At 54.7% G+C, this 57,671-nt stretch carries 50 protein-coding genes (2 of these 50 cut by a window edge); 23 read left to right on the top strand and 27 right to left on the bottom strand.

Annotated features, from left to right (window positions below; genetic code table 11):
- Positions 1-3,193: the 3' portion of a DNA repair ATPase gene (locus HALTITAN_RS00455; protein ID WP_009285908.1), read on the top strand. 1,727 nt of this gene lie to the left of the window's left edge; the window shows 3,193 of its 4,920 coding nt (coding positions 1,728-4,920); the start codon falls outside the window, past its left edge; it ends in the stop codon at positions 3,191-3,193.
- Between the two features lie 114 nt (positions 3,194-3,307).
- Here the strand turns inward: HALTITAN_RS00455 and HALTITAN_RS00450 are convergent, their stop codons facing one another.
- Both HALTITAN_RS00450 and HALTITAN_RS00445 read right to left on the bottom strand, forming a co-directional pair.
- Positions 3,308-3,871, bottom strand: coding sequence for a TFIIB-type zinc ribbon-containing protein (locus HALTITAN_RS00450; protein ID WP_009285907.1), 564 nt, complete (start codon positions 3,869-3,871; stop codon positions 3,308-3,310).
- Between the two features lie 149 nt (positions 3,872-4,020).
- Complete coding sequence (locus HALTITAN_RS00445; protein WP_236614911.1) at positions 4,021-5,001, bottom strand: LysR family transcriptional regulator; 981 nt, start codon at positions 4,999-5,001, stop codon at positions 4,021-4,023.
- 102 nt (positions 5,002-5,103) lie between these two features.
- Between HALTITAN_RS00445 and HALTITAN_RS00440 the strand changes: the two genes are divergently transcribed.
- Positions 5,104-5,769 (top strand): LysE family translocator, encoded by a 666-nt coding sequence (locus HALTITAN_RS00440; protein ID WP_009285905.1) that lies wholly within the window; start codon positions 5,104-5,106, stop codon positions 5,767-5,769.
- Positions 5,770-5,946: 177 nt separating this feature from the next.
- Here HALTITAN_RS00440 and HALTITAN_RS00435 read toward each other — a convergent pair whose 3' ends face one another.
- The 4 genes from HALTITAN_RS00435 to HALTITAN_RS00420 are packed head-to-tail and all read right to left on the bottom strand — an operon-like array spanning position 5,947 to position 11,136.
- Positions 5,947-8,067 carry a TonB-dependent siderophore receptor gene (locus tag HALTITAN_RS00435; protein WP_009285904.1) on the bottom strand — a complete coding sequence of 707 codons (2,121 nt, stop codon included), beginning with the start codon at positions 8,065-8,067 and terminating at the stop codon, positions 5,947-5,949.
- A gap of 47 nt (positions 8,068-8,114) precedes the next feature.
- Entirely contained in the window at positions 8,115-9,260 is a 1,146-nt protein-coding gene (locus tag HALTITAN_RS00430; RefSeq protein WP_009285903.1) for an ABC transporter substrate-binding protein, read from the bottom strand.
- Positions 9,261-9,283: 23 nt separating this feature from the next.
- Positions 9,284-10,081, bottom strand: a complete 798-nt coding sequence (locus HALTITAN_RS00425) for an ABC transporter ATP-binding protein (protein ID WP_039857312.1) — start codon at positions 10,079-10,081, stop codon at positions 9,284-9,286.
- Complete coding sequence (locus tag HALTITAN_RS00420; protein WP_009285902.1) at positions 10,078-11,136, bottom strand: FecCD family ABC transporter permease; 1,059 nt, start codon at positions 11,134-11,136, stop codon at positions 10,078-10,080. The genes HALTITAN_RS00425 and HALTITAN_RS00420 overlap by 4 nt, the downstream gene beginning before the upstream one ends.
- Before the next feature lie 255 nt (positions 11,137-11,391).
- Here HALTITAN_RS00420 and HALTITAN_RS00415 point away from each other — a divergent pair, with 255 nt between their 5' ends.
- From HALTITAN_RS00415 to HALTITAN_RS00400, 4 genes are all read left to right on the top strand, one after another.
- Positions 11,392-12,444: a class I fructose-bisphosphate aldolase gene (locus tag HALTITAN_RS00415; protein ID WP_027957046.1), complete on the top strand. Its 1,053-nt coding sequence runs from the start codon at positions 11,392-11,394 to the stop codon at positions 12,442-12,444.
- 125 nt (positions 12,445-12,569) lie between these two features.
- On the top strand, positions 12,570-12,845 hold the full coding sequence (locus HALTITAN_RS00410) for a PAAR domain-containing protein (protein ID WP_082116848.1): 276 nt from the start codon (positions 12,570-12,572) through the stop codon (positions 12,843-12,845).
- A 188-nt stretch (positions 12,846-13,033) separates the two neighbouring features.
- Complete coding sequence (locus HALTITAN_RS00405) at positions 13,034-13,495, top strand: Hsp20/alpha crystallin family protein (RefSeq protein WP_022521744.1); 462 nt, start codon at positions 13,034-13,036, stop codon at positions 13,493-13,495.
- Between the two features lie 37 nt (positions 13,496-13,532).
- The gene (locus HALTITAN_RS00400; protein WP_022521745.1) at positions 13,533-13,931 is read left to right on the top strand and encodes an Hsp20/alpha crystallin family protein; all 399 of its coding nucleotides are present in this window, start codon (positions 13,533-13,535) and stop codon (positions 13,929-13,931) included.
- A gap of 80 nt (positions 13,932-14,011) precedes the next feature.
- Here HALTITAN_RS00400 and HALTITAN_RS00395 read toward each other — a convergent pair whose 3' ends face one another.
- A complete protein-coding gene (locus HALTITAN_RS00395; RefSeq protein ID WP_022521746.1) occupies positions 14,012-14,884 on the bottom strand; it encodes a PhzF family phenazine biosynthesis protein in 873 nt (290 codons plus the stop codon).
- The gene (locus HALTITAN_RS00390; protein ID WP_022521747.1) at positions 14,871-15,083 is read right to left on the bottom strand and encodes a YjiS-like domain-containing protein; all 213 of its coding nucleotides are present in this window, start codon (positions 15,081-15,083) and stop codon (positions 14,871-14,873) included. Before HALTITAN_RS00390 ends, HALTITAN_RS00395 begins: the two co-directional genes overlap by 14 nt.
- Before the next feature lie 166 nt (positions 15,084-15,249).
- Here HALTITAN_RS00390 and HALTITAN_RS00385 point away from each other — a divergent pair, with 166 nt between their 5' ends.
- Both HALTITAN_RS00385 and HALTITAN_RS00380 read left to right on the top strand, forming a co-directional pair.
- Positions 15,250-16,692, top strand: coding sequence for an aminotransferase-like domain-containing protein (locus HALTITAN_RS00385; RefSeq protein ID WP_022521748.1), 1,443 nt, complete (start codon positions 15,250-15,252; stop codon positions 16,690-16,692).
- An 83-nt stretch (positions 16,693-16,775) separates the two neighbouring features.
- Positions 16,776-17,732 (top strand): zinc-dependent alcohol dehydrogenase family protein, encoded by a 957-nt coding sequence (locus HALTITAN_RS00380; RefSeq protein WP_027957042.1) that lies wholly within the window; start codon positions 16,776-16,778, stop codon positions 17,730-17,732.
- Between the two features lie 8 nt (positions 17,733-17,740).
- Here the strand turns inward: HALTITAN_RS00380 and HALTITAN_RS00375 are convergent, their stop codons facing one another.
- The 4 genes from HALTITAN_RS00375 to pdxR form a co-directional block, all read right to left on the bottom strand.
- A complete protein-coding gene (locus tag HALTITAN_RS00375) occupies positions 17,741-18,145 on the bottom strand; it encodes a VOC family protein (RefSeq protein ID WP_027957041.1) in 405 nt (134 codons plus the stop codon).
- A 22-nt stretch (positions 18,146-18,167) separates the two neighbouring features.
- A complete protein-coding gene (locus tag HALTITAN_RS00370; RefSeq protein WP_022521751.1) occupies positions 18,168-18,770 on the bottom strand; it encodes a DNA-3-methyladenine glycosylase I in 603 nt (200 codons plus the stop codon).
- A gap of 14 nt (positions 18,771-18,784) precedes the next feature.
- Positions 18,785-19,468, bottom strand: coding sequence for a phosphatidylcholine synthase (gene pcsA / locus HALTITAN_RS00365; RefSeq protein ID WP_342211988.1), 684 nt, complete (start codon positions 19,466-19,468; stop codon positions 18,785-18,787).
- A 198-nt stretch (positions 19,469-19,666) separates the two neighbouring features.
- Positions 19,667-21,142: a MocR-like pyridoxine biosynthesis transcription factor PdxR gene (gene pdxR, locus HALTITAN_RS00360; RefSeq protein WP_039857309.1), complete on the bottom strand. Its 1,476-nt coding sequence runs from the start codon at positions 21,140-21,142 to the stop codon at positions 19,667-19,669.
- 92 nt (positions 21,143-21,234) lie between these two features.
- Here pdxR and HALTITAN_RS00355 point away from each other — a divergent pair, with 92 nt between their 5' ends.
- Positions 21,235-21,684 carry a GNAT family N-acetyltransferase gene (locus HALTITAN_RS00355; protein ID WP_027957038.1) on the top strand — a complete coding sequence of 150 codons (450 nt, stop codon included), beginning with the start codon at positions 21,235-21,237 and terminating at the stop codon, positions 21,682-21,684.
- A 21-nt stretch (positions 21,685-21,705) separates the two neighbouring features.
- On the opposite strand, the gene HALTITAN_RS00350 is transcribed toward HALTITAN_RS00355, so the two are convergent.
- The 3 genes from HALTITAN_RS00350 to codB form a co-directional block, all read right to left on the bottom strand.
- Positions 21,706-22,182 (bottom strand): YbaK/EbsC family protein, encoded by a 477-nt coding sequence (locus HALTITAN_RS00350; RefSeq protein ID WP_027957037.1) that lies wholly within the window; start codon positions 22,180-22,182, stop codon positions 21,706-21,708.
- A gap of 77 nt (positions 22,183-22,259) precedes the next feature.
- The gene (codA, locus tag HALTITAN_RS00345; protein ID WP_009285896.1) at positions 22,260-23,513 is read right to left on the bottom strand and encodes a cytosine deaminase; all 1,254 of its coding nucleotides are present in this window, start codon (positions 23,511-23,513) and stop codon (positions 22,260-22,262) included.
- 22 nt (positions 23,514-23,535) lie between these two features.
- Complete coding sequence (gene codB, locus HALTITAN_RS00340) at positions 23,536-24,798, bottom strand: cytosine permease (RefSeq protein ID WP_039857306.1); 1,263 nt, start codon at positions 24,796-24,798, stop codon at positions 23,536-23,538.
- A 356-nt stretch (positions 24,799-25,154) separates the two neighbouring features.
- Here codB and HALTITAN_RS00335 point away from each other — a divergent pair, with 356 nt between their 5' ends.
- Genes HALTITAN_RS00335 through HALTITAN_RS25870 form a run of 4 tightly spaced genes read left to right on the top strand, consistent with a single transcriptional unit; the run spans position 25,155 to position 28,342 of the window.
- Positions 25,155-26,522, top strand: a complete 1,368-nt coding sequence (locus HALTITAN_RS00335; protein WP_231500585.1) for a diguanylate cyclase domain-containing protein — start codon at positions 25,155-25,157, stop codon at positions 26,520-26,522.
- A gap of 4 nt (positions 26,523-26,526) precedes the next feature.
- Entirely contained in the window at positions 26,527-27,420 is an 894-nt protein-coding gene (locus HALTITAN_RS00330) for an amino acid ABC transporter substrate-binding protein (RefSeq protein WP_051051752.1), read from the top strand.
- Between the two features lie 12 nt (positions 27,421-27,432).
- Complete coding sequence (locus HALTITAN_RS25875) at positions 27,433-27,936, top strand: transporter substrate-binding domain-containing protein (protein WP_236614910.1); 504 nt, start codon at positions 27,433-27,435, stop codon at positions 27,934-27,936.
- The gene (locus HALTITAN_RS25870; RefSeq protein ID WP_236614909.1) at positions 27,902-28,342 is read left to right on the top strand and encodes a type 2 periplasmic-binding domain-containing protein; all 441 of its coding nucleotides are present in this window, start codon (positions 27,902-27,904) and stop codon (positions 28,340-28,342) included. The genes HALTITAN_RS25875 and HALTITAN_RS25870 overlap by 35 nt, the downstream gene beginning before the upstream one ends.
- Positions 28,343-28,380: 38 nt before the next feature.
- On the opposite strand, the gene HALTITAN_RS00320 is transcribed toward HALTITAN_RS25870, so the two are convergent.
- Positions 28,381-29,004, bottom strand: a complete 624-nt coding sequence (locus tag HALTITAN_RS00320; protein ID WP_039857303.1) for a TetR family transcriptional regulator — start codon at positions 29,002-29,004, stop codon at positions 28,381-28,383.
- A gap of 180 nt (positions 29,005-29,184) precedes the next feature.
- Here HALTITAN_RS00320 and HALTITAN_RS00315 point away from each other — a divergent pair, with 180 nt between their 5' ends.
- From HALTITAN_RS00315 to HALTITAN_RS00300, 4 genes are all read left to right on the top strand, one after another.
- On the top strand, positions 29,185-30,279 hold the full coding sequence (locus HALTITAN_RS00315; protein WP_009285892.1) for an efflux RND transporter periplasmic adaptor subunit: 1,095 nt from the start codon (positions 29,185-29,187) through the stop codon (positions 30,277-30,279).
- A 1-nt stretch (position 30,280) separates the two neighbouring features.
- Positions 30,281-33,328 (top strand): efflux RND transporter permease subunit, encoded by a 3,048-nt coding sequence (locus tag HALTITAN_RS00310; protein WP_009285891.1) that lies wholly within the window; start codon positions 30,281-30,283, stop codon positions 33,326-33,328.
- Between the two features lie 296 nt (positions 33,329-33,624).
- Positions 33,625-35,316, top strand: a complete 1,692-nt coding sequence (locus HALTITAN_RS00305) for a methyl-accepting chemotaxis protein (protein ID WP_009285890.1) — start codon at positions 33,625-33,627, stop codon at positions 35,314-35,316.
- A gap of 345 nt (positions 35,317-35,661) precedes the next feature.
- Positions 35,662-37,353 carry a methyl-accepting chemotaxis protein gene (locus HALTITAN_RS00300; protein WP_039857300.1) on the top strand — a complete coding sequence of 564 codons (1,692 nt, stop codon included), beginning with the start codon at positions 35,662-35,664 and terminating at the stop codon, positions 37,351-37,353.
- A gap of 74 nt (positions 37,354-37,427) precedes the next feature.
- Here HALTITAN_RS00300 and HALTITAN_RS00295 read toward each other — a convergent pair whose 3' ends face one another.
- From HALTITAN_RS00295 to HALTITAN_RS00275, 5 genes are all read right to left on the bottom strand, one after another.
- Positions 37,428-38,291, bottom strand: coding sequence for an ABC transporter substrate-binding protein (locus HALTITAN_RS00295; protein WP_009285888.1), 864 nt, complete (start codon positions 38,289-38,291; stop codon positions 37,428-37,430).
- A 177-nt stretch (positions 38,292-38,468) separates the two neighbouring features.
- Positions 38,469-39,803 carry an NAD-dependent dihydropyrimidine dehydrogenase subunit PreA gene (preA, locus tag HALTITAN_RS00290; protein ID WP_009285887.1) on the bottom strand — a complete coding sequence of 445 codons (1,335 nt, stop codon included), beginning with the start codon at positions 39,801-39,803 and terminating at the stop codon, positions 38,469-38,471.
- The gene (locus tag HALTITAN_RS00285; protein WP_039857298.1) at positions 39,800-41,179 is read right to left on the bottom strand and encodes an NAD(P)-dependent oxidoreductase; all 1,380 of its coding nucleotides are present in this window, start codon (positions 41,177-41,179) and stop codon (positions 39,800-39,802) included. The genes preA and HALTITAN_RS00285 overlap by 4 nt, the downstream gene beginning before the upstream one ends.
- Before the next feature lie 34 nt (positions 41,180-41,213).
- Positions 41,214-42,653, bottom strand: a complete 1,440-nt coding sequence (hydA, locus tag HALTITAN_RS00280) for a dihydropyrimidinase (RefSeq protein ID WP_009285886.1) — start codon at positions 42,651-42,653, stop codon at positions 41,214-41,216.
- A 62-nt stretch (positions 42,654-42,715) separates the two neighbouring features.
- Positions 42,716-43,582 (bottom strand): nitrilase-related carbon-nitrogen hydrolase, encoded by an 867-nt coding sequence (locus HALTITAN_RS00275; RefSeq protein ID WP_009285885.1) that lies wholly within the window; start codon positions 43,580-43,582, stop codon positions 42,716-42,718.
- A gap of 617 nt (positions 43,583-44,199) precedes the next feature.
- On the opposite strand from HALTITAN_RS00275, the gene HALTITAN_RS00270 reads away from it, so the two are divergent.
- Positions 44,200-45,717, top strand: a complete 1,518-nt coding sequence (locus HALTITAN_RS00270; RefSeq protein WP_009285884.1) for an NCS1 family nucleobase:cation symporter-1 — start codon at positions 44,200-44,202, stop codon at positions 45,715-45,717.
- Positions 45,718-45,731: 14 nt separating this feature from the next.
- On the opposite strand, the gene HALTITAN_RS00265 is transcribed toward HALTITAN_RS00270, so the two are convergent.
- Positions 45,732-46,634 carry a LysR family transcriptional regulator gene (locus tag HALTITAN_RS00265; RefSeq protein ID WP_009285883.1) on the bottom strand — a complete coding sequence of 301 codons (903 nt, stop codon included), beginning with the start codon at positions 46,632-46,634 and terminating at the stop codon, positions 45,732-45,734.
- A gap of 204 nt (positions 46,635-46,838) precedes the next feature.
- Between HALTITAN_RS00265 and HALTITAN_RS00260 the strand changes: the two genes are divergently transcribed.
- Complete coding sequence (locus tag HALTITAN_RS00260; RefSeq protein ID WP_009285882.1) at positions 46,839-49,547, top strand: bifunctional diguanylate cyclase/phosphodiesterase; 2,709 nt, start codon at positions 46,839-46,841, stop codon at positions 49,545-49,547.
- Here HALTITAN_RS00260 and HALTITAN_RS00255 read toward each other — a convergent pair.
- The 5 genes from HALTITAN_RS00255 to HALTITAN_RS00235 are packed head-to-tail and all read right to left on the bottom strand — an operon-like array spanning position 49,544 to position 54,379.
- Positions 49,544-50,560: a CobW family GTP-binding protein gene (locus HALTITAN_RS00255; RefSeq protein WP_039857295.1), complete on the bottom strand. Its 1,017-nt coding sequence runs from the start codon at positions 50,558-50,560 to the stop codon at positions 49,544-49,546. The genes HALTITAN_RS00260 and HALTITAN_RS00255 overlap by 4 nt on opposite strands.
- A 3-nt stretch (positions 50,561-50,563) precedes the next feature.
- Complete coding sequence (moaA, locus tag HALTITAN_RS00250) at positions 50,564-51,616, bottom strand: GTP 3',8-cyclase MoaA (protein ID WP_022521823.1); 1,053 nt, start codon at positions 51,614-51,616, stop codon at positions 50,564-50,566.
- Positions 51,613-52,884 carry a molybdopterin molybdotransferase MoeA gene (gene moeA, locus HALTITAN_RS00245; RefSeq protein ID WP_039857293.1) on the bottom strand — a complete coding sequence of 424 codons (1,272 nt, stop codon included), beginning with the start codon at positions 52,882-52,884 and terminating at the stop codon, positions 51,613-51,615. The genes moaA and moeA overlap by 4 nt, the downstream gene beginning before the upstream one ends.
- Complete coding sequence (mobA, locus tag HALTITAN_RS00240) at positions 52,881-53,507, bottom strand: molybdenum cofactor guanylyltransferase MobA (RefSeq protein WP_009285880.1); 627 nt, start codon at positions 53,505-53,507, stop codon at positions 52,881-52,883. Before mobA ends, moeA begins: the two co-directional genes overlap by 4 nt.
- Positions 53,504-54,379 carry a formate dehydrogenase accessory sulfurtransferase FdhD gene (locus HALTITAN_RS00235; RefSeq protein ID WP_022521826.1) on the bottom strand — a complete coding sequence of 292 codons (876 nt, stop codon included), beginning with the start codon at positions 54,377-54,379 and terminating at the stop codon, positions 53,504-53,506. The genes mobA and HALTITAN_RS00235 overlap by 4 nt, the downstream gene beginning before the upstream one ends.
- A gap of 198 nt (positions 54,380-54,577) precedes the next feature.
- Here HALTITAN_RS00235 and HALTITAN_RS00230 point away from each other — a divergent pair, with 198 nt between their 5' ends.
- The 4 genes from HALTITAN_RS00230 to HALTITAN_RS00215 form a co-directional block, all read left to right on the top strand.
- Complete coding sequence (locus HALTITAN_RS00230) at positions 54,578-55,018, top strand: DUF3305 domain-containing protein (protein WP_022521827.1); 441 nt, start codon at positions 54,578-54,580, stop codon at positions 55,016-55,018.
- Positions 55,015-55,647 (top strand): DUF3306 domain-containing protein, encoded by a 633-nt coding sequence (locus tag HALTITAN_RS00225; protein WP_009285878.1) that lies wholly within the window; start codon positions 55,015-55,017, stop codon positions 55,645-55,647. Before HALTITAN_RS00230 ends, HALTITAN_RS00225 begins: the two co-directional genes overlap by 4 nt.
- 199 nt (positions 55,648-55,846) lie before the next feature.
- Complete coding sequence (locus HALTITAN_RS00220) at positions 55,847-57,574, top strand: 4Fe-4S dicluster domain-containing protein (RefSeq protein WP_039857290.1); 1,728 nt, start codon at positions 55,847-55,849, stop codon at positions 57,572-57,574.
- A 4-nt stretch (positions 57,575-57,578) separates the two neighbouring features.
- Positions 57,579-57,671 carry the beginning of a TorD/DmsD family molecular chaperone gene (locus HALTITAN_RS00215; RefSeq protein ID WP_009285877.1) on the top strand. Its footprint extends 522 nt past the window's final position, so the window shows 93 of its 615 coding nt (coding positions 1-93); the start codon lies at positions 57,579-57,581; the stop codon falls past the right edge of the window.

Genomic DNA, 57,671 nt, shown 5'->3' with positions numbered 1-57,671 from the left:
CTTAGAGCAAGCGCTGGATAAAGCGGAACAGTCGCTGACCCAGCAGACCTTTAGCTTTCTTGCTCAGCCAGAAGCGCTGGATGGCTACCGGGAAACCCTGGCGACGTTGAAAGAGCAGGTGGGCGAGGCGGAAAATCGCCAGCAACTGGCGGAGTGCGTGGAGCGCTATCGCGAATTGACCGCGGGCCTGGATATGATTCAAGGGCTGCTGTCGTCGATGTCCGGCGGCGATGCTATTGAGCAGACGCGGATTACCGAGAACATCTCCAGCATCTACGCCTCGATTAATCAGCAGCGCTCCGAAGCGGAGATCCGTTTAAGAGAGCAGGGGAGCGCAGAGGCTCAGGCGCAGTTTGCGGCCCAGATTCGCTTGTTTGAGCAGAGCCTGGCTAATGGTGTTGGCGCGCTGCGGGAACCTGATGACTGCGACCAGCTGATGACGCGTATCCTCGATCAACTCCAGGAGCTGGAGAGTCAGTTCGGCGAATTTGATGAATTTTTAACCACCATTCTTGAGCAGCGTGAAAGTGCCCACGAGAGCATCGAAGCACGCCGCCAGCAGCTGCAGGATGAGCGTCAACGTCGCGTCTCTACTCTAACGGACGCCAGTCAGCGGATTTTGGCCAACGTGGAGCGCCGTACGGAACGCTTTGAAACCCTCGAAGAGCTGCATAGCTTCTTCGCGGCGGATGCCATGGTCGGCAAAGTGCGCAGCATGATCGATGAGCTGCGCAATATGGGCGGCAATCTTGAGGCGGACGATATCGCCGGACGCCTGCGCTCCTCCCAAGACGCCGCCATGCGTAGCGTGCGCGACCGTTCCGATATTTATGAATCCGGTGGTGATGTTATTCGCCTGGGGCCACGCCACCGCTTCAGCGTCAACCAGCAGCATCTCGACTTAACCCTGGTGCCTCGCCAAGAGCGCATCATGCTGCATCTGACGGGCACCCAGTATTACGAGCCGCTTGAGGATGAGCGGCTGACCGAGCTGCAAGACTACTGGAGTATGCTGCTGCCTTCCGAAAGCCCCACTGTCTATCGCGCCGAGTATCTTGCCTATCGTTTTATGGGCGAGTTGGCGCAGCCCGGTGCTAAGCCGGTTAATGTGGAAGATTTCAGCGAGCTTCAGCGTCAGATTGCCAATTTTGCTTCGCCGCGCTATCGCGAAAGCTACGAAAAAGGCATTCACGACCACGATGCTGCATTAATCGTACGCACCCTGTGGCCGGCTCGCCAAAGTGCTGGTCTGCTAGGCTTTGGGCCGCTGCCCCGGGCGCTGGCGATGCTGTTCTGGGCCGACCGTATTCATGATGAAGACGCGACCCGCAACCTGCGCGCCCGCTGCCTGTCGGCGGGTATTTTGTGCCGCATTATGAACAACGAGGATCTGCTCAATGCCTTGATCCATGAAGTACAGCCGCAGCTTAACGCTTTTGTAGCGGCCCAGCAGATCAACTGCTCGGTGAGTGAGATAAGCAGTGCCACGGACTTTCTGGTGCGCCAACTGGCGGAAGAGGGGGAGCGTTTTCCGGTCACCCAGTACGCCGCCAGCCTGGTGGAAAGCTTTACCACCTCCATGCAGCAGCAGGGGCACTACGCACATTTCCAAGAGGCCCTGGCCGTGGTGGCGGGTAACCCCGGCGCCCGCTGGGTGATCACTTCCCACTGGCTGCAGGCCCACGCTGGGCAAGCCAAGCAAGAGGCATTGCTGCACTACCTTCCCGAAGCGATTGCCATGCTCAACACGGCTGACCGGCTAAGCACCGCCACCCATAATGTTGAGCTAGCCTTCACCGTTACCGGCCTACTGGGCCAGCACGGGCGCCTGGAACAGCAGCAACTAACCCTACAGTTGGACGATTTTCAGGAGCGACTGCGCCATCACGAGCAGGTCGTTATACGCGACTGGACGGCACTGCAAGAGCGTCGTCAGCTGATTTTACGCGAGCAGCGGGAGCGTTTGAGGCTTGAAGAGTACCTGCCGAAGCCACTCAACTCCTTTGTGCGGAACAAGCTAATTACCGAAAGCTACCTGCCCATTATTGGCGATAACCTGGCCAAGCAGATGGGAACGGTAGGTGATACGCGGCGAACGGATAATAGCGGTTTGCTGATGATGATCTCCCCGCCCGGCTACGGTAAAACCACGCTTATGGAGTATGTGGCGAACCGCTTGGGGCTGATCTTTATGAAGATTAACTGCCCAAGCCTTGGTCACGATGTGACCTCGCTGGATCCTGAGGCTGCCACGCATTCCACCGCCCGGGCCGAGCTGATCAAGCTCAACCTCGCCTTTGAAATGGGCAACAACGTGATGCTCTATCTGGATGATATTCAGCATACTCACCCGGAGTTTTTGCAGAAGTTTATCTCGCTATGCGACGGCAGCCGTCGGGTAGACGGTATCTGGAATGGGCGCACCAAGACCTACGATATGCGCGGTAAGCGTTTCTGTATCGCCATGGCGGGTAACCCCTACACCGAAAGTGGCGACGTGTTCAAAGTGCCTGACATGCTGGCCAACCGCGCCGACGTTTATAACCTGGGCGATGTATTAAACGGCATGGAGGAGGTGTTTGCGCTCTCCTACATCGAGAATGCCATGAGTGCCAATACGGTGCTTGCCTCTTTGGCCACACGCGGTATGGACGATTTCTACCGCTTTGTTGATATCGCCATGGGTCGGGAGGTGCCGAGCACCGACTTTGAACACGACTATAGCGCCGCAGAGCGCGAAGAGATCGTGGCGGTGCTGAAGAGTATGTTTAAAGCACGAGAAGTGGTGCTGCGAGTTAATCAACAGTACATCGCCTCCAGTGCTCAGGCTGACGAGTACCGTACCGAGCCGCCGTTCCGCCTACAGGGCAGCTATCGCAATATGAATCGGTTGGCGGAGAAGATGTCACCGATACTTAGCGACGATGAGCTTGAAGCGATCATTGATGATCACTATGTCGGGGAAGCGCAGCTGTTAACCCTGGGCGCCGAAGAGAATTTACTCAAGCTGAAAGAGCTTAGAGGCACTTTGAGCGAAGCGGAAAAGCAGCGCTGGGAAGATATCAAACGTGAGTTCCAACGTCGGCAGCTAACCGGAGGCAATGAAGAGACCGGTGCCTTGGTGGTTCGACAGTTAAGCTTAATTGCGGAAGGGGTTGGGCAGTGGGGGAAGGTAAGGTCGGGGGAGAGTTGATGCCGACTACATTTCCGCCCCCTGGTTAATCATTTGTTATCGATAATGATGCTGGGTCTATAACAAATCAGCCGCTGTTAATCAGCGGCTGATTTTTTATCTAAAAGCCCCCACCTAAAGCACGTAATCAATAGCGGAGAAAGGATTTTCTGCCATTAAGAAAGCGCGTAAATCGGCTTTTTGAGCGTGGTTATGTAGCCACTCACGAACGTCGCAGGCTTTTTGATAATCGGACTCGCCAAATTTGCTGCGATAAAGATTTTCAAAGGTGTCACTGGTCTTTTCCTGACGTATCCGCTTTTGCCAGGCGTCTGTCAGTATGCTGTTCAAATTGCCAGCCAGTCCTTCCGCAACCAGCATTTCCCACTCACCTTTATTCAACCAAACGCCCCCAACGCGGGCGCTATAGTCGATTCGGTGGGCATTATCTTTAGTAATGCGAAACTTACTCATAATGCCGCCGGTCACTGGGCAAATCAGTGCGCCTACGGTGTCTCCAGCTTCAATGCTCTCAACACAAATGTCATCAAACACGTGTTCGGGATGACGCTCTTTCCAACTTATGTAATCTTCAATCAATATCCAATTTCCGCCGCAGTTGTTGCAAGTATGACTGCGGAAAAGAGCATCAATAAAGCTGGGGACTAAGTTCCCTTGTTGGCATGCGGTACATTTCATTGGCGCGTTCCTGCTGTTAAGTCCATGATATCTTTCTCATGTACGAAAGTTGTCACAAAGGCTAATTAAGAGCAAGTTGTCACGCCGAGAAATTAACACTTAAAACTTAACCGATGCCTGCAGGCTAACTTCCAGTGGGTCGCCGACCACTAAAAGGAGGTTTCAGGCGATTCGTAGGGAGGGGCCGATAGTTCTAGTAGTTCCTGGGGTGGCTCTTTATACAAAGTGGGTTCCTGACCCAGTCGCTCGGCCATGAAACTGATAAAAGCACTGAGTTTCGGCGGAAGATATCGAGTTGGTGGATAAAGCACCCAGGCCTCGCCGCAATAATAATGGGTCTTGAATTCCCATTCCGGAAGTACTTGGACGATATGTCCCTGCTGCAACGCATGGCGAGCAGTGAAGTACGGCAAGCTGCCAATGCCAAGGTGTTGCAAGACCGTATCCAGCCTTGCACCAGTGTGATTGACCGCATAGCGACCATGCACATTGACGCTCACGTTCTTGCCGTTGCGTTGGAATTTCCAGCGGGAATCACCGGGCTCCTCGCCCAGAAAAATGCAATTGTGCACTTTCAGATCGTGCGGGTGCTCTGGTGTGCCTTGACGCTTGAGATAGTCCGGCGTCGCGCAAAGCATGTGGTCGATGTCAATGAGCTTTCGCCCCATAAGACCTGGTGAAGGGCGATCAGTAATGCGGATTGCTAGATCCACCTGATCATCGATCAAGTCCACATAGCTGTCCTTGAGCTGTAACAGAACATCGATTTTGGGATAACGCGCCAGGAAGTCAGGAATGTGGGGGTGGATGACAAAACGTCCTACCGCCTTCGGCACACTGACTCGTATTAGACCTTGTGGTTCTGGGTCGAACTGCCCGGAAACGGCCATCACGGCTTGCGCTGCGCTCACCATATCGACGCAACGTCTATGAACCTCATGCCCGCTTTCGCTCAGCCGCAGTTTGCGGGTCGTGCGCTGGAGCAGCCGGGTACCCAGCGCCTTCTCCAGGCGGGCAACCGAGCGGCTGATTGCCGAGGGCGTTGCGCCCAACTGGCGTGCCGTTTCTGAAAAGCTGCCGGTTTCGACCACCTTGACGAAGACCGCCATTTCACCCAACAGGGCGATCATCTTATTTGTGCTCATGAGGCAAAAAATATTTGAATTTACGCTGGATTATCGCAGCCGCTCTTTATTAATACAATTGATAGTCGATGAGAGAGGAGCGGATATATGACACCGGATTATCTGGCGGAATTTCTCGCCCTGGCCGCCATCCACTTTCTTGCAGTCGTGGCGCCGGGGCCGGATTTCGCCGTCACGATTCGCCAGAGCGTGCTCTATGGGAGGCGTCTAGGCATCGCTACGGCGGTTGGCATTGGTGCCGGTATCTCGGTACATGTGATCTATACCTTGCTGGGGGTCGGCGCGTTGATGCACACAACCCCCTGGTTACTGAGTGCGGCCGAGTTGGTGGGCGGAGCCTACCTGTTATATCTCGGCGTCACGTTCATTCGGCAGGCAGGCAAGCACACAACCGGGCTGGCGCTGGATGCCGCAGCCGAGACAGGGGCAAGGAGCTTTCGTCAGTCGTTCGCGCTGGGGTTTCTGACCAATGCGACCAACCCCAAGGCGACGCTGTTTTTCTTGGCTTTGTTCACGACTGTGGTCAGTGATTCGACGCCATTGCGCATTCAAATGTTTTATGGCGGCTGGATGTGCCTGGTCAATGCCGGTTGGTTCGTGTTGGTCAGCCTTGTGTTCACCAGCCCGCCTGTTCGCGAGCGCTTTCTGCGTATCGGTCACTGGTTCGAGCGGTTGATGGGAGTGCTGCTCATCGCCTTTTCGATGCGTTTGTTGTGGGGGATCGGAGGAATGCTGTTCACTTTTTCACAATGAGAAGGGGGCTCAAATCTTGTGCGCGGAATAACTGGTAGCTCTGTCTAGTCCTGAAATAGATTGACACCTATTTCACCTCAAAACGCCCGACGTACTGTATCGGGCGTATTCAAGCACTAGCCTTCCGGCTTTGGCAGCCGTCACATTTGGTTGAAGCCTATAAAGGGAATTCCCTGTTCAAAACTTAACCGACGCCTGAAGGCTGACTTCCAGCGGGTCGCCGACCACTACCCGTGTGCTGCCACCGCTTGAGGGGTAGTAAGTAGTATCGAACAGGTTCTTGGCGTTGAGCTGCAGGTGCAGGTTGTCGCCTAGCCAAGGGGTATCCCAGCCGATAAACGCATCGGCGACGGTGTAGGCGTCTAGCTGGAAACTATTGTCGGCATCGCCTTCGCGCTCACCCACATAACGAACCCCGCCGCCCAGGCGCCAGTTGCCCAGTTCCGGGCCGGTAGCTAGGTCGTGAGCCAAATAAAGGCTTGCGGTGTGGCGTGCGGCGTTGGTTAGCCGGTTACCCTCGGTACCTTCGGTATCTTTCAACACCTCGGTATCGGTATAGGCGTAAGCGCCTAACAGCGAAAGCTGATCGGTCAACTGGCCGGAAACCGTTAGCTCCACACCCCGGGAGCCCGCTTCGCCTACCGTGCGGGTGACGCCGTTGTCGGAGACGGCGACATTCTCCTTGCGGATATCAAATAGCGCAGCGGCTAACGAGAGCTGGTCGTTCCATAGGTGTTTGACGCCGATCTCACTGCCCATACTGTGCTCAGGATCCAGCGTCTTGCCCGTATCGCTGTCGGCGCCATTGGGCACAAAGGCTTCGCTATAGCTGGCATAAACCGACGTATCCGGAGTCAGGCGATGCAGCAGGCTGACCGACGGCAGGAAAATATCGTCGCTGATATTGGTGGCGGTCACGAAGGGGCGGCCACGGCCACCAAACTGCTCATAGCGGGTATAGCGCCCGCCTAGCCCCAGCGTCCAGCGGTCGTTGAAGTGCCAACGGTCATTGAGATAAACGCCGGTCGTATTAATCTCATCCAAGCGGTTGCTTCGCGAGGTGTTAAGGCGATCTCTATCCAGATTAAGACCGCCGTAGCTTATATCATAAATATTCTGGTCGGTGACCGCCGAGCCGCGATACACATCGCCCACGTAATCCCGGCGGCGTTCGTGATCAATCCCGACGGTCAGGTCGTGACGCATGTCAGCCAGAGTGGCGGTACCGGTGGTATCCCAGGCGGTGTATTGCACACGGCGGTCAAAGCCATAATTAGCGTCTGCACGGCGGGTTAGTGCGCCGGTATCTTCATTCACACGCAGTACCCGCGGTTGGCCATCGCTGTACTGGCGGCGGTTCCAGCCGTAGGTCAATCTTGTCGACCAGTTGTCGTTGATATCCTGCTCCCACCAGGCGGTGACCGCTTCGTCGTGACCAAATACCCGCGACCAGGGTTCATCGAAACGGCGGTCATTGGGTACCTTGGCGGGCTCACCGTCGACAATCACCGTGCCGCGATCCAGATCCAGGTCGTAGTCGCGATACTCATAGGAGATCTGCGCGCGACTGTCGCTGCCTTCCCAGCGTAGCGAGGGGGCAACGGTAGTGCGTCGATTGTTACCGAAGGCTCGAAAGGAGTCTTCATCTTCATGGTGGACGATAAAGCGGAAGGCAAGCCCGGTATCGGCAAGCGGGCCAGTGACATCGACGCTGGCATTGCCGCCACCCAAGGAGGTGGCTTCGGCGCTGATTTCGCGCTGCCACTCGTACTCAGGGCGTTTGGTCACCAAATTGATTACCCCGCCAGGATCCTGCTGGCCTTGGAAGAGCGAGGCTGGCCCTTTGAGCACTTCGACATGATCCACTGTCGCCATGGAGAAGGTGCCCCGGGGCTGGCGAATGCCGTCGATCAACGTCGAACCATCGCTGTTGCTGCCAAAGCCGCGTTTGATATAGCCATCCTCGGTGCCCCCCATATTGTTGCCTTCGGTGACCCCCGCAACCATCGCCATCGCCTCAGTGAGGCTGTCGATATTATGATCGGCCATCACCTGGGCGGTGACCGTCTCTACGGTGCGGGCTTCTTCCAGAAACGACACCGGCTGTTTGCTGGCCAAACTAGAACGCTGGGCACGATAACTCTGCGGGGCCACGTCAGTGAGGCGATCCGAAGTGACGATCAGTGTTTCTGAAACTGTTTCTGAAGTAGTCTCGTTGGCTTGTTGCGCGAAGGCATATGGCAGCGGGTTCAGCAGTAGCAGCGGCGAAAACAGTGCAATGGTTCGAGAACGGCGCATGGGCGGTATAGATCCTTTTTGTCGTCAGTGGGTGGAATGAGCAAGCGTTATTGCGCGTTGAGTGCGCCCCAGAAATGTCCCTCGCGGCTTAGCGCTGGTGGGGCGGGCAGCAGCGCGTCGAAGGTAGCGGCCGGGTCGAGGTCGGCGAAGCGTTCGGGGTAGAGCCATTGGGCAATGCGTTCTAGTGCCACAATGGCAAAGGGGCCTTGGTGGAAGCCGTGCCAGAGCGCGTAGAACTGACCTTGCTGAACGGCGTCGAGATGCTGCCAGCCGGGCAGTTCGTGGCTAAGCGAGCGCAGGCCTTGGGCAATCTCCGCATCGCTAATCCCAAGTCCCACGCTGATGCCATCTCCTGCTGCCCATTGCCCCGCGGTATTGATAACGACGTCGGGCGGGTGGCTCAGCACCCACTCGTTGCTTAGCGTCGCCGAAGCGCCGGGGGTTAACGCATCGGCGATATTCTCGCCGCCTGCCCGCGCGACCAGGTCGGCCAGCCCGTTTCTTAAATTGGTACGGCAGCAGTCGACTTTGACTCCAGGGGCGACATTGATCAGTACCCTGGGCGGTTCAGTGGGATGCTCTGTCAACTTCAGCTCTGCCAAACCCTGGTCGATACGCGCCAAGCGCTGTTCAATCAGAGAGATCATACGATTGGCCCGTGGCGTCGCGTTTAATGCCTCACCTAAAAGTGCCAGGCTTTTGGGCGTGTTTTCCAACGGGTGGCGGTTAAAGTCGATAAACAGGTAGGCAATGCCCAACTCGTCGAGTAGCTGCGCCAAAGGGGAGCCTTCAACACTGCTGGCACGTGAGAGATCAAACAGCACCAGATCCGGGGCCAGATTCAGTAGCGCTTCGCTATCGAGCTGGGGGGTTGGCGCGTGTGAAAGCGTAGGCAATTGGGCAAGCGCGGGCCACTGGGTAGTAAAACGTTGGGCCATGGAAGGGTCGAACACGGCCAGCGGATAGGCCCAGCCCGCCAAGTGTTCGGTCGGGTTATCCAGTAAGCTGGCTAGCGCATAGAGCTGGCGCGGCTGGGTAAGAAATAGCCGTGATGGCGGTGCTGAAAGCGTTACCTGGCGCCCGGCGAGATCGGTAAGTTGTTTGGGAAAGCCCGCCTGTGAACCGGCTGCCCAACAAGCGGTAGTGCTTAACAGACTGATCCAACACAACAGATTGATAGCCAGGTGGCGCATTGGGTTATCCTGGATTGACGTCGCTAAATGGAGTGCGCAGTTTGCTCACTGACGCGATCGCTAAGCACAATTGGCCGCCCCAACGAGCATTGCTCGACCCGTGACTCGACTCCGTAGGCGGCGTGCAGTACGTCGGGGGTAATCACCGTGTGAGGGTCGCCGGCAGCCAGCAGACCACCGTTGCCAAACAGCAGCACTTGGTCGCAGAAACGCAGGGCCAGATTGATATCGTGGATAGCCATCAGGCAGACCGACTGCCGTTCCGCAATCACTGTGCGCACGGTATCGATCAGTGCCAGCTGCCAACGCAAATCCAGCGCACTGGTGGGCTCATCCAGCAGTAACAGCGCCGGTTGACGGGCAATCGCCTGGGCCAGACCCACCATCTGGCGCTGACCGCCGGAGAGTTCGCTTAGCGGGCGTAAGGCTAGCGGTCGAATGGCCAGCGCATCGAACACTCGCTCAATCAATGCCTCAATCGCCGCGCGGCTTAAATCGGGGCGCACCGCTCGGCAGGCGCTAAGCACCGCTTCATAAGCGACTAACGTGGTGGCCTGAGGGAGCATTTGCGGCAAATAGCCCACATGGCGCATCCGCGCTGCGCCGCTGAGGCTGGCGAGGTCGATATCGTTGAGCTGCATTTGCCCGCTGGAAGGCTGTAGGCCAGCGACTGCTTTTAACAGGGTCGATTTACCCACCGCATTGGGCCCCAGCACCGCGACCAGCGAACCGGGTGGTAGTGTGGGCAGGCTTAGCTGGTCGAAGACGCGCCGTTTGCGATAACCGGTCGTGAAGTTGCTGAGCGTAAAACCTGCCTTCATCGTGCTCGCCCCTGCATCATGATCAATGCCATAAAGAAGGGGATACCCACCAGCGAGGTCACCAGACCCACGGGAAGCACCAACCCATCGACCAGCGTTTTACTGGCGATAGAGGCAAGCGAAAGCACCAACGCCCCGGCCAGGGCGCTGCCCGGTAAGTAAAAGCGGTGATCTTCACCCAGCGCCAGCCGGGCCATATGTGGGCCGACTAACCCTATAAAGCCGATAGTGCCCACAAACGCGACCGCCGCAGCGGCAAGTAAACTCACCCGCAGTAGCGAGATAAGCCGCAGGCGTTCAACCGCAATGCCGAAGCTGCGTGCGTGCTCATCACCCGAGCGCAGTGCCGTCATCGCCCAGGCGCTGCGCAGTGAGAAGGGCAAGCACACTGCCAGTACTGCTGCCACGATGCCCACCGTCTCCCAGGAGGCGCGGGACAGGCTACCCATCGTCCAGAACACTAATTGCTGTAACGCATCGGGACTGGCGATGAGCTGCAAAAGTGCAACCAGTGCATTGAGTACAAAGACCAGCGCAATACCAAACAGAACGATAATCTCACGACTGGCCCCGTAGAGGCGCGACAGCGCATTGATGGTCAAAATCGATGCAGCCGCAAACACAAACGCCATCAAGGCGGTGGCGTAGTGGGCATTCAAGCCAAACAGGGAAAAGTTGAAGACAATCACCAGCGATGCGCCGAGGGTGGCCGCTGCGCCCACACCGAGGGTAAACGGACTGGCCAGGGGGTTATTCAGCACCGTTTGCATTTCCGCACCGGCCAGGCCCAGGGTGGCGCCTACCAGTACCGCCATTAGCGCTGCAGGCATGCGGATCTCCCAGACAATGGCCTGCTGAATCGGGCCTTGAGCATGGGCATCAAACAACAGCGCGATTAAATCAGCCATTGGGATATGTGCAGGGCCACTGGCGATATCAGCCAGCAGGGAGATGACCAAGGCGATGGCTAAACCCGCGACAATCAGCAAACGGAGAACGATAAAGCGCCGATAGCTGGATGCCAACGGCGCAATAAGTGGCGAAGAGGCGGGCATTATAAAGGTGATTCCAAGTGTGAAGCGAAGGAAACAAGAGGAGTCTTATTTGCGACTAACACTCATTCTTGATTGTATTTTCATCTTTTAGTCGTAGTCTTGTCAACTGTCGGGAGACCTAGCGCCACCTGATTGCGGTGGTGCTTTCCCTATGCTCTATTGAAGCGCTAGGCTTTATTAAATCGATACGCTTTATTTAAGCAGTTTTTGGCATACACTTACTTTTTGTTACATACAAATATAAAGGAGCTCATCATGACTGATATAGCCGCTTTGCTTGGCAGTGACGCCGAGAGTTTGCTTAATCACACGTGCCAGGGCGTACCCCGTGAGAGCTTGCACCTGCCGGGCCCAGACTTTATTGACCGTGTTATGGCGGATAGCGACCGCAGCCCAGCGGTGCTGCGCAATATGCAGGCGTTCTTTAATCACGGCCGTTTGGCGGGCACCGGTTACCTTAGCCTGCTGCCGGTAGATCAGGGCATTGAACATTCGGCAGGCGCTTCCTTTGCTCCTAACCCGCGCTATTTCGACCCGGCCAATATCGTTGAGCTGGCACTCGAAGGTGGTTGTAACGGCGTGGCATCGACGCTGGGCGTGTTGTCATCGGTGGCGCGGCGTTATGCCCACAAAATCCCGATGATGCTCAAGCTTAACCATAACGAAACGTTGAGCCATCCGGCGATATACGACCAGACGCTATTTGCTGATGTAGACCAGGCCCACGACATGGGGTGCGTGGCGGTGGGGGCGACGATTTACTTTGGCTCCCATGAGAGCCGTCGGCAAATCATGGAGATTAGCGAGGCCTTCGAGCGCGCTCACCAATTGGGAATGGTAACGGTCTTGTGGGCTTATTTACGCAATCCAGCCTTCAAGCAGGACGGCACTGATTATCACGCCTCCGCCGACCTCACCAGCCAAGCCAATCACATGGCCGCGACGCTTAAAGCCGATATCGTCAAGCAGAAGCTGCCTGAGAACAACGGCGGCTATCGTGCGGTAGGCTTTGGCCATACGCACGACAATGTCTACAGCGAGCTAACCACTGACCACCCCATTGATTTGGCCCGCTACCAGGTTGCCAACTGCTTTATGGGCCGCGCGGGTTTGATTAATTCCGGCGGGGGCTCCAAGGGGCATTCTGATCTCGGCGAAGCGGTGCGCACGGCGGTGATCAATAAGCGTGCCGGTGGTATGGGCTTGATCTCAGGGCGTAAGGCCTTCCAGAAACCCATGCAGGAAGGCGTTGAGCTGCTGCATGCGATTCAGGATGTCTATCTCTCTACCGATATTACGGTTGCCTGATGGCTGGCAGTTGGCTAAGCGTAGGCCCTTAAGTGAGCACTAACAAACTTGATGAATATTAATTAATATTAAATAATCGTCCTATTGAAATGTTTAAAACGGCATACGCTTAAAGGAGCTATATCATGAGTGGAAAGCCAGCAGCACGTATTACTGACCTTACCGCGTGCCCTATCCCAGGGCACGGTACAAACCCACTAGTCAGTGGCTCGCCTGATGTTTTTTACGATAGCTTGTCTGCCGCAAGGTTAGACGATAAATCTGCTTGCGGCAGTCCTATTACTCACGAAGTCTCGTCCACCGTATTCGTCAACGGTAAGCCAGCCGCTGTCCTGAGCAGTGTGGGTGCCCACGGTAATGAAGTCATCACCGGATCGGGGACGGTCATCATCGGTAAGTAGTGGTGTCTGCCTCCATTGATCGGAGCGCTGACGGCCGTAAAAAAAGCCTCAAAAATTGCCATACAGACCCTTGAAAATCGACTGACCGCTCCTATTTTTTACATCGTAGAGGCTGCTTCTGTGGGTTGCGTAAGAGGCTGCCTCTTATGACAATTCTCACAGTCTGCTTAACGTAGGAGGTGTTCGATATGTTCGATGATCTCAAGCGTTTTGAAACCGGCTCGCCTCGGCAGTTTGACTGGTTTAGTCAACTGTTGGACGGCTTCTTCCCCGATGGCAATGCGATGGATATTCGTGCGGTGCCGCGGGGTAGTTTCCCGATGATCAATGTGGCGCGTAGCGATGATGCCGTGCGTGTGTATGTGTTTGCTGCGGGGTTGGCACACTCTGATCTGACCATTGATATTCAAGACAATGTGCTGACGCTACGTGGCAAGCGAGACTCTGTGACGAGTGGTAATGAGGATGGCAGCTCGCGCCCGGTATTTCGCCGAGAGCGCGCCAGCGGTGAGTTTGTAAGGGCGATAGCACTCCCCGATGGCTTAGATGCCGAGCGGGCAGAGGCACGCCATGCCCATGGTGTGTTCGAAATCGTGTTGCCTAAACGCGAAGAACTCAAGCCGCGGCGTATTGATGTTCAGGCGGCGTAAATCATGTTTGTTAACCTTGCATAAGGAGGGATAAATCATGAATAACGTTGTTCGTTCATCCAACCACTCCCCGCTTTTACAGCGTGGCGAGGAGCAACCTTCTCAAGAAACCCTGCTGCCAGCGGTGGATATCATTGAAGAGTCCAATGCGCTCAAACTGGTGGCAGATATGCCTGGCGTTACTAATGAAACGCTGAAAATAGAGCTCGACAACAACGTACTGAGCCTGGAAGGTGAGATAGCGCTAAATATGCCCGAAGGGTTGAGCGCGCTGCACGCCGAGGTTCGCGGCCAGCGTTTTGCGCGGCGTTTTAACCTCAGTCACGAAGTGGACAGTGATGCCATTACCGCCACTCTCGTCAACGGCGTATTGACGCTAACGCTGCCCAAGAAAGACAGCCACCGCACGCGCCGTATAGAAGTGCAGGCGGCTTGAGGCCTGGTCTCCGAGTACAAACTGAGCGAAAAGCCGAGTGTCCGCTAAATAGCGGGCACTCTTTTTTGTGAGGCGGTTGGCTATCGTTCCAGGTAAAACTCGCCTTTGCCCACCACTTTTGCGTTACCGCCCACCGTCACAAGGCCGGGCTTGACCTCGCCATTGGCAGCGGTATGGATAACGCTGGGCCGCCCCATTTCGACACCCTGATGAATTTTGCAGTGCAAGGTGCCTGGTTGCAGTGATGCCAAATAGCCGGTTAAGGCCGCTGCAGCGCTGCCGGTAGCGGGGTCTTCGCAAATGCTGGAATGCATACAAAACATGCGGCTGTGAACTACCGTTTCTGCCCCGCCTTGTTGTTCAATCACATACAGGTAAATCTGGACGGCACTGCTAGACATAACAGCACTTGCCCAAGCCGTCGTAGAAATACGCACGCTCTCTAACGCTGCCACGTCAGTGAGTTCGATCAAATGAAAGGGGAGCCCGAAGGAGGCAATCACCGGATCACCCTTCACCTGATGGATGTCCAATCCCAGCAGCTCAACGGCAGTGGTGCGGTCAATAGTGCTGTCTGTGATCATGGCGGGTTGGGCGGTCTTAAACGTTGCCCTATCTTGTTCATACTTAACCACTAGCTTTCCGATGGAAGGGTGGAGCACAACACCTTGCTCGCGGTTCACTAAATCCAGTTCCCTGAGCAGATGCGCAGTGCCGACCGTGGGGTGGCCTGCAAAAGGTAGTTCACGAGTAGGCGTAAAGATCCGCATCGGGTAGTGATTCGGTTCAGTGGCAGAACTTAAAAACACCGTTTCGGCTAGGTTAAGCTCATTTGCCAGCGCCTGCATGGTACTGGCTGCCAACCCATCAGCCTCTAGAAAGACGGCCAATGGGTTGCCGGTAAACGGCTGGTCGGTAAAGACATCGAGTAGGTAATACTCAGCGGTTGTCACAATTTCCTCCTTCACGTAGTGAATGATGCCAAAACGGTTTACGGCCCTCTTTTCTCGCCTGTTCGCGGGTGATGCCGATATCATCAAGTAGCCGATCATCCAATGTCAGCAGGTGGCGTCGGCTACGACGGTAGTGATGGTACTGCTGTAGTTGATAGCGCAACTGGTAACGAAGCTGGGTGAGGCTGAAGCGTGGCATGGCTAATCCTCCGTGTTATATGCCCAACCAGATTACTCAGTGCTATCATTTGAATACAGATATAGAGTTTACTGTTTTTAGGATACAGAAAGGCGTGTTATACCTCTGTATGGTCGCTGGTCAGGGCATCTGTATCGTTATCAGGCTGTATAGGGGGATGAGTGTCATGACACGCTATGAAGAGGTCGCTGGCATTTTGCGGGAGCGTATCGAGCACGGTATTTACCGTGTAGGCGATCGGTTGCCGTCTATTCGCGCGGTGTGCCAGGAGCTGGACGTTAGCATTTCGACGGCTCAGGAGGCCTACCGCCAACTAATGGACGTTGCATTGATCGAGTCTCGACCAAAATCGGGCTATTTCGTGCTGCCTAGCCGCGTGCCATCGGTGCTGCCGTCGGTCTCACGACCCGCACAGCGCCCGCTGGATATTTCCCAATGGGATCAGGTGCTGGAGCTTGTCGCCACTCAGCGTGATGACGTTCGGCTGCTTTTGGGGCGCGGCATACCGAATTTTGATTATGAGACGCTGCGACCGCTGTCGAAGATACTCGCTGGACTTCATCGTAGTAACGACCTGCATGGGTTCAACTACGACAAGTTGAACGGTAGCCCTGAGCTTCGCCAACAGGTGGCACGGCTGGCCATCGCCTCCGGCTGCCTGCTGCACCCGGATGACATCATGGTGACCACCGGCTGTCAGGAGGCGCTGGCCATCGCGCTGCGCACCCTTACCCAGCCCGGCGATGTGGTGGCCGTGGACTCACCCAGCTTTTACGGCACCATGCAGATACTCAAGGCCAACGGCTTAAAAGCGCTGGAGATACCCACCGACCCACAAACCGGCATCAGTCTGGAAGCCCTGGAGCTAGCGTTAGAGCAGTGGCCAATCCGCGCGATACAGGTCACGCCCACTTACAACAACCCGCTGGGTTACACCATGCCTGAAGCACGCAAGCGGGCGCTGTTTCAGCTTGCTCAACGCTTCGATGTAGCCATTATCGAAGACGATATCTACGGCGACTTGTCATTTAGTCTGCCAAGACCGCGCACCGTGAAATCCTTCGATGATGACGGGCGCGTGATGCTGTGCAGCGGCTTTTCCAAAACCGTGGGGCCGGGGTTAAGAGTGGGTTGGCTGGCGCCAGGGCGCTACCGTGATCAGGCACTGCATATGAAGTATGTCTCCACCGGTGCTTCAGCCACGCTGCCGCAGCTGGCAGTGGCGGAATTCGTCGCCAAAGGGCACTACGAGCGCCACGTCCGTTACGCCACCCGCCAATATCAGCGTCAGCGCGATATCATGATCAGTTGGATTCAGCGCTACTTCCCCAAGGGCGCGGGTATTAGCTACCCCCAAGGCAGTTTTTTGCTATGGGTAGAGCTACCCGCCGCGGTGGACTGTGTGAAGCTCAATCAGCGCTTAGCGCAGCATGCTATCCATGTAGCGCCGGGATCGCTGTTTTCAGCTTCGGGCAAGTTTCGTCAATGCCTACGCTTGAACTATGCGTTCACGTTAACACCCAGCATCGAAAACGCCGTGCGTACCGTGGGTGAGCTAGCCACCGAGATGGTGGAGGAAGCTCAGACGCATGCGACAAGCGTTATCTAAGTTCACGTCTAAACCGCAACCTTGAGCATTTATCTTTATCCATATTAGGCCATGGAAATTCATCCGCTATGTTCGAGGTACCCATGCGTCGTCATGCTCTAACCTATCGCGCGTTCGGAAGGCCGCTTGAAACATTGAACGTGGAAACCGCGGAAGTTCCACGTTTGGTTGAGGGCAAGCTCAGGGTGAGAATGTTATGTGCTCCAGTGAACCCGTCTGATCTGATACCCATCAGCGGTGCTTACTCGCACCGTATAACGCTTCCCGCGGTCGCCGGCTACGAAGGAGTGGGGCGCGTTATTGAGGCACCTAGACAGTATGCCTCTCTGATCGGAAAGCGAGTGCTCCCATTACGAGGCGAGGGCACTTGGCAGACGATTCTAGATTGTGATGCTGCACTCGCAGTACCTGTCCCCGATACCATTTCTGACGCCGTTGCCGCACGGGCCTACATTAATCCCTTGGCTGCCCTGACCATGCTTGAGACTTGGCCTGTCGAGGGAAAACGTGTTCTTCTCAGTGGAGCGGGTTCCAATTGCGCTGACTATCTTGGGGCGTGGGCATATCAGCACGGCGCCAGGGAGGTTATCGGCATATACCGCTCCGAGAGTAGAGTTGCCCGGCTGGAAAAGCTCGGTATTAAACCGGTATCGATTCAGGATATGTCCCTGGCCTCGCGTGTGGCCCGTAAGTCTGACGTGGTGTTCGACGCTTTAGGGGGGCCAGTTGCGGCAAATATATTGCAACTCATGGCACCGGAAACGACATTTATCGCCTACGGGTTATTGACGGGACAGGCGATTCAAGTAGATTCGAAACCCAGGGCTCTCTATAGGAAGTTTCATTTGCGCGACCCTTTGTCCAGGATGTCCGCGGAAGCTTGGCAGCAAAAATTCTTGGCCATCTGGGGGCTTTTAGATCAGTCAGCGATGCCAGGTTATCAAGTGTTTCCAGGTCAGGATTGGCGGCAAGCTGTCGAGAGGGCGCTTTGCCCGAGTGGCCAGAAAGTGCTTCTGGACTTGTCCACTCTTGGGCAATGAAAGCTGCTTTATGTCAGATCCATAAACGGATTGTAGGCGACTTCCCAGTAATGACCTTCTGGGTCGCGAAAGTAACCGGAATAACCACCCCAGAACACCTCTTCCCCAGGCTTGATAAGCTCTGCGCCGGCGGCAACCGCTTGTTCAATCACTTGGTCAACGGCCGCTTGGCTGGCGACATTATGAGCCAACGTTATACCGCTGAAACCGCTCGGTGCATCATCAGCAATGCCGATATCTCTGGACAGCGCTTCGCGTGGGAAAAGTGATAGCCAGGCCCCTTCCATTTTGAAAAAGGCGACTTCATCGCTGTCCGTTTCATGCTCCGGCAGGCCCAGACCTTCACGATAAAAACGGATGGCGCGTTGCAGGTCATGTACACCAAGGGTGATCAGACTGATTTTCGGCTTCATGAGGTGCTCCTAATAGATAGCTTTAGCCGGGTCGCTGAAACTGCTGCCGCGACTGCTCTACGCGTTCGCGTGTAATGCAGTTTAGCGAGTGGTCGTTGAGCAGCCCCATTGCCTGCATAAAGGCAAAAGCGGTGGTGGGGCCGAAGAATTTCCAACCGCGCTTTTTCAGTTCTTTCGCCATTGCTACGGATTCGGGCGAGGTGGTCTGAGTCTGTGGTGTCGCTAATTCGGTCGGCTCATAGCGCCAGAAAAAAGCGGCCAAAGAGCCTTCTTGCTCAACCATTTCCTTTGCACGTTGGGCGTTGTTGATGGTCGCTTCGATTTTTCCGCGGTGGCGAATAATGCCTGCATCTTGGAGTAAACGCTGCACATCATCTTCATTAAAGCTGGCGACTTGATGGAAGTCGAAGCGGTGAAAAGCGGCGCGAAAGTTGTCGCGTTTATTAAGAATCGTGCGCCAGCTTAAGCCCGATTGAAAGCTCTCTAAGCAGAGCTTCTCGAATAGCCGCTGATCATCGTCTACCGGGAAGCCCCACTCATTATCGTGATAGGGCAGAAACTCTGCCGCGCCGCCACACCACTTGCAGCGGGGATGCCCATCGGGGGCGATAAAATCGTTGTCCATCAACTGCTCACCTATCAATTGAACCACTCTTGGGCAGTACGCCACAGGCATATGCCGATGAAATAAATCGATGTAATCCCCCACCCCCATAATGCCCAGGCGGCGTGCTCGGGGCTGGAGAGTACTAACGATGTTATACATGCGCACCATACGAGTGTGACGGTGATATTGAGCGGCATGAACTGGCGCACCCGAAAGGGGTGGAGGAATTTCATATTAGTCACGGTGAGGATGGCCAGAAAGGTGATAGCGGCAAAGGTGATAAAAGGCGGGAAATCGAGAATATAGAAATAGGCTGCGGCGATATTCCAGGCGGCAGGAAAGCCAACGAAGTAATTATCCTGGCTTTTCATATCAACATTGCAGAAACAGAACATCGATGAAAGCAGAATAATGAATACTGAGAGCAGTGCAAAATTGGGCGGCAACTCAATAAAGTAGTAGATGAAAAGGGCAGGGATAAAGGCCCAGGTCAGGTAATCAATCACCATATCGAGTGTTGAACCATCGAAATGGGGCAGTATGGCCTTCACTTCATACTTGCGGGCCAGGGTGCCATCGATTCCATCGATCATCATCGCGGCACCTAACCAGAGCAGGCAGGCGACTGGATTATTGTCGACCAGAGCGAGCAGCGCCATGGTGCCGAGTAGCACGCCGCTGGCGGTAAATATGTGCACGCTCCATGCCTTCCATATCGAGGTGCGGGATTCTGTGTGCGAAGAGAGTAATTGAACCACATTAACCCCATTGGGAACGTGGGTCCCCTTTAAATTGAATTTATAAATAAGCCTGTAAAGAAAGATACACTACTACAAGAATGCTTCCAGAGAATATGTCGGAAGCCTATCCTGTGATGACGTGATTGATACTGGACTTCACACGCTATGCATTAACTAATGGTGTAAGCGCCGCCAAGCCTCACTTAACCACTCACCTGCGTTCATTAGTTCGCTTTCAGTCGAGCCCGCATAGCCAAGCACTAACCCAGGGCGCTTATTCTCGGAAAGGTAATAGCGGGAAAGTGGAGAAAGCGTAATGCCTGCTTCACTGGCACGCTTAACGAGCATCTCTTCTTCCTCGATAGTATCGAGTTCAGCTAATAGATGCATACCCGCATGGCCGTCAGAAAGCCGAAGCCCAGCGGCCACTGCAGGCGTTAATGCCGTGCGTAAACACGCTTGTCGCTGACGATAGGCCGCCCGCATCCGGGCGATGTGGCGAGTAAAATGCCCTCTGGTAATAAATTCAGCAAGCGCCGATTGCACTGGATAGTTACCTTCACGGTGCAGTCGGGCATGGGCACGTCTGAAGTCGTGGGCAAGTGTATCAGGCAGCACCAAATAGCCTAAGCGTAAGCCGGGATTGAGCACTTTGCTAAAGGTACCGACATAAATAACCGATGCCTGTTCGGCAAGACCCTGTAGAGAGGGAGTCGGCGGCGTGCCGTAACGAAATTCGCTGTCGTAATCGTCTTCAATGATCCAACTACCAGCGCGAGAAGCATACTCAAGTAACGCCAGTCGCCTGGGGACTGGCATGGTAACGCCGCTGGGATATTGGTGGGAGGGTGTCACGTAAATTAGCCGAGGTGCTGGCGCATTCTTAGGGGCAAGTGACGGGTTTAACCCTTCTTTATCGACGGGGATGGGAGTTACCGTTAATCCCGACGCCAGAAAACAGGCTTGGGCGCCACCGTAACCCGGCTCCTCCATCCAAACCGAATCCCCATGATCGGTGAGTAGTTGGGTAATCAGTTCAAACGCCTGCTGGGCGCCTTGGGTAATCACAATCTGTTCTGGTTGGCAGCGCACCGCGCGGGAGAGTCTTAGATAGTCACAAAGAGCCGCTTTGAGTACAGGTAGACCACCGCTGGTTTGATAATCCATCCATGCCATTTCCGCGTGATAATAGTGACGCCGTAGAAGGCGCTGCCACTGCTCGCGGGGAAACAGGTCGAGCGCCGGGACGCCTGGGGCGAAGGCGCGATGGCCGTGGCTCAACGTTCCGCTTAGTGTTAATAGCTTGTTACCCCGGCTTGAGTAGCGGACAGGCAAAGGTGGTGGAAGCTCGGCTCTGGTTAACAGCGCGGGGAGGTTCGCCACATAGAGCCCTGCTCCCTGGCGGGCAATCAGTAACCCTTCCGCCAGTAGCCGATCCATGGTGGCCAGCACCGTATTACGGCTAATACCCAAAGCGCGAGCCAAGTAGCGGGAAGAGGGAAGCGTATCGCCAGCCGTCAGCTCACCGTGTTGAATCCACTCCTTAAGCGAGCAGTAAAGCTGCTGAACAAGTGTGGCTGCTTCATTCGCAGTTAGCCTTAGCGCTAGCGCCTCCGCAATCCAGTCGCTGGCAGCGTCACGTCTTTTCACTGGTTCCCTCAATTTAGCGATAAGTGGCTCTTTATCATAGACCACTATGACGGCAAGCTGTGTTGAATCACCACTCAAAGGGAGCAGTCGTTATGGTTAATGTTCGTTCGGCGGTACTCAATGACTTAGAGCCTCTTAGCGCATTACTTGATGGCTATCGTCAGTTTTATAAGCAACCGAGTGATATTCAGGCGGCGCATGATTTTTTAGATCAACGCATGGGGCTAGGGGATTCATTCATTCTGGTTAGCGAGAATAGCGAAGGCATGCTCACGGGGTTTGTGCAACTTTACCCAGGTGTTTCCACGGTGGGCTTAAATGCCCGCTGGACGCTAAATGACCTCTTTGTGCTGCCAGAGTGTCGCGATAAGGGCACTGGCAGAGCGTTAATGGAAGCCGCCACCCAGCTTGCCCATGATCACGGCGTCGCACGATTGATATTAATGACGCAGGTAGAGAACGAACGCGCCCAACACCTTTATGAATCATTGGGCTGGCAGCGTAATACGGCGTTTTATGGTTATTTACTGGACGTTAAATAATAAAAGGTTATAGATGCGTGCTTAAGTGGCATTCTCCGGCAACTTACACACATCCACCCACTCGGCATTGACCAGTTCGGCCAGACGCTTGGGGCTTAGGCGTACGGCGCTAGTGGGCGAACCAGCGGCGGGCAGCACTTCGTCATAGGCGTGGAGCGATTCATCGCAGTAAACCGGCAGGTCGGTGGCGAGGCCGAAGGGACAAACGCCGCCAACCGGGTGGCTGGTCAGTTCCATCACCGTTTCGGCGTCGAGCATTTTGGCCTTGCCGCCGAAGGTATCGCGAATTTTGCGGTTGTCGATACGCGCATCGCCACTGGCCACAATGAGTAGCGGTTTGTCACCGACTTTGAACGCTAGGGTTTTGGCAATTTGACCTGGTGCTACGCCATGGGCATCAGCGGCAAGTTGTACCGTGGCAGTACTGGTTTCAAGCTCTTCGATGTTTACATCCGGCGCGTGCTCGGCAAAAAACTGGCGAACGGTTTCGATGCCCATCTTGGATTTCCTCGGTCATTAACATTCGTCGGTAACATTAGACGGTTCAATGACTAATCTAACGTGCCTTTGGTGGATTAGCCAAGCCACTGGGGCGTGGTGATTTTGGCAGGCTCACGCTGCATGATGATCTCACCGTGGCGTACCGAAAGCAGCACCTCGCCCTGGGTGCGCAGCACGCTGTAGTCATCCTCGCCCTCCAACAGGTTGAAGCTGGCGGGTTTGCCGACCTCGATGCCGTAACGCTCTTCAATATTGAGCGTGCGGGCGCTGTTGTCGGTAATCAGTGAAAGTGCCTGGCTGAAGTCCTGATAGCCCATCATTTGGCAGATATGCAGGCCAAAATCCAGCGTTCGCAACAGCTTGCCATTCCCCAAGGAGTACCAGGGATCGAATATGGAGTCCTCGGCAAAGCAGACGTTAATGCCCGCTGCGTTGAGCTCCTTAACACGCGTCACTCCGCGCCGTTTCGGGTAGGTGTCAAAGCGCCCCTGCAGGTGGATGCTTTCGGTAGGGCAGGAGACAAAGTTAATACCCGAGCGTTTTAGCAGCAGAAACAGCTTGGAGCAGTAAGCATTGTCGTAGGAGTGCATTGCTGTGGTGTGGCTGGCGGTTACGCGGCTGCCCAAGTCATTAAACAGTGCCTCGCAGGCCAGCACTTCGAGAAAGCGCGAGTTGGGGTCGTCAATCTCGTCACAGTGCACATCCACCAGACGGTCGTACTTGATCGCCAAGTCGATCACTCGCTTCATGGAGGCCACGCCCAGCTCACGGGTGTATTCGAAGTGGGGGATGCCGCCCACCACATCGGCGCCGATCTCTAGTGCCTCCTCCATTAGCCGATCGCCGCCTGGGTAAGAGAGCAGGCCATCTTGAGGGAAGGCGACTACCTGAATATCAATTTTATCTTTTAACTCGTCGCGCAAGGCGCACAGGGTTTTAAGCCCAATCAGGCTAGGGTCGCTGGTGTCGGCATGGGTGCGCACAAACTGAACGCCGTTGCCGATTAGCAGGTTTAGGGTTTTAAGCGCGCGCTCGCGAATATCCGCTTCGGTGAGCATAGGCTTACGCTCGCCCCAGCGCTCAATGCCTTCAAACAGCGTGCCGCTCTGGTTCCAGCTTGGCTCACCTGCCGTAAGGGCGGCGTCCAAATGGATATGGGGCTCAATAAACGGCGCACAAATGAGCTTGGCGCCCGCATCAATCTGCCCTTCGCTCGCTGTTTGCGGCATGTCTTGCTCGGTAATCGCTGTGAACGTGCCGTTCTCAATCTCAAGTCGGTAAAGCTCAGGACGCTGGCGCAAACGGGCGTTAAGAATCTGCATGCTCATATAACAAGGCTCACTTATTTTATTACTTCGCAGTAGAGGGAAGCGTATCGCTCAGCGTAGCGTGGTTTAAACGAAGCAGCACGGCGTAGCTTCCTGCTGCCACTACAACACCTATCAGTGGTGGCAGTAACGGGGAAAAGTAAGCGGCTCCGGCGCCCAGCGCATACGCAGCTAACCCTCGGCGGTTGAAGTCGGGTAGTTGTGCTTTATCCAATGTGGGGTAGCGGCCTTTATGCTTGAGCCAAAAGTCCGCCATGATCACCCCGCCCATGGGCGGTATAAAGGTGCTGAGTAACACCAGAAATGGGATGAGTAGGTTATACATGCCGCCTACCGCCAGCACCGTGCCAATCGCCGCGCCGCCCACAGTGACCAGGCGGCGCTTTTCGGTGCGCAGCAAATTACAGCCCGCCACGGCGAAGTTGTAGATAGTGTTGTCCTGGGTTGTCCAGATATTCAGGAACAGCATCAGCACGGCGATGGTGACAAAGCCCTGAGCGATCAATACATCCACGATATCCGCCTGCTGGTAAATCATGGTGCCAAGTGCACCGGTCAGCACCATTAAGCCGTTACCGACAAAAAAGGCCGCCAGGGTCGCGATCACGGCAATTTTCGGCGTTTTGGCGAAGCGGCTCCAGTTAGTCGCTTGGGTACCGCCGCTAATAAAGGTACCGATAATCACGGTAATCGCAGCCGCCACACTCATACTCTCCGTGGGCGTTTGCTGGCTTAACCCTGCAAAACCGCGCACATCCACCAGCCCCGTGAACAGGCTGATCAATATAAATAGCATCATGGCCGGGACAGCAAAGCGCGACAGCCAGTCCATACCTTTATAGCCAATCATGGCGGTCACGCAGAAACCAAACCCAAATAGCACCATTAAGGGGATTTCCAGCCATTCAGGCATCCCGGTGGTGCGTACTAACACTAGGGCAATCGTGGCAGTGCCCCAGGCGTACCAGCCGATCTGGGTAAAACCGAGAATAAAGTCGGAGAGTTTGCTGCCTTTTTCGCCGAAGCAGAAGCGTCCCATCAGCACCGAATTGAGCCCGCTTTTACAAGCAATATAGGCGAGGGCTGCCGCATACACCCCCAGCAGCAAGTTACCAATCGCTATGATCCATAGCAGTTGGCCAATCGGAAAGGCTTGGCCTAACGTGCCGCCCGCCCACATGGTGGCGGTGAAAAACGTAAACCCAAGCAGTACTGCCGAGGTAGATAGCAGGCCCTTGCGGGCGCTGGTAGGGACTTCACTGAGTGGATAGTCAGAATGATGCATCACGCCCTCCTAATATAAATCAGCGAACCTGTTAGCTATTTATAAAGCAAGAGATATGCCAAAAGGGTATGTCAATAAGAATGATTACGCTTGTCATTTTTTAAGACATGCCCACTCATTTTAATGATACTTTAGTAAATAAAACCTAATTGTTTGTGTACGTTTGCCGAATAAAATAGTGGTCAAAAAAGCTTGTTTGTTAAAAAAATGATCGCTCATTGTGATTACGGCCAGACACGCCCGCTGCAGCTATAGCCATGAAGGAACCGGAGTAGATGCCAGAACCCCAGCATAGGAGTGCTTCACTGCCTGCGGCTAAACTTCCTTGGCATCATACCCTGGTGGGTAAGGTGGTGATGTTTATGCTGATGGGCGTGCTGTTTGCGTATGTAACGGGGGCGCTGTCAGGTTTTTTTATGGTTGAGCGTGGGGCTCGGGAGCAGTGGTTGCGCGAAGCGCAGGTGAATGCCCAGATAGTGAGCGCGACTATTAGGCGTATTTATACGTCCGTGGCGGTTAAGACCGATGGCACGGGTCAAGTCACGCATATCATTTCCCAGCGCCCAATTGGCGATGAAGAGTCGGTTCTGGAAACTGGGTTTAGCCCGATTGATGTATTAGCGTTAGCAAGTGCACAAACACGTAACAACGTATGGCTGTTCACTAAGTCATCAGAAGGTTCTCTCACCGTAGTGGCTGATGCGCTTAACACACCATCAGACTCACCTGCCAACTTGGCGGTAGATACATGGCAAACAAAAGCGGATGCCGTTGATTTTTATGTTGGATTTGCCAGCATTGGCAATGAAGAGCACTTCATTAGTTCGCTGCCCATTGTTACTCCTGATGGTCAACTGTTAGGCGTGCTGGTAGCCACTATAGGCCAGAAAGGTGGGCTGTATCAGATGCGTAATGATCTGATCAGTAAAGCATTTGTAGCGCTACTGGTGGTATTGGTCGCAACAGCCCTGCTAGTCACTGTTTTGATGCGTCAGTTATTTACACCCGTGCCAGTATTAATTAAGTCGCTCACCGAAATCGCTAAAAACCAGACTGCTGACAGCACGCCTTATACCGACCGTAACGATGAAATTGGCCGGATGGCAAAGGCCATAGATGCGCTTCGTAAGAAAGTCATTGAGCGTGAACACTTACTTGAAGTTAAAGACGAAGCGCTGCGCTTTCAGCATCTTGCTCATCATGATGAGCTGACCAAATTGCCCAACCGCGTGCAATTAAATAATGCTTTAAAAACCGCTGTGCACTCACTGCTTCAAGGCGACGTATTTAATGTCATGCTATTTGATCTTGACCATTTTAAAGCAGTTAACGATAGTCTGGGGCACGCGGCGGGTGATGCTTTGCTCGTTGAAGTTAGTCAGCGGGTGCAGGGGCTGCTGACCGACGATGATTTGGTGGCGCGCCTTGGTGGCGATGAGTTTGCCATCATTCAACGCGTTGTGCGTAGTGCCACCAATGAGGCAAAAGTACTGGCAGAAGCAATTGTGTCTGTTCTACGTGAACCGTATCAGTTTAATAACCAGGAAATTAACATTGGAGTGAGTGTTGGCATTGCAACCGCGCCCGCTGATGGCCGCAATAGCCACGATCTGCTGCGTCACGCAGATCTGGCGCTCTATGCGGCCAAGGCGAAAGGGCGCGACCGTTATATGCTCTATGCCGCAGGGATGACAATGGATTCCGGGATCATTGAACAAAGGTAAGCCTATGAAGTGGCTAGTAGCGTTATTAATGACCAGTGCGATGTGGCAAGGTGCCGCTGCTGGTGAGGAGATCGACTCCTCGCCGACATTGTCGCGTATTGCGTCTGCTGGTGAGATTACTATCGGCCATCGTACCAGCGAAGCCCCCTTCTCCTACCTGGTTAACGACCAGCCAACAGGCTATGCGATTGACCTGTGCCTAAACGTCATCGAAGGTCTGGAGGAAACATTGGGCTTAGGTGATCTCAAGGTAAATTATGTGCCGGTAACGCCTGCAAATCGGTTCATATTAGTACGTAATGGTGAAGTGGATATCGAGTGTGGAGTGACCACCAATACCCCTGAACGTCGCCGTCAGGCCGCTTTTTCATACCCTCATTTTCTGACCGCAACGCGCTATGTATCCCTCGTCGAGCAGCATATGGACAGTTTGCAGGATTTGGCGGGCCGCAGCGTGGTATCAACAACGGGCACTATCAATATTGCCCAGCTCAACGAACTCAATCGCACCGAGGGGCTAGCAATATCGGTAATGCTAAGCCGTAATCATGAAGAAGCCTTTGATATGGTGGCTTCAGGACAGGCTTCCGCGTTTGTGATGGATGAGGTTTTGTTAGCAGGTTTGGTTTCGTCTGCCGTTGACCCTGCCGCTTTTCATATTTCTCAAGCAACACTGAGTAGTGCCGAGCCCTATGGCTTAATGATGCCGCCTGATGATCCTGTTTTTGTTGAGCTGGTCAATAAGGAACTGCGTAACATTTATCAGAGTGAAACTATTCACACTCTTTATGAAAAATGGTTTTTGCAGCCTCTCCCTCCCGATAACCGAGTATTGAACTTGCCGCTAGCGCCAGCGCTTGCGGCTATTTTCGCCAATCCTGAGCAGTACATAGAGTAGAGGAGGTGTGTTATGCGCCGAAGTTTATTGCTTGGGTGGTGTAGTTTGCTGGTAATGATGTCTGGTGGAGAAGCAGCACATGCAACGACACCTATCGATTCGCTTGAACGCATAGAAGCAACCGGCGTGTTAAGGGTTGGCTATGGTGATACAGCGCCATTCTCTTATTTAGATAGTCAGGGTAACGTCGTCGGTTACTCTATCGATATTTGCCAACGCTTAGCGAAACAGCTGCAAGTGCAGTTAGGTCTGCCTTCTCTTGAGATAGCCTATGTGTATCGTACACCCAGTAACCGGGTGCAACTGCTCAATAGTGGCGATATCGATATTGAGTGTAATGCCAGTACTAATACACAACAGCGGCGGCAGAGCGCGCAGTTTGCACTTAGCCATTTCTTTGTCTCGGTGCGTTATGTGGCCCTGAAGGAAAATGGCTTTACCACCTTGGAGGACTTGGCCGGGCGTAGCGTGAGCGTGGCGCGTGGCGCGTGGCACCGTCAATGTCAGCCAGATTAATCAGGTAAATCGAGAACGCCAACTGAATTTATCGGTGGTGCCCGTAGGTACATTGCAGGAAGCGTTTGATTTAGTTGCTGATGGGCGCGTAGCGGCTTTTGCAATGGATGATATATTACTAAGCACAATGATTGCTGAGTCCGATCACCCTGACGCGTACGCGCTTTCCGAAGAAGCCATTACGTCGATAGAGCCTCTCGGTTTTTTAATGCAATTGGGCGACGATGCCTTTGCAGCAGAGGTAAATAAAGCCCTCGAACATATTTATACCAGTCCGGAAATGCCGTTGCTTTACGAACGGTGGTTTCAGCAACCTCTCCCTGGCAAAGACATTACGCTTAATGTACCAATGAGTGCCGTCTTGGCTGAGCACTTTGCCACCCCTCGCGAGATAAACGCAGATTAAGTGCATTAGATAAATATAGATTAAGATTTAGCGCAGGTTCATACGGTTTGAGTGTTAAATAAACCACGCATTAACGTTTCCACGATACCACTGCTCTCATCCGCCAGAGAATGCTGCTGGGGATCCTGCAGCCAGTCGAAACAGACGCCAATCAAAAAGCCATGAAATTGGCGCCGGGCGCTGGCTGGGGTTAAGTCAGCGCGTAAAGTGCCAGCGATTTGGGCCTGTTCAAACAATTGCTCTACTCGCGCCTCTGCGTGCTCAGAGAGTCGAGTGATCATGCAAATCCGCGGGTGCTCCTCTTCCAGTTTCTCGCAGCGGTGCAACACGATAGTGGCTGCTCTCTGCAGTGGCAGGTCGTGGGAAATGGCTGCCAGCGAGCGTAGAGCAATGTCGCGTAAGCAGTCTGCCGGTGCTGAGCCTAGGCGTTCCACCACCTCATCGACAATTTCATCCAGAGGGACACGCACGCGCTCCAAGAGTGCATCGAACAATGCAGCTTTGTCTTCAAAGTGCCAATAAATGGCCCCTCGTGTCACGCCTGCTGCCTGGGCGATGTGCGCCAAGGTGGTACGCGAAACGCCTTGGGCTAAAAAGGTGGTCTCTGCCGCGTCCAGAATGATTTCTCGGGTACGTTCGGCGTCGGCCTTACGACGGGACATAGCGGCTCCTATTATTAAAATAAGCGGTATTTTGGCAGTGATGGATAGCAAAGTCGCGGGTGGGTGATTATTATACACCTCACTGACATTCATGAATGTCAGTGAGGTGACTATATTATTCAACTTGTACCCTGAATGCAGGTTTGAAAATCATCACTGACCGCCATCAAGGAGCTACTCGTGCCCGTTACTCTTCTCCGTTCACTGCCCATCATACTGGCTCTGCTTGTGCTAACGGGCTGTGAGCAACCCCTGGCGCAGTCGACTGATGCCACACGACCGGTAAAATTGATGACACTGCAGTCGGCAAATGCTACGGCCTTACGGCAGTTTCCCGCGCGGGTGGAAGCCTCTACGCGCAGCAATTTGTCATTTCGTATGGCCGGGGAATTATTGGAGCTCAATGTGAGCCCCGGCCAACAGGTGAGCGAAGGCGAGGTGATTGCGCGCATTGATGATCGCAATGTGCAAAGCGAGCTGGACAGCGCCCGCTCGCGCTTGGAGCTCGCCGAGGCAACGCTAGAACGCATGCGCTATACCCTGCAGCGTGGGGCGGTTAGCCAATCCCAGTTTGATGAGTCGGAAAGCGAGTGGCGGGCCGCCCGGGCCACCTTCGAACAGGCACAAGAGCAGGTCGAGCATACAAAGCTACGCGCCCCTTACGATGGTGTGATTGCCCAGGTGCCAGTGGATAACCGCCAGATAGTTCAAGTTCAAGAAACGGTCGCGGTGATCCAGCAGCCAGGGCAGCTAGACGTGGTGTTTCATCTGCCCGAGCAGATCGTGCAGCGCATACCGCGAAATAATGGAACGCCCTTCGGTGATGCGTTGGCGTTTGAAGTGCGCTTTGGTAATAGCGATAAACCCTATCCTGCCCAGCTAGCCTCTTACACCACCCAAGCCAGCGCACAGAGTTTGGCTTATGAAGTCACCCTAACGCTGCCCCAGCCGGACGATATCACCCTGTTAGACGGTATGAGTGCCAATGTGCGGCTCGATTTGAGTTCGCTGCAAACCGAAAATAGCACCCCGCTGTGGCTACTGCCCACTGATGCGGTGAGCTATGCCGGTGATGATCCCGACCAGGCTCAGGTATGGCGCTTCATCGAGCCAGAAAACGTGGAAGCGGTGCCGGTGGAGGTCGGTCGGTTAACCTCAAACGGCCTGGAAGTTAGCGGAAAGTTGGCAGCGGGCGATCGCGTTGTGGCGGCCGGAGCCCACCGTTTAACCGAGGACACCAGGGTGACCCCGTGGGAAAAAGAGCAGGGGCTTTAACATGGTCGACTACTTTCTACGCCACCGGGCGACCAGCTATTTAATGACCGTGGTGCTGCTGGCGGGTGGCGCGCTGTCGTTTTTGGGCATGGGCCAGTTGGAGTTCCCCGAATTTACCATTCGCAATGCGCTGATCACCACGCAGTACCCTGGTGCGACGCCTGAAGAGGTAGAGCAGGAAGTCACTTCGACACTCGAAGAGTCAATTCAGGAGATGTCATCGATCAAACGGGTTAGCTCGGTGAGTTCTGATGGCCTATCGCAGATCACCGTTGAACTCGAAAGTACGGTGCAGAACGAGGAGTTGGAGCAATTATGGGATTCGCTGCGCCGTAAAGTACAGGATGCCCAGGCCGCGCTTCCGCCGGGTGCGAGTCAATCTCGCGTAAATGACGACTTTGGCGATGTATTTGGTTTCATGGTCAACCTGACGGGCGATGGCTATAGCATGCCGGATCTGGCTGACCATGCTGATTTTCTCAAGCGCGAGCTCGCTTTGGTGAAGGGCGTCGCGAAGGTGTCGCTAAGCGGTGAGCACGAAGAGCGCATCTATATCGAAGTTGATCGCGAACGCCTGCGCGCACTGAATATTCCGTTAACACGATTACAGCAACTGCTTGAGACCCAAAATGCAGTGGCAGACTCAGGGCATCTTAAACAGGATGGCCGCCGTTTTCGTATCACCCCCACGGGCAGTGCGGCAGATATTGAAGCTCTGCGCGCCCTGATTGTCAGTGAGGGCGACGGTGAACTGGTGCGGCTGAGCGATATTGCCGATGTGAGCCGCGAGCTGGCGGAGCAGCCCCAGCAGCTTTACCGCGATATGGGCAGGCCGGCGATCTCGTTGGGCGTCTCCTTTGAAAGCGGAGTGAATGTTGTCGAGGTGGGAGAACGGCTACAGCAGCGTCTGGATGAACTGCAAACCCGCACACCACTGGGTATGGAGCTGAATGTCGTTTATAACCAGCCCCAGGTGGTCGATGACGCAGTATCCGGTTTCCTGGTCAGCTTGATCCAGGCGGTGGCTATCGTGATCGTGGTGCTGATGCTGTTTATGGGCTGGCGCAGTGGTCTGTTAATGGGCTTTATCCTGCTGATCACCATTATTGGCACCTTTATGTTGATGCGCTTTCATGGTTTGCAGCTGGAAAAAATCTCGCTGGGTGCGTTAATTATCGCCCTGGGAATGCTGGTAGATAACGCCATTGTGGTCACCGAAGGCATGCTGGTGGGGTTAAAGCGCGGCAGCACGATTCGTGATTCGGCGCATCAAGTGGTTCGCCAAAATGCCTGGCCCTTGCTGGCCGCAACGCTGATCGCGATTGCAGCCTTTGCGCCCATCGGTTTATCGCCAGACACCACCGGTGAGTTTATCGGCTCGTTATTTTTCGTGCTGCTCTACTCGCTACTGCTGAGCTGGATCACGGCGCTGACGTTAACGCCGTTCTACTTCAAGCTGTTTTTCCGCAATGTTGCCCCCGGCGATGGACAGGAAGACCCCTATAAAGGCGTGGTTTATCGTTTTGTAGGCCGTGTCATTATCACCGGTATTCGTTGGCGCTGGTTAACCTTGGCGCTGATGGTAGCGATATTGGCTGGCGCGGTGGTCGGCTTTGGTTCGGTTAAAAATGCCTTCTTTCCGGCCTCTAATACGCCGATCTTTTTTGTCGATTATCGCACGCCGGAAGGTACCGATATTCTCGAAACCCAACGCCGCGTTAGCGAGCTTGAAAAGAGCGTGATGGAGATGGACGGCGTTCGCCACCTGACCACCACCGTGGGCGGCGGAGCGCAGCGCTTTACCCTCACCTATTCACCGGAAGACCGCTATGCAAGCTATGCGCAGTTGATTGTCGAAACCGACGATAAAGCGACTCAACACGACCGCATGGCTGACGTAGAGCAAGTGTTGGAGCGGGATCATAGCGATATCGACTACAAAATCGCCCCGTTGGAGGTCGGCCCCGCTCCCAAAGCCAAGCTAGAGGCGCGCTTCTACGGCAGCGATCCAGCGGTGCTTCGCCAGTTGGGCGATCAGGTTGAGGCCATGTTCCTTGATACACCGAATTTGACCAGCGTGCGCACCAGTTGGCGTAACCGCGTGCAGGCGATTGAGCCCGTTTTTCTTGAAGATACTGCACGTAGGCTGGGTGTGACCCGTGAAGACCTGGCCAGCACCCTGGCGCTAAGTACCAGTGGCAGCCAGGTGGGCATTTACCGCGACGGCAGCGACCTGATTCCGATAGTGGCGCGGGCAATCCCCGAACAGCGTCACGATGTGGATAACCTAGGCTCACTTAACGTCTGGAGCGCAGAGCAAAACCGCTATATCTCCGCCGATCAAGTCATCGGCGATATCACAACACAGGTGGCGGATCCGCTGATTATGCGCCGCAATCGCGAACGCATGCTGGCGGTGTACGGTGAGCCGGATCCGCTAAGCGGGGTGACCGCAGCCAGCGTATTGGCCGACATTCGACCAAGGGTGGAGGCCTTGGATCTACCAGCAGGTTACCGGTTGGAGTGGGGTGGTGAGTTTGAGACCGCTGGCGAAGCGCAGAGTGGGTTATTTTCCTCGCTGCCGCTGGGCATAGTGATGATGTTTATTCTCACTGTGGTGCTGTTCAATAACTTCCGCCAGCCGTTGGCTATCTGGTCGCTGGTACCGCTGACGATTATTGGCGTAGTGGGCGCGTTGTTGGTTACCGGGTTACCTTTCTCGTTTATGGCTCTGCTGGGTACGCTGAGCTTGATCGGCATGGTAATCAAAAATGCCATCGTGTTGGTAGAGGAGATCAACGTGCAACTGCCGTTGCATCAAGACCGCTACCACGCTGTGGTGCGAGCTGCGGTCAGCCGCGTGCGTCCGGTCGCCATGGCCGCGCTGACCACCATGTTGGGCATGATCCCGCTAATTAGCGATGCCTTTTTCGCCAGCATGGCGGTCGCGCTGATCGGTGGCCTGGGTGTCGCCACGCTATTAACCTTAATCGTACTGCCGGTAGTTTACTGCGTGCTCTACCGGATTCGCATACATCCTGATCAATAACTCGAGCAGACTCCTTTCATCTTAGCCGTGGCCTTGACCAATCCACGGCTAAGATAGCCTCTGCACCGATATTCAATGCGCCTACCACTCCGTTCACTGCTGTTTGCAAATCGTTTCTATTTTCATTTGTGAAAATAATTTTCAAGCTAGACTAAAGTCTATGCTATCCAGGCCGATAGCAGTTCCTCGTAAAAGATATTGGTCGATTTAAGTTAATCTAAAGCCGCTGGAAGTGCTCTAGCTAGATTATATAAATTGCCAAAAGCTAATGGATCTGGCCTGGAGGCATTCCGCATATGAATCGTGTACTTAGTAATCTATCCGTCAAACTGGGTTTAACCCTTGTTTTGGCCATCTTTTCATTATTAATAATAACCATTGCCTTTCTAGGCTATCAGGCAGGCGAAGAGGGCAGTACTTCGTTAAAAGAGCTTGACCTATCAGGTGATCGCACTTTAGCACTTAGCCGCAGTCAACGATCCATAGCCTACGCTCAGCTTTTCTACGTTAGTAGCTTCGATGCGTTTGAGAAAGGTGATGCCAGTTCATCCCGTGACTACCTGGCTCGGGCCCAAGATGCTCAGCGAGTTGCGCAAGATTACTTTACAGAGTTTAAAGCCACCAATCCTGAGTCGGCACTTTCTGATACCGTGATTGCCACCTATGAGAGCTTGATCCAACGGGGGATTATCCCCTTAGAGGAGGCATTGAATACGGGTAACAGCAGTCAGTTTAATACCGCAAGGGAAATGGTGAGTGACTTAAATCAGCAGTTAATTGAGGCTGTTAGTGCTTACAATGATCATCGGGCTGAACGAAACAAGTCGATGATTGCCGATTATGAGAGCGGCATGCAGTTTCTTACTTATATTGATATCGCTGTACTTTTGATTGCCGCGTTAATCGTTCTGTTTGTTCGCATCGCGATGGTGGGCTCTATTGTAAAACCACTAAACGAAGCAGTGGAGCATTTTGAGCGTATTGCCCAAAATGATCTCTCTGGTAAAGTAGATGACCGTGGTAGCAATGAGATCGGCAAGCTGTTTAGTGCTATGCAGCATATGCAAAGTAATTTGGTTAAAACCGTTTCTGAGGTACGCGATAGCAGCGGTTCGATTCATATCGGGGCGCGTGAGATTGCCAGTGGTAACTCGGATCTATCCTCGCGTACCGAGCAGCAGGCGTCTTCCCTGCAGGAAACCGCCGCCAGCATGGAGCAGTTAACCGCTACCGTTAAACAGAATGCCGATAACGCCCGCCAGGCCAGCCAGTTGGCGAACGATGCCTCAAGCACTGCAAGCAACGGTGGTGAAGTGGTTGAGCAAGTGATTACCACCATGCACGGTATTTCTAGCAGCTCGCAAAAAGTGGCGGATATTATTACCGTTATCGACTCTATCGCCTTTCAAACCAATATCTTGGCACTCAATGCTTCTGTGGAAGCAGCGCGGGCAGGCGAACAGGGTCGTGGTTTTGCCGTGGTGGCGAGTGAAGTGCGTAACCTGGCCAGCCGCAGTGCCGATGCCGCCAAAGAGATCAAAGCACTGATTGAGGCGTCATCCACCCAGGTGAAAGAGGGCTCAGCATTAGTCGAAAGCGCCGGTGCTACGATGCGGGATGTGGTCTCCTCTGTGCGCCGGGTGACCGATATTATGGATGAAATCTCCGCGGCTTCTCAGGAGCAGAGTTCGGGTATTGAGCAGGTCAACCAAGCGGTTGCCCAAATGGATGAAGTGACCCAGCAGAACGCGGCCCTGGTTCAGCAGGCGTCGTCAGCGGCCAGCTCGTTGGAAGAACAGGCGGCGCGGCTTGAAAGCGTTGTCTCGGCTTTTCGTTTAACTGAGGGGGAGAGCCGTACGCAACACGCCCCGCTTACCTCGCCCCAGCACACGCCACAACACTCATCTCAACAGACACCAGCGCTGATGCGGCCAGCGACGCGTAGCCAAACCACGGCTAGCGCTGAAGATGATTGGGAAGCTTTTTAAGCCTTAGGGTTTATTTTAGTTTCAATAGCTCAATCATCTCGGCCGCTCAGCTGCAGTTCTGGGCAAGAAAAGCTGCATAGACTTAAAGCAAAACCTAACGCGCGGGTGAGAGATCACTCGCGCGAATATTTATAAGTAATTAATTTCTTTAGATAGTAGTTAGCTTGCAAACAGGTCAATTGTTAAAAAATATGAACTCGATGTTCTAGGTTGAGTGAGGGGTGTAATATCAGATAACACAAAAGGTTGTTGATTTTTCCTGGTTTAATAGGGGGCGATCAGTTTCCTCCATTGATTTAAATCAGAACCGAAGTGTAAATGCTCCGGAATCGAGGTTTCTTAACTATGAATAGATTGCTTAGTAATATTTCAGTGAAAATGGGATTAACTCTTGTTTTGGCCATTTTTGCATTTTTAATAATAATAATTGCGTTTCTTGGTTACCGATCGGGCGAAGAAGGAAGCACTGCACTTGAAGAGATAGACCTTTCAGCTGATCGCACCTTAGCCCTAGGCCGTAGTCAGCAATCTATCGCTTATACACAGCTTTTTTATATCAATAGTTTCGATGCAACGGAAAATGGTGATGCTAGTTCGGCTCGTGATTATTTAAATCGAGCGCAAACTAATCAACAGGCTGCTCAAGATTATTTTTCCGAGTTTGAAGCAACCAGTCCGAGTTCAGCGCTGGCTGAAACAGTGATTGCTAATTTTAATAACTTAATGCAACAGGGAATTATACCGCTAGCAGAAACGTTAAAGACGGGTGATGAGGCTCGGTTTAGCGCTGCAAGGTCGACGGTTAGTGATTTAAATGAACAGTTAATAGAGGCAGTGATTGCCTATAATGACTATATGGCTGAACAAAATCACTTAATGGTTGATGATTATGAACGCGATATGCAACTGATTGGTTATATTGATTTAGCTGTGCTTTTGATTGCTGCATTAATAATTCTCTTTGTGCGCATCGCCATGGTAGGTGCCATTGTTAAACCGCTGAATGAGGCAGTCTTACACTTTGAGCGTATCGCTAAAAACGATCTTTCAGGCAAAGTCAGTGATCGCGGGCGTAACGAGATTGGCAAGCTGTTTAGCGCTATGCAGCATATGCAAAGCAATTTATCTAAAACAGTCTCCGAAGTACGCGATGGTAGCGGCTCGATTCATATCGGCGCGCGTGAAATTGCCAGTGGCAATGCGGATCTATCCTCACGCACAGAGCAGCAGGCTGCTTCGCTGCAGGAAACCGCTGCTAGCATGGAGCAGTTAACTGCTACTGTTAAACAGAATGCCGATAACGCCCGCCAGGCCAGCCAGTTGGCGAACGATGCCTCAAGCACTGCTAGCAGCGGTGGCGAAGTGGTTGAGCAGGTGATTACCACTATGCATGATATCTCTAGCAGCTCGCAAAAAGTGGCGGATATTATTACCGTTATCGACTCTATCGCCTTTCAAACCAATATCTTGGCACTCAATGCTTCCGTGGAAGCGGCGCGGGCAGGTGAGCAAGGCCGGGGCTTTGCGGTAGTGGCCAGCGAAGTACGTAACCTAGCGAGTCGCAGTGCGGATGCGGCGAAAGAGATCAAGGCATTGATCGAGGCATCATCCACCCAGGTGAAAGAGGGCTCAGCATTAGTCGAAAGCGCCGGTGCTACGATGCGGGATGTGGTCTCCTCTGTGCGCCGGGTGACCGATATTATGGATGAAATCTCCGCGGCTTCTCAGGAGCAGAGTTCGGGTATTGAGCAGGTCAACCAAGCGGTTGCCCAAATGGATGAAGTGACCCAGCAGAACGCGGCCCTGGTTCAGCAGGCGTCGTCAGCGGCCAGCTCGTTGGAAGAACAGGCGGCGCGGCTTGAAAGCGTTGTCTCGGCTTTTCGTTTAACTGAGGGGGAGAGCCGTACGCAACACGCCCCGCTTACCTCGCCCCAGCACACGCCACAACACTCATCTCAACAGACACCAGCGCTGATGCGGCCAGCGACGCGTAGCCAAACCACGGCTAGCGCTGAAGATGATTGGGAAGCTTTTTAAGCCAGCGTTTCTCGCCGCTTAGGCTGCGTTTCCCCCTCCGCCATTGCTGTAAGAGGGGGGGGGGGAGTGAGCGCTTAGTTACCTGACGAGTTTAGTGCTACTGCAACTTCTTCAACCTGTAGCGCCAGACTCTGCAGGCCGCCGCCGGAGAGGTACCACAGCGCGGGCGTTAGCATAATGACCCGCGCTTTCTCAGCTCCCGCATCTAAGAGCGTTTGCGCTAAGGCATCCGCGTCGGCGGGTTCATCGCCAATCGCGGCGCTGCGATCAATCACCAGTACGACCTGCGGATCAATTTCGCTAATCGCCTCAGGAGAAAGCGGGGTAAAGGTACGGGTACCGCGGGTTTCAGAAGTGACACTTTCGGGCATCTCTAATGCTGCAATGCCCAGTACGTCGTGAACGACCGGGTGCTGATTCAGCATCAGATTGCCGCCGTTGTGGGTTACCACCAGCGTGCGAGGAGCGTTGCTTAGCGCTTCGCGCTGGGTCTCAATCTCGGCATGCAGTGTACCAAGCGCCTCTTCGGCTTTGCTTTCCACTGCTAAACGACTCGCTAGTTCGCGTACATTAGTGTCAAAAGTAGCCAGGTAGTCGTCACCCTGTAGGCTGGTGTTGAGCAGCGGGGCGATTTCGCCAAGCCCCTCTTCCCACTCACCCTGGCGGCCAGTGTAAAGAATCAGGCTAGGCTCGCTTTCGCCAAGGGCATCCATATCCGGTGAGCGCAGGCCGCCAATATCGGTGACGTCATCGGCTGCATACTGCTCAAGATAGCCAGGCAGGCTGGCTTTCGGTACACCCACTACCTGCTCGTTTAAACCTAGTGCATCCAGCGTATCCAGGCTGCCTAAGTCGAAGGTGGCGATTCGCTGGTCGGCGCTCGCGGTGGCGCTGGCAGTTGCTAAGAGTATAGCGGTGGTAGTGGTAGCGAACCTCATTGGGTTTCCTTTTGTGAGAAAGAATTTTATATGCGATGTTTTCTCATGTTCTCAAGGATGCTGACTTTTGTCGCTACTGGGTGATGGAACAGTATGTTGCAGAAAACGCGACCGCCCTCACAAACTGAGGGCGGTGGGTAGCGCTAACGGCTGTTTAAAAAAAAGAGGGTAAAGAGGTTAAGAGGCGACCCGGAAAGGATTGCGTGGGTCGTTATCCCAGGCCAGGAAGGGTTGGCCGGTCTCCTGGGGCACCATGGTGATGCAGTTATCTACTGGGCAAGTGATCTGGCAAAGGTTACAGCCCACACACTCCTCTTCGATCACTTCATAGCGTCGCGCGCCGTCCTGCTCGGTGAGCTTGGCAATCGACTGGTGGGAGGTATCCTCGCAGGCGATATAACAGCGGCCGCACTCGATGCACAAATCCTGATCGATCTTGGCGATGGTTTTGAAGTTGATGTCGAGGTGTTTCCAGTCGGTGGTTTGCGGTATCGCCTTACGGGAGAACGCCTCGATGGAGTCGTAGCCTTTTTCCGCCATCCAGCGAGAGAGGCCGTCTTTCATCTCCTCCACAATCCTAAAGCCGTTGAGCATCGCTGCCGTACACACCTGCACGCTGCCGGCACCTAGGGCGATAAACTCCGCCGCATCCCGCCAGGTGGAAATGCCGCCAATGCCGGAGATGGGCAGAGTTGGTGTGGCCGGGTCGCGGGCGATTTCCGCCACCATGTTCATCGCGATGGGTTTGACAGCGCTACCGCAGTAGCCGCCGTGAGTGCTCTGGTGGCCGACGGTGGGCTTGGCGACCATATTGTCCAGGTCGATACTGGTAATCGAGTTGATGGTATTGATCAGCGATACCGCGTCGGCCCCACCCCGCAGTGCTGCTTGGGCACCGACGCGAATATCGGTGATATTAGGTGTGAGTTTGACGATTACCGGTTTGGAGTAATGCTTCTTGCACCAGTAGGTGACTTTCTCGATCAGGTCGGGGTTTTGGCCCACCGCCGCGCCCATGCCGCGCTCCGGCATTCCGTGGGGGCAACCCAGGTTGAGCTCGATGCCGTCCGCGCCAGTGGCTTCCACTAGCGGCAGAATGTAGGCCCAGGCTTCTTCATTACAGGGCACCATAATGGAAACGATCAGCGCACGATCGGGCCAGTCCTTTTTCACCTGAGTGATTTCTTTAAGGTTGATCTCCAGCGAGCGGTCGGTAATCAGCTCGATATTGTTAAAGCCGATCACCTCGCGGTTTTTTCCGTAGTGGGCTGAGTAGCGGGAGGAGACATTCACCGCAGGCGGCTCTTCGCCAAGGGTTTTCCATACCACGCCGCCCCAGCCAGCTTCATAGGCGCGTACCACGTTGTAGGCTTTATCGGTGGGCGGTGCAGAGGCCAGCCAGAATGGATTGGGGGCTTTAATGCCAGCAAAGTTAACCGATAGATCAACGCCATTAACCACGCTGTCACCGCTGTCTTTCTTACCCGGTGGTGTAAAAGTGAGTGTGTTCATGCGGCCTCCTGCTTGGCGACAAGCGCCTGATGAATGGCGTGAGCCGCCAGTTTGCCGTGTTGCACGGCCTGAACGGTAAGGTCTTGACCGGGCTTCACACAGTCGCCACCGGCATACACATTGGGCAGTGAGGTTTGGAACATCTCATTAACGTGAATGCGCTCGCCGTCCCGGGCAAGCTCAGCGGCGGTGGTATCGCTTAGGCTCGCGCCTTCGAAGCCTTGGCCGATGGCGGTGAAGACAGCATCGGCGGCGATCTCAAAGGTTTCTCCAGTAGGGGTTAAGCGGCCCGCTTGATCATGGGTCTTGGCAAAGCGCATGCCCGTCACGCGGACTTGATCATCCAGCAGAATCTCGTCGGGCTGGGCCCAGGTCACCATCCGCACGCCGTTGGCTTTGGCGATTTCCTGCTCGTGGTCGGTGGCGGACATGGCTTCCACGCCGCGACGGTAAACCAGCGTTACCTCCGTAGCGCCTAAGCGGGCCATTTGGGTGGCCATATCGATAGCGGTATTGCCCGCGCCAATCACGATACAGCGTTTGGCCACCGCAAGGCTGCCCAGATCGTCGGTCTGGCGGAGAACCTTGATGTAGTCCACCGCAGGCATCAGACCGGGTGCTTGCTCCCCGGTTAAACCCAGGGCACGGCTAGCGCCCAGGCCCAAGCTGAGAAACACGCTATCGTACTGATTATGGAGCGTAGCAAGCTCCAGGTTTGCGCCCAGCCGTTGGCCGTACTGGATCTCGATGCCACCGATCTCAAGCAAGAATTCCACTTCCTTACGGGCGAAGTCGTCGGTCATTTTGTAGCGGGCGATGCCGTACTCGTTCAGCCCGCCAGGCTTTTGTTCGGCTTCAAAGATGGTCACCTGATGACCGAGCATCGCCAGTCGGTGCGCGCAGGAGAGCCCGGCAGGTCCGGCGCCGACCACGGCCACATGACTGCCGGTAGAAGTGGCGCGTTTGAAGGGGTGGCCGTCGAACTGCATATGGTCGGTGGCATGACGCTGCAGCAAACCGATCAGCACCGGCTGGCATTCGGCGTCGTGGTTGCGCACGCAGCTACGCTCGCAAAGAATTTCCGTGGGGCACACCCGGGCGCAGCTGCCGCCTAAAATGTTGGCTTCCAGAATGGTTTCCGCCGCGCCGTTGATATTGTTCTCGCTGATCTGGCGAATAAAGCTGGGAATATCAATATCCGACGGGCAAGCCTCGACGCAGGGCGCATCAAAGCAATAGAGACAACGCTGACTTTCGATCATCGCCTGGCGATGGGTCAGCGGCGGATGTAGATCGCTAAAGTTGCTTGCCAGCGTATCCGGGTCGTAGGTGCCGACCTCTTTTGCGCTGGGTAGGTGGTTCAGTGGGCTAGTCACAGTAAAGCCTCCGCTGTTGTTATGGGCACAGCTGTTATCTTTTTACGGCCATCGGCGCATTCAGCTCGGCGCGCTTGGCCAGCAATTCGAAGACACCGGGGTAGGCGGGGCGCTCCAAATAGCGGCCCGCACCGCGCTCGGCGCGCAGCTCACCATCCCGCCACACCCATTTGCCCTTGCTAATGGTGTGACGGGCAATGCCGCGCACCGTTTTGCCCTCGAAAATGTTGAAATCGACGTTCTGGTGGTGGGTTTTGGCAGAAATCGTCCGGGTGCCGTTGGGATCCCACACCACGATATCTGCATCGGAACCTACTTGAATCGCCCCTTTGCGCGGGTAGAGGTTGAAAATCTTGGCGGTGTTGGTCGATGTCAGCGCGACAAACTCCTGGGGCGACAGCTTGCCGGTGTTGACGCCTTCATCCCACAACACGGCGAGGCGGTCTTCCACGCCAGCGGTGCCGTTGGGGATTTTAGTAAAGTCATCCTTGCCCGCGGCTTTCTGATCGGCACAGAAACAGCAGTGGTCGGTGGCGGTGGTTTGCAGATTGCCCGACTGCAAGCCGTGCCAGAGCGCTTCCTGGTGGCCCTTGGGCCGGAAGGGCGGGCTCATCACGTGGGCAGCGGCGCGGCCCCAGTCGGTATCCTGGTAGACGCTATCGTCGATGAGCAGGTGCCCGGCTAAGCATTCGCCATAAACCGGATGACCCTGCTGGCGGGCGTAGGCAATTTCATCGACGGCATCTTTGGTGGACACGTGAACCAGATAGATCGGTGCGCCCAGGGTGCTGGCAATGCGAATCGCCCGGCTGGCCGCTTCGCCTTCCACCTGGGGTGGGCGCGAAAGCGGATGGGCTTCCGGCCCGGTCATGCCCTGGGCGAGCAGTTTTTGCTGCATGTGGTAGACCAGCTCACCGTTTTCGGCGTGAACCGTAGGTACCGCGCCTAGCTCCAGACAGCGCGAGAAGCTTTCCACCAGAATGTCATCAGTGGCCATGATCGCGCCCTTGTAGGCCATAAAGTGTTTGAAGCTGTTCACCCCGTGTTCATGAACCAGGGTGCCCATTTCCTCTCGCACGCTATCGTCCCACCAGGTAATCGCCACGTGGAAGGCAAAATCGGTGGCGGCTTTTTCCGCCCAGCCTTGCCAGGTTTCGAAGGCCTCAAGGAGCGACTGACCTGGCTGTGGGATCACGAAGTCGATGATCGAAGTGGTGCCCCCGGCCAAGGCCGCGGCGGTGCCGGTATAGAAATCTTCGCTGGCCACGGTGCCCATGAACGGCAGTTGCATGTGCGTATGGGGATCGATACCGCCGGGCATCACCAGTTGATCGCTGGCATCGACAATTTCACACCCTTCAGGGACATCTAGATCGGTGCCAATCGCATGGATTTTACCGTCGACACACAGTACGTCTGCGCGGTAGGTATCGGCGTGGGTGACCACGGTGCCGCCCTTGATTAATAAGCTCATCGTTCGCTCCTGTTGTTTTTAAATAGAAAACTTAACCAGCAACCTGTTTTTTACCAGCAGAATCATTCACCGTCGGTCAGGCGGGTATAGGTTTCCGGGCGACGGTCGCGGAAGAACTGCCAGTTGTTGCGTACCTCCCGCACCATGTCCAAATCGATCTCGTGCACCAGCAGCTCGTCTTCTGTTTCGCTGGCCTGAGCTTCGATTTTGCCGCGGGGGTTAACGATATAGCTGGAGCCGTAAAAGTCGCCGATGTTCCACGGCGCCTCGGTTCCAACTCGGTTGATCGCAGCGATAAAGCAGCCATTGGCGGCGGCAGAGGCAGGTTGCTCTAACTCCCACAGGTATTGGGAAAGACCGGCCACGGTGGCGGAAGGGTTGAAAATCACCTCAGCGCCGTTGAGAGCAAGCGCCCGCCAGCCTTCGGGGAAGTGACGGTCGTAGCAGATATACACGCCGATTTTGCCGTAGGCAGTATCGAACACTGGCCAGTTGGATTTTCCCGGCTTGAAGAAGAATTTTTCCCAAAAACCGGCTACTTGGGGAATATGGGTTTTGTGGTACTTGCCTAAGTAACTGCCGTCAGCGTCGAATACCGCTGCGGTGTTGTAGTAAACACCGGTTTCAGTCTCTTCATACACCGGCACGATGATCACCATGCGGTGCTCGGCGGCGAGCTTCTGCATCATCTGGCAGGTAGGGCCTTCCGGTACCCGCTCGGCGGCGGCGTACCACTTGCCGTCCTGGCTGGGGCAAAAGTAGGGCTGGTTAAACACTTCCTGGAAGCAAAGCACCTGCACGCCCTGGTCAGCCGCTTGCTGAATCATTGGCAGATGTGCCTCGTTCATGGCGTCGCGAATAGCTTCTGGTTCAAGATCGGTGCTGGTTTTCAGGCCCATCTGAATCAACCCGATTTTCATATTCTGCATGAGACGCTCCCTCTGATTGTTGATGTGTAGCGTATGTTTGTAGTTTTCTTGAAACTAGTTTTGTAAAGCTGACGAAATAGACAGCTTTTGTTGAAAGTAGCGCTGGGTAGGTGGTTTTAGCAAGTCTTTAAAGGAGATTTGTTAAATCGTCTTTAACTCATTGAGTTTGCTTATTTTTATTGTTCCATTTTGTGATATTCACTTTTTTGGTGAGGTCTTGCACTGTTTTGGATGGTTTTTTTATTCTTTTAAAATCATTGGTTTGGTATATTTATAGCGAGTGTTTTTGGTTTTTTTCTGTTTGAAATTGGTGCAAATATTTTTTTTGATCTAGCTTTGTTTAGTTGGTTTTTGTTTTAGGTGGGGAAAATATAAAGATAACAAGCTAACAATAATAATGTTGTCCAGGAAGGCAGCTTTTTAATCAATGAGTTAATTGACCTGCTTTTTCAAGTAGGCATGCTTATTGCTTGTTTTCTAAAAGCTATGGTTTCTAAGAACGATGGTTTTGAAAAACAATGGTTTCTAAAAGCCATGATTTCTAAGCGCCTTTTTGAAAAGCTCCACTGGCCGTGGGAGCTAGGCAGCGCAATAACGCAATGCTGAGGAGATAAAAAATGACCGAAACAACCTCTCAGATGGTGGATCGAGGTGGGCTGATAGAGCTAGATGTAGGGGACGATGTACGCAGTAGTTCGCGCTTTAATGAGGATATTGCGCCTACCCAGGCCAGCGAGCGCACCTGGAGTAAGTGGAATATTGCGGCACTCTGGGTAGGCATGTCGATCTGCGTGCCCACCTACACCCTAGGCGGGGTATTAACCGCCTACTTCGGGCTGAGCGTGGGGGAGGCGTTGTTTGCCATTTTGTTGGCCAACGTGATCGTGCTGATTCCTCTTACCTTAAACGCCTTTCCCGGTACGAAGTTTGGTATTCCTTTTCCGGTGGTTTTACGCTCTTCGTTCGGTATTTTAGGTTCCAACGTACCCTGTCTGGTGCGCGCCCTGGTCGGCTGCGGCTGGTTTGGTATTCAAACCATGTTTGGCGGTTTGGCCATTCATCTGTTGCTCTCCGAGTTGATTCCCGCTTGGGCTGCGATGGGCGGTGTTGGTGAAGTCATCGGCTTTTTTGTCTTTGGTGCGATGAATCTCTATGTGGTGATTCGTGGTGCAGAGTCGATTAAATGGTTGGAAACCTTCGCCGCACCGCTGCTGTTAGCCGTTGGTGTTGGGCTGATGATATGGGCGTGGCCAAATATGTCGATGTCCGAACTACTGGCACAGCCGCCGTCGCGGCCTGAAGGGGCATCGGTATACGGCTACTTCTTCGCGGGCTTAACCGCCATGGTGGGTTTTTGGGCCACGCTGTCGCTGAATATTCCCGATTTCAGTCGCTTTGCCAAAAGCCAAAAAGATCAGATCGTTGGTCAGGTGATTGGGCTGCCGCTAACGATGTTTTTCTTTGCCGCACTCGGTGTCGTGTTAACCGCTGCTTCCGAAACGCTGGTAGGGGAAACCGTTGCCGACCCGGTACGTTTGATTGGCTATATCGACAGCCCCTTCTGGGTGGTACTTGCGATGCTGTTGATCATTATCGCCACGATCTCTACCAATACGGCTTCTAACATCGTGTCGCCTACCAACGATTTTCAGAACATTGCGCCCAAATTGATTAACCAGACGCGCGGCGTGCTGATGACTGGCGCGGTGGGCGTGTTGTTGATGGGCTACGATCTGCTGCAAAAAGCGGGCGTTATTCCGCCAGGGGTTTCTCTGGAGCAGATGTACTCCAACTGGCTGCTGGGTTACTCCAGCCTGCTGGGGCCCATCGCGGGCATCATGGCGGTGGACTACTTCCTGATCAAAAAGCAGCGTTTGGATGTGCCCAGCCTGTATATGGATAACCATGCTTATCCTGCGGTGAACATCGCGGGTTTTATCGCCTTTGGCGTGCCGGTGGCGCTTACGTTGCTATCGCTGTTAACTGGCACCATGAATTGGTTCTACGACTACGGCTGGTTTACCGGCTCGGCGCTGGGGGCAATTGTTTACTATGTGGCAAGCCAAGTGTTGGCGTCATCGCCCCAGGCGGGGCCAGCGCCGATAATGGCCAATGAGGCAACCGAGCAGCGTTAAACATACTGCCGGGTTTAGCTGCTTTTGATTAAGCGTAGAAACGCATCGACCACTCGGTTGGGGCGGCGGTCGTGGCGGGTGATCAGCACAAAGGGGATGCGGTAGTGCTGCGTGTTGGCATGCAACGCTCGCATCTTGCCCGCTGCCACCCACTGTGCTGCGACGTGTTCAGGCAGAAAGCCGATAAAGCGCCCGGTAAGAATCAAAAAGGCTGCGCCTTCGCGGTCGGATGCCGAAGCTCGCAGGCTTAGCGCGTCATGCGCCTGCCGGGCCTCAATCGGTAGCGGATAGCGGGGTGAAATAGCCGAGTGTTGGGCGATATCTGCACAGCTAAGCGTATCATCATCCTCAGTAAACAGCGGATGGCCAGCCGCGCAGTAAAGATACGATGGCTCGTCGTAAAGGTGCCGCGCTTCTAAGCTGGTGGGCAGGTTCACTGCAGGCACTACGCCGACGTGCAAGTGGCCATCCATGACGCCTCTAATGACCGCGTCAGAAGGCTCCATATGAATGTGCAGCGTTACCTCATGCTCCGGCGCGCTAAGCTCTGCCAGGGCGTTGGTCACGTGCATGGCGGGTAGCGTTACCAGGTTGTCGGTGATGCCGATATTCAGCTCGCCTTTGATCGTTTGATGCAGCGCGTTAACGTCGCTTTTAAACGTTTCAAGCGCGGTCAGTAGCGTTAACCCTGCCTGATAAATCTCTTTACCCTCTTCGGTTAAACTAAACCCGCCACGCCCCCGCTGGCAGAGCGAAAACCCCAGCCTCCCCTCCAAGTCGTTCATGTGTTGGCTAATCGCCGAACGACTAATGCCCAGCGTGGTTTCCGCCGCGGTAAAGCCACCGCACTCAACGACCGTCTTAAAAATACGGATTAGGCGTATCTCGTAGTCGCTCATTTGGCCCAGCGATGCCATAACAATTTCCTGGTAGATTGGCTATCCATGCATAACGTCACGCTTTTCAGGGCATTAACGGTGATAAAAACTGATATACATCCTAAAAGCACCGCGGCACTATCGGATAAAGCCACGTGTCAGCGCGTGTTATGTATCATTTTTAGTTACTTTTTACACTGTATCAGGTGTCCCCCTGGGTTACCTGAATAAGGCTTCTGCGCGATGTCCGCTACCTCCAATGATGTAAATGATGATGTATTGAAAGCCACCAAGACTTATCGCCAACAGCGCCGCCATGTGATTGCGCTATATCTGCTAGCACTGCTTGTCATGATGGTGCTTTTCGGCTGGCTGCTGAGTGAACAGTATCGGCAAGAAATTGAGGCCGCCGAGTCGCGGATTACCGCCCGCGCTAATGTGGTTGCTGAGTGGGCAAAAGGCGTATTTGCACAAAGCGGGCAAGCGCTTTTTGGGCTTGCTGAGATGCTAACCCTGCAAGGCATGCCAGATAGCGATAATGCCCAGGCCCTTCAGCGCTCGCTAGAAAACCTGACCCTGTATGTGCCCATGGTGGACGAAATCGCTGTGTTGAGCGCTGAAGGCCGAGTAATGGCGAGTGGCCGCAGCAGCCGAAGAGCAGGTGCTGATATCAGCGATACGACGTTGTTTAATGCCTTTAAGCAAGCAGGACAAGAAGAACTGATTACCCCGCTTTACTGGTCTAGCAGTGACCAACGCTACTATTTGTACCATGGTCGACGATTAGAAACCTCGTCCGGCGAGTTTGCTGGAGTGGTCATCTCTAGCATTGTACCTGAAGTGTTTGCCGACGCCCTGGAGCAGATGAGTGTCTATGACGGCGAGAGCATTGCCCTGGTCGACCCCGGATTAAAATTTATTGCTCGCTACCCGACCCCCGAAAAGCCATTTTCGATTGGCAGTCAAATTGAGAGCCCAGAAACGGCCGAGTGGCTTACCCGTGGTGAGTCCACATGGTCAATCAACATTGACTCACCTATTGATGGCCGCAAACGGCTGTTTCGCATGCTGAGAGTAGGCGAGTATCCGATGCTGGCTGTGGTTGGCGTTGATCTTCACGAATTGCTCTCGGCCTGGCGGCAGCGTGCTTTGATTTTAATGTTGGTGACGGCAGTGATTGCCCTGCTGGGTGCTTGGGGGGCGCGCCACTACCTGAATCGTTTAGCGTTGTCGCATCAACTACGTCAGCGTATTGAGGAGCGTGAACAGGCCCGTGCCGAGGCCCAAATCGCCGCTGCCGCCTTCCAGACGCACTTAGGCATCCTTATTACCGATCCACAGGGCATCATTCTTAAGGTGAATGAGACCTTCAGCCGCATTACCGGCTATAGCGAAGCGGAGATAGTGGGTAACAATCCGCGCATGTTTAGCTCTGGGCTACAAAACGCCGCCTTTTACCGCCGTTTATGGAAGCGTGTTATCAAAACCGGCAACTGGGAAGGCGAGATATGGAACCAGCGTAAGAATGGTGAACTGTTTCCCGAGTGGCTAACCATTAGCGCTGTCTACAGCGTTGAGGGCACCTTAACTCACTACGTGGCCACCATGAGCGATATCAGCGAGCGTAAAGCCGCTGAACAAGAGATTCATCAGCTAGCATTTTATGACACCTTAACCGGGTTGGCCAACCGGCGGCTGTTTATGGATCGCATAGGTAATGCCCTTAAAGAGCTTCAGCGCCATCAGCGTTGCGGCGCACTGCTATTTATCGATATCGATAACTTTAAGCAAATCAATGACACTCTGGGGCACTATGCGGGGGATCAAGTATTGCAGAGCGTTGCTCGGCGAATGGGGCAGATGTTGCGCGATACCGATACCTTGGCGCGGCTGGGAAGCGATGAATTTGCGGTATTAATCGAAGGCGTGGATAGCAATTACGCTCAAACCACCCGGCTGGCAGAGCGTATTGCGCACAAGCTGCTGGCAACTCTTAACGAATCAATCACTCTGGCCGAAGAGAGCATCACGGTGACGGGGAGTATTGGTATTGCGATCATGGCCAGCAATGAGTACGGCGTGGATGACTACCTGCAGCAGGTAGATATGGCGCTCTTTCAGGCTAAGAACAACGGCCGCCATGGCGTGTGCTTTTTTGACCCCTCGATGCAGGCTGTGCTTCTGGCCCATGTGAAATTAGAAGCGGATCTGCGCCAAGCGCAGGCCAGCCAGCAGTGGCAGCTCTATTATCAGCCCCAAGTGGATCACCATGGCGTGATCACTGGCGTTGAGGCGCTGCTGCGCTGGCATCATCCTGAACGCGGCATTGTTTCACCAGGCGATTTCATTCCGCTGCTGGAAAGCAATGAGCTGATAAATGATGTAGGCGAATGGGTATTGGAAGATGCCTGCTATCAATTAGCGCGTTGGGCGCAGCATCCACAGCTCAGCAAACTGACCATATCGGTGAATATTAGTCCGCTTCAGTTTCGCGATGAGCAGTTTCTGGCTCGTGTAGAGGGGGTGTTTGCGCGCACTCAGGCGCCGCTTCAGCGGCTAAAACTGGAGGTGACCGAGTCACTGTTTGTGGAAGCGCGAGACGACGCCAGAGATAAAATGCTTGCCCTTAAAGCGCGCGGTGTACGCTTCTCTCTGGATGATTTTGGCACCGGCTACTCGTCCCTGGCCTATTTAGCGCAACTGCCGCTGGATCAACTGAAAATTGACCAATCCTTTGTGCAGCAGGTGCTCGAAAGCCAAGCCAACGCAGCGATTGTCGAGAGTACCATTGCCCTGGCAGAGAGCCTCAATCTAGAGGTCATTGCAGAAGGCGTAGAGACCAAAGCGCAGCAGGCGTGGCTACTGGCTCACGACTGTCACGCTTATCAAGGCTATCTGTTTGGGCGGCCGGTTACTGCAGAGGCCATCGAGAGATTGATTACGGGCGCTTAACCCAGCGTCAGTAAGCGGAGTTGGCCTTCGATATCGAGAGCGGGGCTCGTATCGGGAAGAATAACTTCCAGCCGGGAGTCTTGCCGCCACGCGCTGCTTTCAACGCTCAGCGTACCTCCGGCGCGGTTAAAGCGTTTCCAGCCGCTATCGGTATGAAACACGCCTTTAATGCGTGCCTCTCTGGGGAGTTCTCCCAAACAGGTGGCCAAGCTATCCAGGTCGAAGCGCTCGCTTGGGTGCCAACGTAACCCCGTACTGGTGTAGCCCAGCGAAGTGCCGGTTTCACGCTGGGGCTTGCCGGGCGGGGGCGGAAAATCAAAAAAAGACCCGGCTAAGCTGGGTGTTGCCGCCAACTGTTGATGGTTGGCGGGTACGCTGATATCGCTCCCTTCGGCGCGTCCGCTCTGGGTCAACAGTCCTATGGGTAGTTCGCCTTGGGGAGCTTCCTGCATCCATTTACGCGGCGGCCAGCGCTGTGCCACAAACGCATGAGCGGCGCCGAGCTGCTCGGGCGTGCTCTGGTCGAGCATGGTGAGTGCCACGGCATCGGCCATATCGAGCTGGTCGCGGAAGGTGTCGTGCGTTCGGGAGCGGGCGTCATCTAATCGGCGTGGGTCGAGAGTAGCAATAATATCGCGTACCTCGACCACTTCCTGGAAGGCTTCCCCTCGCAGTAGATCCAACAGGCCTGCCGGGTGGCCAAGGCCTGAAGGCTCGATGATGACGCGATCAGGCTTGCTGCGTGCGAGTAAATTCACCAGCGCCGCTTGCAGTACAAAGGCGAGCTGGCAGCAAAGGCAGCCGCCGGGAAGGCCTTTCACCACCACATCGTCACGGGCATCAAACATCGCCTGGTCGATGCCGATTTGGCCAAACTCGTTGACCAAAATGGCCCAGGTTTCATCCACAGGCTTCTGTTCGATGAGGCTGTGTATAAGCGTTGTTTTACCGCTGCCTAGAAAGCCGGTAATGATATGCACCGGCACTTTTGCCAACCGCTCTGACGCTGCCAACGCCTAGCCCCCTGTCATATTCATAAAGCGTACTACCTGCACATCGCCATCGGTGGTGAAGTGATGGCGTTCCGGTTTAAGCGGCAGGGCGTTGATGATCGCCTCTTTTAGCGCCTGCATATTGCCGGGGTGGCGGCGCAGCACGGCGCGAAGATCGACCGAGTGTTCGTTGCCTAAGCACAGCAGCAAACGGCCTTCCACGGTCACGCGCACCCGGTTACAGGTATCGCAAAAGTTGTGGCTATGGGGGGAAATAAACCCAACCCGGCTGTCGCTATCGGCCATCTTGAAGTAGCGCGATGGGCCGGGTGTGGTTTCGGTCGTGGGGATCAGCGGATAGCGCGTTTCGATCAAGTCTTGAACGTCATCGCTGGAGTAGAAGGTTTCCGCCCGTGAGTGGTCAGAAACATCGCCCAGCGGCATCTCTTCGATAAAGCTAATATCGAGGTTTTCCTGGCGTGCAAAGGTGACCAGGTCTATTACTTCGTCGTCATTGCGACCTTTTAAGATCACCGCGTTGAGCTTGATGCGTTTAAAGCCCGCTTCCTGGGCGGCATGAATGCCGTCGATCACTTTGGCTAAATCGCCGGTGCGGGTGAGCTGCTTAAAGCGCTCCGCATTTAGCGAGTCCAGACTAATGTTCAGCCGCCGCAGACCGCTTGAGTAAAGCTGCTTGGCGTGCTTGCGTAGGCTGGCGCCGTTAGTGGTCATGGTGAAGTCGTTAAGGCCTGGCATGGCGCCGATCTCATCGACCAGTTGCTCAATGCCGCGGCGTACCAGCGGTTCGCCGCCGGTAAGGCGAATTTTCTCGACCCCCAACTCAGTGAAAGCGCGCGCCACCATAGCGATCTCTTCCAGCGTCAGTACCTGGGCGCGGGGCAGAAACGTCATCTCCTCGCTCATGCAGTACACGCAGCGGAAATCGCAGCGATCGGTGACCGAGATGCGCACGTAGCTAATGCGCCGACCAAAGTCGTCGATCAGTTGCTGGTCAGCGTCTGGCTGGACAGATCGCTGCTGATTAGCTTGTGGTTGTGCGGGTCGTTGCTCGGTCATAGCCATCCCGTTAGTGGTTGTATGCTGACTACCTCGCCTGGCTGGGCGCCTGCCTGGTCGTCGGCAAGCTCAATCAAGCAGTTAGCAGCCACCATCGAGGTTAAAATGCCCGAACCCTGGGCGCCGGTACTACGCACGAGTAACCGTCCTTCGCTATCAGTATGGTAAACGCCACGGATAAAGTCAGTGCGCTTCAAGCGACTTTTTATGGCGGTGTCGGCAATCGCAGTAAGGCGATGGGGTGTTGATGTCGGCTGCCCATACAGCCGATCCAGCAGCGGCGAGACAAACTGTAGAAAGGTTACCATGACCGCCACCGGATTGCCGGGCAAGCCAACAAACGGCGTGCGCTTTTCACCCAGCCAGCCGCAAGCCATGGGGCGCCCAGGTCGCAGCGCTACCCGCCAGAAGGCTAGGCGGCCTAACTGTTCCAGAGCCTCACGGGTAAAGTCAGCCTGGCCAACGGAAACACCGCCGCTGGTGATTACCAAATCGCTCTGCTCTGCAGCGTCTTCAAGGGCCGTTTTAATGGCGTTTAAATCGTCTGGGAGAATGCCCAGGTCAATGACATCGGCGCCGTGTTCGGCAAGCAAGCCCATCAGGGTGAAGCGATTGGCATCGTATATACCTGCTTTGGGCAGCGGCTCACCGGGAGCAGCGACTTCATTGCCAGTGGAAAAGATCGCCACCCTTGGGCGCTGACATACGGCAACATCTGCGTAACCTAACGACGCTAAAAGCCCTAGGGCCGCCGCATCGAGCCGTGCTCCCGCAGGCAGTGCCGTGTCGCCGAGACCAATATCCTCACCGGCCTGGCGAACATGTTGGCCGTGTTTGAGGAGTTCTGGCGACGCGATGATCACATGCCCAGGCTGCTCATCTAACGGTTCGCGGAGCTGTTCACTCATCACCACGGTATCGGTGCCCGGCGGCAGTGGGGCACCGGTGGTGATGCGTACACAGTGACCGGCAGGTACTAATTCGCGGCGATACTGACCGGCCAACACCTCTCCAGCCAACGGCCAGCGGGTCTGCTTGGCTCCAACACCTTCTCTGGGCAAGGCTAGCGCTACGCCGTCCATGGCCGCATTGGTATTTTGCGGCACGTTAATGGGGGCTTTCACGGTTGTGGCCAATCGGCGACCATGAGCCTGCGCCAGCGGAATCCGTTCGCTGCCCAGCGGGCGTTCAATCAAGGTGGCGAGCGCCTGACGCGCTTCGTCCACGCTGAGCATCTGCTCGCCAAGATCAAAGCAGGAGAGGGTCATTTCACCTCCTTGCTCGAAGAACCCATGAGTACTTTTTCCAGGTGCAGCTTCTCTTCCTCAGTATTAAGGTTAGCAAAGGCATCAGGGCAGTCCGACATATCAACCTTGCACCAAGCATGGCGAGCATACCAACGATCGATCTTACGCTCGCCCTCGGCCAAGGTGGCGGCCAAATCATCGGCCAGCGAGGTACGCAGTAGTGCAACTACCGGGTGCAGCCGTTCGCCATCAAAAGCCACAGCGATATCATGCTGGCCAATACCTTGTACCATGCGCGCCACTAAATCGTCAGGTAGGGCGGGGGAGTCGCAGGGAACGACCAGTAGCCACGGCGTTTTTGCCGCCTGCAGGCCGCTATAGATCCCCATCAAAGGGCCTTTAAAGCCGCCTTCGGCACCGTCCATTACAACATCCGCTATAACGCGATCGGCGAAAAAGCGATAGGCGTCAGCATTGCGGTTGGCGTTAATCAGTAGCTCGGCCACCTGACCTTCAAGGCGCTTCACCACATGGCCGACGAGTGGCAGGCCCGCAAAAGGCTCCAGCCCTTTGTCACGACCGCCCATTCGGCGCCCTTCGCCGCCCGCGAGAACCATGCCAGTGAGGTCGTGAGTAGGGATCATGAGCTTGCCTTTTTTGATGAGCGGTATTCTTGCGATGAACGGGCATGGGATGGGCGCGGTGGAATAGCGTCCAGGGCTAAACGGTTTTGGGTGTTGATCGCTTGGAAATGGCGCCCTTTGGCGCGGGCAATTAACATCACGCCGAAGCGTTCGGCCAGTTCGACGCCTTTTTGGGTGACGCCTGAGCGAGAAACCAGCACGCTAATGCCCATTTGTGCCACTTTGAGTACCATTTCGGAAGTCAGTCTCCCGGTGGTGTAGAAAATATCCGCATTGGCGCTGTCGGCCTGTTGTAGCCATTGGCGCCCCGCCAAGGTATCCACCGCGTTATGCCGTCCTACGTCTTCAACAAAGTCGAGTACGTCGGTTTGCTGGCACAGCGCGCAGCCATGAACGGCGCCAGCGCTGCGGTAGGTCTCGTTGTAGGCGTTAAGGTTTTGCAGCAGCTGATAAAGCGTGGATTGTGCCAATTGAGTATCGGGCAGCGCCGTGAGAGCGGTTTGGTCGAGCAGTTTACCAAATACCGTGCCCTGGCCGCAGCCGGTGGTGACCGTACGGGTGCTTAAGCGTATTTCTAAATCCTCGGGCAGATGGCGAGTAATCACTACCGCGGCTTCTACTTCCCAATCGACTTGCACGGCCTCTAAATCAGCCGCGGCGTTCAGCAGCCCCTGATTGCGCAGATAGCCGACCACCAGAGCCTCCGGGTCGTCACCCAAGGTCATCAAAGTGACAATTTCACGCTTGTTGAGGTAGACCGTCAACGCTCTTTCAGCGGCAATCGCCTGCTGGCGTGCATCGCCATACTCGTCAACGATGCTGATCTCGGTAGTGGCCGGTAAGCGGGCTCGGCTTAACTGAAGGGCGTGCATCCGCAATCCTCGCTGCTGATATGAAAGCATCTGAGCCTGATAAAATACCTGAGTAAAAAGGTCAGAGTTGACGATGATGGCGCTGGAGAGGCTTACTTGTCTACCTGTTCGACTGCTATCCGTTCAAAGTCTAGGTGCTTCGCTTAAGTACTGTGCTCAAGTGCTGTGCTTAGATACTTCGCTAAGGGGTTTAACGCGATGTCTGATAATTTACGTTCACTGAGTATCACCCTGGTCGCCGAGGCTAAGCAGGTGAAAAGCTTTACGCTAACCCAGTGGCGTATTGCAGAGCTTACCCTGAGTGATCAGGGCCCCAATGTGCTTAACCTGCAGTTGTCGATGACCGAGCGTGCTGCCTACCGTTTCAACCTGACGTCTGCCACCCCACGGCTATTTGTGCGAGCGGGTTTTACTGGGCAAACACCCAAACCTGATGCGATTACCGCTAGTCAGGACGTGGCAGCCGGTTGGATGGACGGTGAGCAGCAGGTGCTCGAAGCACCAATGCCCATGGCCATTCAGGTCTGGATTGAGAGCTACCTCGCACGCCACGGCGAAGCGCCGATGGAGATGCGCAAGAAAAAACGCAAAGGAGCGGGGCGCGCCAAAGAGACCCCCACCAAGGAGCAGCCGCAATGAGCCGCCTAGAGCGCTGGTCGCGCCTAAAACGCAACGTTCCCCAAGAGCAAGATGCGCCGCCGGTTACAGAGCCCGTTGAGGAACTGGCGGCCAAATCGGATATTTCACCTGATGCCGCGCAGGAAGCGCCAGAGCAGGCATCACTAGAACAGTCTCCTGCAGAACAATCGCCTTCAGAACCAGCACCTAAGCCCGGCAGCTTAGACCACACCTTGCCCGACCCTGAAACGCTGGAAGCGGGCAGCGACTTCAGCGCCTTTATGGTGCCAGGAGTAAGCGGAGCCCTGCGGCGGCGTGCTTTGAAACGCCTGTGGGCCACCGGCAACTACAACGTTCGCGACGGCCTGGATGACTATGATGCCGACTACAATCAGCTGTTAAAGCCCATGGACTCCGAGCTCGCCAGCAAACTGCGCCGCTGGACGCATAAAGTGGAAGAGGCGGTTGATAAGTCGCTAGACGAGCCCGAGTCCCCAAAAGAGTTGGCAGAGAACGAGCAAACAAGTGAGAAACCGGTCGCGCTAGAGGACGACTCCTCAACACCTCGCGATGATGGTGTCAAAACTGTAGAAAACACCTTACTAGACGACCAGTCTGATTATTTATCTGATACTAAGACGAAAACATGAGATTAGTGATAAAATTATAAAAATCAAATTATTGGGTGTGTTAACAGTCGCCAGCGTTGGCAGCGTTGACGGTAATTAATTTGGCAAAATACGTATTTCGCCATAGGCTGAACTTAGCTTCTATGCATTGTTATGCCACAATAGTTAGATAGTATAACTCAAAATTATAATAAGAATTATTCACTGACCGTGAGAGCGCATGAATCAACGAATCCAACTGGCGTCGCTAGACGACCAGCGCAATGCCGAGGCTCGGGAGACGGTACGCCAGCGTATCTCGTGGCCCGCTAACCTAACGCCTGCCAATGTGACCTATCACAGCCGTGGTCATGCGCTGCTGCTCGGCAGTGAGCGCGATACCCGACAAGCCGCGCGTATTCTGCAAGGGCGTGGTTTGGCTTCATTGACGCTGGTTTTCACCGCGCCCAACGCCGCAGATGTTGACGACGGGGTAAGCGATAGCGACTTGCTCGCTGCCACCGAGATCCTCACCACCCAGGCGCTAACCCGTGCCCAGGTAGAAAAGCTGCGCATTAGCGGCCATCTGGGCATGTTCAAAACGCTGCTTGATGGCGATGAGCCGCTTGATCTTGCCCGTGCGCTGATCGAGCGAGAGGCGTTTGATCTAGTCCTGGATTTAAATGCCACTCCTTGCCTACCGGTGGAATTACCACCGCCTGGCTATGTGGTAATGCAGTGGCAGCACGTCGAGCAGCGCAACGACATCCTCGACGATTTTGTGGGACTGGTGGGCGAATTCGACAAGCCGCGTTATTTTCAGGTCAATAGCGATTTATGTGCCCACTCCACCAGCGGCAACATTGGCTGTACCCGCTGTTTGGATGTTTGCCCCGCGGATGCCATCTCCAGCATTCAGGGGCGGATTGAATCTCACATCGAGATTGATCCCTTTCTCTGCCAAGGCGTGGGAAGTTGCACCAGCGCTTGCCCCACTGGCGCTATCGAATTTCGCCTACCGGAAACGCGCCGCCAGCAGGATACGCTCTCTGCTTGGCTGGGCGCCTACCGCGAAGCGGGTGGCCAAGCCCCGGTGCTGCGTTTTATTACCCATGATTCCCAAGATGCTGAGCGCGCAGCGGGTGTAGTCACCGCAGGTCATATCATCGACGCACCGCTAGAAGAGCTGGGCGCAGCGGGCCATGACCAGTGGCTAACCGCTCTGGCCGCTGGTGCCGCCGAAGTGCGTATCCAACTGCACCCCAATATGCCCGCCCGCTTAAGTGCCTTTTTGACCGATCAGCTCGCTCAAGCGCATGCCCTGTTGGACGCCTTAGGCCATGATCGTGCTCGCGTAAAGCTGATCGAGATAGCCGATGATGCAGGCCGGGATGCGCTACCGGCACTCACGCCGTTGACAGAGTCACCGCTAAGCCTGCCCGAGCCAGAAAAGCGTGCGCGTTTGAATCGTGTGCTCGCACGGTTGGCCGAATTGGGTAGCCCCAGCGGCGAGCGTGCTGCCGTGCCGGCAGGCGCTGCCTACGGCGCCATTCAAGTCGATAGCGATGCCTGCACGCTGTGCCACGCCTGTGTCAGCAACTGCCCGACCCCGGCATTAAAATCAGGCGGCAAAACGCCCGCGCTGAGCTTTCTTGAAGCGGACTGTGTGCAGTGTGGTTTGTGTGAGCAGGCTTGCCCGGAAAATGCGATTACTCTGATGCCCGGCTTCCTGGCATCCAATGCCCGCGAAACGCGCCACATCTGCCACGAAGAAGCGGCCTTTGAGTGCATCAACTGCGGTAAGCCGTTTGCCACTGTCAGCACGGTCGCTACTATTAAACAGAAGTTGGCTAACCACCCCTACTTCGCCGGCGAGGCGATGATCCGCCTGGAAATGTGCGAAGACTGCCGGGTAAAAGATGTCTGGAAAACCATGATTCGCGACCCTGACGCGCAACTGAAGGTATAAGCCGATGACGGATGCACTGCCCACGCTCAAAGAAGCGGATGCGCTACGCGCCGATATCTACCGGCTGTTAGCCACGCTACTGCGCCAAGCGCCAGAT

The organism is Vreelandella titanicae BH1 (assembly GCF_000336575.1).
GTDB classification, from domain to species: domain Bacteria; phylum Pseudomonadota; class Gammaproteobacteria; order Pseudomonadales; family Halomonadaceae; genus Vreelandella; species Vreelandella titanicae.
This window is presented reverse-complemented; position numbering and strand designations above follow the sequence as displayed.

Bases quoted from the DNA above. Each gene is read 5' to 3' on its own strand.
- moaA (WP_022521823.1), bottom strand. From the start codon at position 51,616: ATGACCGAGCAACGACCCGCACAACCACAAGCTAATCAGCAGCGATCT.
- HALTITAN_RS00405 (WP_022521744.1), top strand. From the start codon at position 13,034: ATGTTCGATGATCTCAAGCGTTTTGAAACCGGCTCGCCTCGGCAGTTT.
- HALTITAN_RS00390 (WP_022521747.1), bottom strand. From the start codon at position 15,083: ATGCCACGCTTCAGCCTCACCCAGCTTCGTTACCAGTTGCGCTATCAA.
- HALTITAN_RS00420 (WP_009285902.1), bottom strand. From the start codon at position 11,136: ATGCCCGCCTCTTCGCCACTTATTGCGCCGTTGGCATCCAGCTATCGG.
- HALTITAN_RS00385 (WP_022521748.1), top strand. From the start codon at position 15,250: ATGACACGCTATGAAGAGGTCGCTGGCATTTTGCGGGAGCGTATCGAG.
- HALTITAN_RS00300 (WP_039857300.1), top strand. From the start codon at position 35,662: ATGAATAGATTGCTTAGTAATATTTCAGTGAAAATGGGATTAACTCTT.
- HALTITAN_RS00400 (WP_022521745.1), top strand. From the start codon at position 13,533: ATGAATAACGTTGTTCGTTCATCCAACCACTCCCCGCTTTTACAGCGT.
- HALTITAN_RS00445 (WP_236614911.1), bottom strand. From the start codon at position 5,001: ATGATCGCCCTGTTGGGTGAAATGGCGGTCTTCGTCAAGGTGGTCGAA.
- HALTITAN_RS00375 (WP_027957041.1), bottom strand. From the start codon at position 18,145: ATGAAGCCGAAAATCAGTCTGATCACCCTTGGTGTACATGACCTGCAA.
- HALTITAN_RS25875 (WP_236614910.1), top strand. From the start codon at position 27,433: ATGCGCCGAAGTTTATTGCTTGGGTGGTGTAGTTTGCTGGTAATGATG.
- HALTITAN_RS00350 (WP_027957037.1), bottom strand. From the start codon at position 22,182: ATGGGCATCGAAACCGTTCGCCAGTTTTTTGCCGAGCACGCGCCGGAT.
- HALTITAN_RS00415 (WP_027957046.1), top strand. From the start codon at position 11,392: ATGACTGATATAGCCGCTTTGCTTGGCAGTGACGCCGAGAGTTTGCTT.
- HALTITAN_RS00370 (WP_022521751.1), bottom strand. From the start codon at position 18,770: ATGGACAACGATTTTATCGCCCCCGATGGGCATCCCCGCTGCAAGTGG.
- HALTITAN_RS00225 (WP_009285878.1), top strand. From the start codon at position 55,015: ATGAGCCGCCTAGAGCGCTGGTCGCGCCTAAAACGCAACGTTCCCCAA.
- hydA (WP_009285886.1), bottom strand. From the start codon at position 42,653: ATGAGCTTATTAATCAAGGGCGGCACCGTGGTCACCCACGCCGATACC.
- HALTITAN_RS00310 (WP_009285891.1), top strand. From the start codon at position 30,281: ATGGTCGACTACTTTCTACGCCACCGGGCGACCAGCTATTTAATGACC.
- codA (WP_009285896.1), bottom strand. From the start codon at position 23,513: ATGAGCATGCAGATTCTTAACGCCCGTTTGCGCCAGCGTCCTGAGCTT.
- preA (WP_009285887.1), bottom strand. From the start codon at position 39,803: ATGAACACACTCACTTTTACACCACCGGGTAAGAAAGACAGCGGTGAC.
- HALTITAN_RS00435 (WP_009285904.1), bottom strand. From the start codon at position 8,067: ATGCGCCGTTCTCGAACCATTGCACTGTTTTCGCCGCTGCTACTGCTG.
- HALTITAN_RS00355 (WP_027957038.1), top strand. From the start codon at position 21,235: ATGGTTAATGTTCGTTCGGCGGTACTCAATGACTTAGAGCCTCTTAGC.
- HALTITAN_RS00305 (WP_009285890.1), top strand. From the start codon at position 33,625: ATGAATCGTGTACTTAGTAATCTATCCGTCAAACTGGGTTTAACCCTT.
- mobA (WP_009285880.1), bottom strand. From the start codon at position 53,507: ATGATCCCTACTCACGACCTCACTGGCATGGTTCTCGCGGGCGGCGAA.
- HALTITAN_RS00450 (WP_009285907.1), bottom strand. From the start codon at position 3,871: ATGAAATGTACCGCATGCCAACAAGGGAACTTAGTCCCCAGCTTTATT.
- HALTITAN_RS00410 (WP_082116848.1), top strand. From the start codon at position 12,570: ATGAGTGGAAAGCCAGCAGCACGTATTACTGACCTTACCGCGTGCCCT.
- HALTITAN_RS00270 (WP_009285884.1), top strand. From the start codon at position 44,200: ATGACCGAAACAACCTCTCAGATGGTGGATCGAGGTGGGCTGATAGAG.
- moeA (WP_039857293.1), bottom strand. From the start codon at position 52,884: ATGACCCTCTCCTGCTTTGATCTTGGCGAGCAGATGCTCAGCGTGGAC.
- HALTITAN_RS00430 (WP_009285903.1), bottom strand. From the start codon at position 9,260: ATGCGCCACCTGGCTATCAATCTGTTGTGTTGGATCAGTCTGTTAAGC.
- HALTITAN_RS00265 (WP_009285883.1), bottom strand. From the start codon at position 46,634: ATGGCATCGCTGGGCCAAATGAGCGACTACGAGATACGCCTAATCCGT.
- HALTITAN_RS00330 (WP_051051752.1), top strand. From the start codon at position 26,527: ATGAAGTGGCTAGTAGCGTTATTAATGACCAGTGCGATGTGGCAAGGT.
- codB (WP_039857306.1), bottom strand. From the start codon at position 24,798: ATGCATCATTCTGACTATCCACTCAGTGAAGTCCCTACCAGCGCCCGC.
- HALTITAN_RS00380 (WP_027957042.1), top strand. From the start codon at position 16,776: ATGCGTCGTCATGCTCTAACCTATCGCGCGTTCGGAAGGCCGCTTGAA.
- HALTITAN_RS00275 (WP_009285885.1), bottom strand. From the start codon at position 43,582: ATGCAGAATATGAAAATCGGGTTGATTCAGATGGGCCTGAAAACCAGC.
- HALTITAN_RS00220 (WP_039857290.1), top strand. From the start codon at position 55,847: ATGAATCAACGAATCCAACTGGCGTCGCTAGACGACCAGCGCAATGCC.
- HALTITAN_RS00335 (WP_231500585.1), top strand. From the start codon at position 25,155: ATGTTTATGCTGATGGGCGTGCTGTTTGCGTATGTAACGGGGGCGCTG.
- HALTITAN_RS00230 (WP_022521827.1), top strand. From the start codon at position 54,578: ATGTCTGATAATTTACGTTCACTGAGTATCACCCTGGTCGCCGAGGCT.
- HALTITAN_RS00260 (WP_009285882.1), top strand. From the start codon at position 46,839: ATGTCCGCTACCTCCAATGATGTAAATGATGATGTATTGAAAGCCACC.
- HALTITAN_RS00295 (WP_009285888.1), bottom strand. From the start codon at position 38,291: ATGAGGTTCGCTACCACTACCACCGCTATACTCTTAGCAACTGCCAGC.
- HALTITAN_RS00440 (WP_009285905.1), top strand. From the start codon at position 5,104: ATGACACCGGATTATCTGGCGGAATTTCTCGCCCTGGCCGCCATCCAC.
- HALTITAN_RS00320 (WP_039857303.1), bottom strand. From the start codon at position 29,004: ATGTCCCGTCGTAAGGCCGACGCCGAACGTACCCGAGAAATCATTCTG.
- HALTITAN_RS00235 (WP_022521826.1), bottom strand. From the start codon at position 54,379: ATGCACGCCCTTCAGTTAAGCCGAGCCCGCTTACCGGCCACTACCGAG.
- HALTITAN_RS00425 (WP_039857312.1), bottom strand. From the start codon at position 10,081: ATGAAGGCAGGTTTTACGCTCAGCAACTTCACGACCGGTTATCGCAAA.